The sequence below is a fragment of the Gordonia sp. IEGM753 genome, assembly GCF_050321825.1.
Classification (GTDB): Bacteria; Pseudomonadota; Gammaproteobacteria; order Pseudomonadales; family Pseudomonadaceae; genus Aquipseudomonas.
Map to the genome: position 1 here is coordinate 1,976,381 of NZ_JBNQGB010000001.1, position 57,109 is coordinate 2,033,489.

At 58.9% G+C, this 57,109-nt stretch carries 49 protein-coding genes (1 of these 49 only partly in view); 19 read left to right on the top strand and 30 right to left on the bottom strand.

The genetic code is table 11. The features are described from left to right. Positions 1-1,062 precede the first annotated feature (1,062 nt). From ACQR3R_RS08875 to pedF, 12 genes are all read right to left on the bottom strand, one after another. Complete coding sequence (locus ACQR3R_RS08875; RefSeq protein WP_428271654.1) at positions 1,063-2,790, bottom strand: NahK/ErcS family hybrid sensor histidine kinase/response regulator; 1,728 nt, start codon at positions 2,788-2,790, stop codon at positions 1,063-1,065. Next, positions 2,774-3,937: an alcohol dehydrogenase-like regulatory protein ErcA gene (ercA, locus tag ACQR3R_RS08880; RefSeq protein ID WP_428271655.1), complete on the bottom strand. Its 1,164-nt coding sequence runs from the start codon at positions 3,935-3,937 to the stop codon at positions 2,774-2,776. The genes ACQR3R_RS08875 and ercA overlap by 17 nt, the downstream gene beginning before the upstream one ends. Before the next feature lie 95 nt (positions 3,938-4,032). Further along, positions 4,033-5,166 (bottom strand): pyrroloquinoline quinone biosynthesis protein PqqE, encoded by a 1,134-nt coding sequence (pqqE, locus tag ACQR3R_RS08885; RefSeq protein ID WP_428271656.1) that lies wholly within the window; start codon positions 5,164-5,166, stop codon positions 4,033-4,035. Then, complete coding sequence (gene pqqC, locus ACQR3R_RS08890) at positions 5,163-5,915, bottom strand: pyrroloquinoline-quinone synthase PqqC (protein WP_428271657.1); 753 nt, start codon at positions 5,913-5,915, stop codon at positions 5,163-5,165. The genes pqqE and pqqC overlap by 4 nt, the downstream gene beginning before the upstream one ends. Positions 5,916-5,928: 13 nt before the next feature. Continuing rightward, complete coding sequence (gene pqqB, locus ACQR3R_RS08895) at positions 5,929-6,843, bottom strand: pyrroloquinoline quinone biosynthesis protein PqqB (RefSeq protein ID WP_428271658.1); 915 nt, start codon at positions 6,841-6,843, stop codon at positions 5,929-5,931. Positions 6,844-6,897: 54 nt separating this feature from the next. Further along, complete coding sequence (gene pqqA, locus ACQR3R_RS08900) at positions 6,898-6,969, bottom strand: pyrroloquinoline quinone precursor peptide PqqA (protein ID WP_010455123.1); 72 nt, start codon at positions 6,967-6,969, stop codon at positions 6,898-6,900. Positions 6,970-7,486: 517 nt separating this feature from the next. Continuing rightward, positions 7,487-9,007, bottom strand: coding sequence for an acetaldehyde dehydrogenase ExaC (gene exaC / locus ACQR3R_RS08905; protein WP_428271659.1), 1,521 nt, complete (start codon positions 9,005-9,007; stop codon positions 7,487-7,489). Positions 9,008-9,293: 286 nt separating this feature from the next. Beyond that, positions 9,294-11,072 carry a PQQ-dependent dehydrogenase, methanol/ethanol family gene (locus ACQR3R_RS08910; protein WP_428271660.1) on the bottom strand — a complete coding sequence of 593 codons (1,779 nt, stop codon included), beginning with the start codon at positions 11,070-11,072 and terminating at the stop codon, positions 9,294-9,296. 275 nt (positions 11,073-11,347) lie between these two features. After that, positions 11,348-12,286 (bottom strand): quinoprotein relay system zinc metallohydrolase 1, encoded by a 939-nt coding sequence (locus tag ACQR3R_RS08915; protein WP_428271661.1) that lies wholly within the window; start codon positions 12,284-12,286, stop codon positions 11,348-11,350. 16 nt (positions 12,287-12,302) lie between these two features. Then, the gene (locus tag ACQR3R_RS08920) at positions 12,303-13,064 is read right to left on the bottom strand and encodes a quinoprotein dehydrogenase-associated SoxYZ-like carrier (protein WP_428271663.1); all 762 of its coding nucleotides are present in this window, start codon (positions 13,062-13,064) and stop codon (positions 12,303-12,305) included. Positions 13,065-13,073: 9 nt separating this feature from the next. Then, entirely contained in the window at positions 13,074-13,949 is an 876-nt protein-coding gene (locus tag ACQR3R_RS08925) for a transporter substrate-binding domain-containing protein (RefSeq protein WP_428271665.1), read from the bottom strand. 3 nt (positions 13,950-13,952) lie between these two features. Continuing rightward, the gene (gene pedF, locus ACQR3R_RS08930; protein ID WP_428271667.1) at positions 13,953-14,414 is read right to left on the bottom strand and encodes a cytochrome c-550 PedF; all 462 of its coding nucleotides are present in this window, start codon (positions 14,412-14,414) and stop codon (positions 13,953-13,955) included. Positions 14,415-14,667: 253 nt separating this feature from the next. On the opposite strand from pedF, the gene exaA reads away from it, so the two are divergent. Further along, positions 14,668-16,569: a quinoprotein ethanol dehydrogenase gene (exaA, locus tag ACQR3R_RS08935; protein ID WP_428271669.1), complete on the top strand. Its 1,902-nt coding sequence runs from the start codon at positions 14,668-14,670 to the stop codon at positions 16,567-16,569. 183 nt (positions 16,570-16,752) lie between these two features. Continuing rightward, a complete protein-coding gene (locus ACQR3R_RS08940; protein WP_428271670.1) occupies positions 16,753-17,403 on the top strand; it encodes a pentapeptide repeat-containing protein in 651 nt (216 codons plus the stop codon). A gap of 362 nt (positions 17,404-17,765) precedes the next feature. Here the strand turns inward: ACQR3R_RS08940 and ACQR3R_RS08945 are convergent, their stop codons facing one another. From ACQR3R_RS08945 to ACQR3R_RS08955, 3 genes are read right to left on the bottom strand one after another with little or no spacing between them, the layout of a single operon-like run. Continuing rightward, positions 17,766-18,404: a response regulator gene (locus ACQR3R_RS08945; protein ID WP_428271672.1), complete on the bottom strand. Its 639-nt coding sequence runs from the start codon at positions 18,402-18,404 to the stop codon at positions 17,766-17,768. Then, complete coding sequence (locus tag ACQR3R_RS08950) at positions 18,401-19,663, bottom strand: histidine kinase (RefSeq protein ID WP_428271674.1); 1,263 nt, start codon at positions 19,661-19,663, stop codon at positions 18,401-18,403. Before ACQR3R_RS08950 ends, ACQR3R_RS08945 begins: the two co-directional genes overlap by 4 nt. A gap of 2 nt (positions 19,664-19,665) precedes the next feature. After that, positions 19,666-19,788, bottom strand: a complete 123-nt coding sequence (locus ACQR3R_RS08955; protein WP_428271676.1) for a hypothetical protein — start codon at positions 19,786-19,788, stop codon at positions 19,666-19,668. A gap of 157 nt (positions 19,789-19,945) precedes the next feature. On the opposite strand from ACQR3R_RS08955, the gene ACQR3R_RS08960 reads away from it, so the two are divergent. The 6 genes from ACQR3R_RS08960 to ACQR3R_RS08985 all read left to right on the top strand — a co-directional run bounded on the left by ACQR3R_RS08960 (position 19,946) and on the right by ACQR3R_RS08985 (position 25,043). Beyond that, complete coding sequence (locus ACQR3R_RS08960) at positions 19,946-21,115, top strand: ABC transporter substrate-binding protein (RefSeq protein ID WP_428271678.1); 1,170 nt, start codon at positions 19,946-19,948, stop codon at positions 21,113-21,115. Positions 21,116-21,145: 30 nt separating this feature from the next. Then, on the top strand, positions 21,146-22,105 hold the full coding sequence (locus ACQR3R_RS08965) for a PQQ-dependent catabolism-associated beta-propeller protein (RefSeq protein WP_428271680.1): 960 nt from the start codon (positions 21,146-21,148) through the stop codon (positions 22,103-22,105). After that, positions 22,102-22,845 (top strand): ATP-binding cassette domain-containing protein, encoded by a 744-nt coding sequence (locus ACQR3R_RS08970; protein ID WP_428271681.1) that lies wholly within the window; start codon positions 22,102-22,104, stop codon positions 22,843-22,845. Before ACQR3R_RS08965 ends, ACQR3R_RS08970 begins: the two co-directional genes overlap by 4 nt. After that, complete coding sequence (locus tag ACQR3R_RS08975; protein WP_428271683.1) at positions 22,842-23,633, top strand: ABC transporter permease; 792 nt, start codon at positions 22,842-22,844, stop codon at positions 23,631-23,633. The genes ACQR3R_RS08970 and ACQR3R_RS08975 overlap by 4 nt, the downstream gene beginning before the upstream one ends. Before the next feature lie 129 nt (positions 23,634-23,762). Beyond that, on the top strand, positions 23,763-24,320 hold the full coding sequence (locus tag ACQR3R_RS08980) for a rhodanese-like domain-containing protein (RefSeq protein WP_428271685.1): 558 nt from the start codon (positions 23,763-23,765) through the stop codon (positions 24,318-24,320). Between the two features lie 57 nt (positions 24,321-24,377). Beyond that, positions 24,378-25,043 carry a response regulator gene (locus ACQR3R_RS08985; RefSeq protein ID WP_428271687.1) on the top strand — a complete coding sequence of 222 codons (666 nt, stop codon included), beginning with the start codon at positions 24,378-24,380 and terminating at the stop codon, positions 25,041-25,043. Between the two features lie 523 nt (positions 25,044-25,566). Here ACQR3R_RS08985 and nahK read toward each other — a convergent pair. The 4 genes from nahK to ACQR3R_RS09005 all read right to left on the bottom strand — a co-directional run bounded on the left by nahK (position 25,567) and on the right by ACQR3R_RS09005 (position 31,879). Further along, positions 25,567-28,200, bottom strand: a complete 2,634-nt coding sequence (gene nahK / locus ACQR3R_RS08990; protein ID WP_428271689.1) for a hybrid sensor histidine kinase/response regulator NahK/ErcS' — start codon at positions 28,198-28,200, stop codon at positions 25,567-25,569. Then, a complete protein-coding gene (nosP, locus tag ACQR3R_RS08995; RefSeq protein WP_428271691.1) occupies positions 28,130-29,257 on the bottom strand; it encodes a nitric oxide-sensing protein NosP in 1,128 nt (375 codons plus the stop codon). The genes nahK and nosP overlap by 71 nt, the downstream gene beginning before the upstream one ends. Before the next feature lie 456 nt (positions 29,258-29,713). Beyond that, entirely contained in the window at positions 29,714-30,898 is a 1,185-nt protein-coding gene (locus ACQR3R_RS09000) for a porin (RefSeq protein ID WP_428271693.1), read from the bottom strand. A 174-nt stretch (positions 30,899-31,072) separates the two neighbouring features. Further along, a complete protein-coding gene (locus ACQR3R_RS09005; RefSeq protein WP_428271694.1) occupies positions 31,073-31,879 on the bottom strand; it encodes a TSUP family transporter in 807 nt (268 codons plus the stop codon). A 161-nt stretch (positions 31,880-32,040) separates the two neighbouring features. Between ACQR3R_RS09005 and ACQR3R_RS09010 the strand changes: the two genes are divergently transcribed. Then, the gene (locus ACQR3R_RS09010; RefSeq protein ID WP_428271696.1) at positions 32,041-32,904 is read left to right on the top strand and encodes an MBL fold metallo-hydrolase; all 864 of its coding nucleotides are present in this window, start codon (positions 32,041-32,043) and stop codon (positions 32,902-32,904) included. A gap of 3 nt (positions 32,905-32,907) precedes the next feature. On the opposite strand, the gene bkdR is transcribed toward ACQR3R_RS09010, so the two are convergent. Then, a complete protein-coding gene (gene bkdR / locus ACQR3R_RS09015; RefSeq protein ID WP_428271697.1) occupies positions 32,908-33,393 on the bottom strand; it encodes a Bkd operon transcriptional regulator BkdR in 486 nt (161 codons plus the stop codon). Between the two features lie 185 nt (positions 33,394-33,578). On the opposite strand from bkdR, the gene ACQR3R_RS09020 reads away from it, so the two are divergent. From ACQR3R_RS09020 to ACQR3R_RS09040, 5 genes are all read left to right on the top strand, one after another. Continuing rightward, entirely contained in the window at positions 33,579-34,814 is a 1,236-nt protein-coding gene (locus ACQR3R_RS09020; RefSeq protein ID WP_428271699.1) for a thiamine pyrophosphate-dependent enzyme, read from the top strand. A 1-nt stretch (position 34,815) separates the two neighbouring features. Further along, on the top strand, positions 34,816-35,874 hold the full coding sequence (locus ACQR3R_RS09025) for a transketolase C-terminal domain-containing protein (protein ID WP_428271701.1): 1,059 nt from the start codon (positions 34,816-34,818) through the stop codon (positions 35,872-35,874). Next, positions 35,875-37,146 carry a 2-oxo acid dehydrogenase subunit E2 gene (locus ACQR3R_RS09030; RefSeq protein ID WP_428271703.1) on the top strand — a complete coding sequence of 424 codons (1,272 nt, stop codon included), beginning with the start codon at positions 35,875-35,877 and terminating at the stop codon, positions 37,144-37,146. A gap of 4 nt (positions 37,147-37,150) precedes the next feature. Next, the gene (gene lpdA / locus ACQR3R_RS09035) at positions 37,151-38,533 is read left to right on the top strand and encodes a dihydrolipoyl dehydrogenase (RefSeq protein ID WP_428271704.1); all 1,383 of its coding nucleotides are present in this window, start codon (positions 37,151-37,153) and stop codon (positions 38,531-38,533) included. A 306-nt stretch (positions 38,534-38,839) separates the two neighbouring features. Then, complete coding sequence (locus ACQR3R_RS09040; protein ID WP_428271705.1) at positions 38,840-39,859, top strand: branched-chain amino acid aminotransferase; 1,020 nt, start codon at positions 38,840-38,842, stop codon at positions 39,857-39,859. 57 nt (positions 39,860-39,916) lie between these two features. On the opposite strand, the gene ACQR3R_RS09045 is transcribed toward ACQR3R_RS09040, so the two are convergent. The 4 genes from ACQR3R_RS09045 to ACQR3R_RS09060 all read right to left on the bottom strand — a co-directional run bounded on the left by ACQR3R_RS09045 (position 39,917) and on the right by ACQR3R_RS09060 (position 43,429). Continuing rightward, a complete protein-coding gene (locus ACQR3R_RS09045) occupies positions 39,917-40,759 on the bottom strand; it encodes a TIGR03915 family putative DNA repair protein (RefSeq protein WP_428271706.1) in 843 nt (280 codons plus the stop codon). Continuing rightward, positions 40,756-41,976, bottom strand: coding sequence for a putative DNA modification/repair radical SAM protein (locus ACQR3R_RS09050; RefSeq protein WP_428271707.1), 1,221 nt, complete (start codon positions 41,974-41,976; stop codon positions 40,756-40,758). Before ACQR3R_RS09050 ends, ACQR3R_RS09045 begins: the two co-directional genes overlap by 4 nt. Positions 41,977-42,187: 211 nt before the next feature. Then, positions 42,188-42,997, bottom strand: coding sequence for an RHS repeat-associated core domain-containing protein (locus tag ACQR3R_RS09055; protein ID WP_428271708.1), 810 nt, complete (start codon positions 42,995-42,997; stop codon positions 42,188-42,190). A 93-nt stretch (positions 42,998-43,090) separates the two neighbouring features. Then, complete coding sequence (locus tag ACQR3R_RS09060) at positions 43,091-43,429, bottom strand: FKBP-type peptidyl-prolyl cis-trans isomerase (protein ID WP_428271709.1); 339 nt, start codon at positions 43,427-43,429, stop codon at positions 43,091-43,093. A 186-nt stretch (positions 43,430-43,615) separates the two neighbouring features. Here ACQR3R_RS09060 and ACQR3R_RS09065 point away from each other — a divergent pair, with 186 nt between their 5' ends. Next, complete coding sequence (locus ACQR3R_RS09065) at positions 43,616-44,689, top strand: diguanylate cyclase domain-containing protein (protein ID WP_428271711.1); 1,074 nt, start codon at positions 43,616-43,618, stop codon at positions 44,687-44,689. A gap of 10 nt (positions 44,690-44,699) precedes the next feature. On the opposite strand, the gene ACQR3R_RS09070 is transcribed toward ACQR3R_RS09065, so the two are convergent. Next, positions 44,700-45,008, bottom strand: a complete 309-nt coding sequence (locus tag ACQR3R_RS09070) for an RcnB family protein (protein WP_428271712.1) — start codon at positions 45,006-45,008, stop codon at positions 44,700-44,702. 213 nt (positions 45,009-45,221) lie between these two features. On the opposite strand from ACQR3R_RS09070, the gene ACQR3R_RS09075 reads away from it, so the two are divergent. Together ACQR3R_RS09075 and ACQR3R_RS09080 are read left to right on the top strand one after the other, a co-directional pair. Then, on the top strand, positions 45,222-47,030 hold the full coding sequence (locus tag ACQR3R_RS09075) for a monovalent cation:proton antiporter-2 (CPA2) family protein (protein ID WP_428271713.1): 1,809 nt from the start codon (positions 45,222-45,224) through the stop codon (positions 47,028-47,030). A 19-nt stretch (positions 47,031-47,049) separates the two neighbouring features. Next, complete coding sequence (locus ACQR3R_RS09080) at positions 47,050-48,156, top strand: DNA alkylation repair protein (RefSeq protein WP_428271715.1); 1,107 nt, start codon at positions 47,050-47,052, stop codon at positions 48,154-48,156. Here the strand turns inward: ACQR3R_RS09080 and ACQR3R_RS09085 are convergent. Beyond that, the gene (locus ACQR3R_RS09085; RefSeq protein WP_428271716.1) at positions 48,146-49,048 is read right to left on the bottom strand and encodes a LysR substrate-binding domain-containing protein; all 903 of its coding nucleotides are present in this window, start codon (positions 49,046-49,048) and stop codon (positions 48,146-48,148) included. The two genes, ACQR3R_RS09080 and ACQR3R_RS09085, sit on opposite strands and share 11 nt — an antisense overlap. A gap of 123 nt (positions 49,049-49,171) precedes the next feature. Here ACQR3R_RS09085 and ACQR3R_RS09090 point away from each other — a divergent pair, with 123 nt between their 5' ends. Beyond that, positions 49,172-50,818 carry a GMC family oxidoreductase N-terminal domain-containing protein gene (locus ACQR3R_RS09090; RefSeq protein ID WP_428271717.1) on the top strand — a complete coding sequence of 549 codons (1,647 nt, stop codon included), beginning with the start codon at positions 49,172-49,174 and terminating at the stop codon, positions 50,816-50,818. Positions 50,819-50,890: 72 nt separating this feature from the next. Beyond that, on the top strand, positions 50,891-52,513 hold the full coding sequence (locus tag ACQR3R_RS09095; RefSeq protein WP_428271719.1) for an MFS transporter: 1,623 nt from the start codon (positions 50,891-50,893) through the stop codon (positions 52,511-52,513). A gap of 66 nt (positions 52,514-52,579) precedes the next feature. Here the strand turns inward: ACQR3R_RS09095 and ACQR3R_RS09100 are convergent, their stop codons facing one another. The 4 genes from ACQR3R_RS09100 to ACQR3R_RS09115 all read right to left on the bottom strand — a co-directional run. After that, the gene (locus ACQR3R_RS09100; RefSeq protein WP_428271720.1) at positions 52,580-55,054 is read right to left on the bottom strand and encodes a TonB-dependent siderophore receptor; all 2,475 of its coding nucleotides are present in this window, start codon (positions 55,052-55,054) and stop codon (positions 52,580-52,582) included. A 105-nt stretch (positions 55,055-55,159) separates the two neighbouring features. Continuing rightward, positions 55,160-56,116 (bottom strand): FecR domain-containing protein, encoded by a 957-nt coding sequence (locus ACQR3R_RS09105; RefSeq protein ID WP_428271721.1) that lies wholly within the window; start codon positions 56,114-56,116, stop codon positions 55,160-55,162. Beyond that, on the bottom strand, positions 56,113-56,634 hold the full coding sequence (locus ACQR3R_RS09110) for a sigma-70 family RNA polymerase sigma factor (RefSeq protein ID WP_428271722.1): 522 nt from the start codon (positions 56,632-56,634) through the stop codon (positions 56,113-56,115). The genes ACQR3R_RS09105 and ACQR3R_RS09110 overlap by 4 nt, the downstream gene beginning before the upstream one ends. Before the next feature lie 116 nt (positions 56,635-56,750). Further along, on the bottom strand, positions 56,751-57,109 hold the 3' portion of the coding sequence (locus ACQR3R_RS09115; RefSeq protein ID WP_428271723.1) for a DUF427 domain-containing protein. The gene runs 10 nt beyond the window's last position; only the last 359 of its 369 coding nucleotides appear in the window; its start codon lies off the right edge, out of view; its stop codon occupies positions 56,751-56,753.

Genomic DNA, 57,109 nt, shown 5'->3' on the forward strand with positions numbered 1-57,109 from the left:
GCTGGCAAGCCAGTCTCCTACGGATCGGCGGTGAATCGCGGATTTATGCCGTTAACGCCACCCCGTAGGAAACCGGCTCGCCGGTGATGACGATTTCAACGACGCCATCGCTGACAAGCCAGCCTCCTACGGATCGGGGGTGAATCACGGATTTATGCCGTTAACGCCACCCCGTAGGAAACCGGCTCGCCGGTGGTGACGATTTCAAAGACGCCATCGCTGGCAAGCCAGTCTCCTACGGATCGGCGGTGAATCACGGATTTATGCCGTTAACGCCACCCCGTAGGAAACCGGCTTGCCGGTGATGACGATTTCAACGACGCCATCGCTGGCAAGCCAGTCTCCTACGGATCGGCGGTGAATCGCGGATTTATGCCGTTAACGCCACCCCGTAGGAAACCGGCTCGCCGGTGATGACGATTTCAAAGACGCCATCGCTGGCAAGCCAGTCTCCTGCGGTTCGGGGGTGAATCACGGATTTATGCCGTTAACGCCACCCCGTAGGAAACCGGCTCGCCGGTGATGACAATTCCGAAGACGCCATCGCTGGCAAGCCAGTCTCCTACGGATCGGCGGTGAATTCCTGGCCTCAGGTATCACCGCAACCCATACAAAATCAAAGACAACCCTGATTCCAACCCACAAACCCGCAGTAGCTCTTGCCCCCAACCACTCAACAGGCCGAGCGTTAGCTCGCCTGCAAGCCCTTGACGTTGACGTTGACCTTGACCTTGATTCACAGGCCCCTTCGGCAGGCCGAGTGCAGGTGTTCATCTGGAGGGTAGGCGCGCAGCGCCGGGCGGCGAAGCCGCACACATCGAGAGGAGGTCGTCGCGAAGCAGACCGTAGGCGATGCCCCCAGATGAATACCGGAGCGAGGGAACACCGAGCGAAGCGACGTGCCGTACGCTGGGGCAAGACTTTTTGGTTCCTTTTGTGGCATTTGACAAAAGGGACTCGCCGTAAGGGCGAAACCACAATCAGCCATCACCCCAAAAACGGATATTCACCCACCCCAAACCAAACCAAACCAAACCAAACCAAACCAAACCAAACAAAACCTCACCCCAACAACTGACTCAACACCGCCCGCAACTTTCCCGGCTTCACCGGCTTATTCAGCAACGGAGCCCCCAACCGCAACAACGAACGCCGACACTGATCCGTACGATCAGCCGTAATAATCACCGCAGGAATAGCCCGCCCAAAAAACTCCCGCAAATGCCTCACCACCTCACAACCCACCACCCCATGATCCAAATGATAATCCGCCAAAATCAACTCAGGCGCCCGCCCCTGCAAAGCAACCAGCGCCGAAGCCTCATCAGTCGCAATCACCACCTCGCAACCCCACTGCCCAAGCAACGCACTCATGCTCTCAAGAATGCTCACCTCATTGTCCAGCACCAACAAACGCCGCCCCGGCAACGGATTCCCCATACCCGCCGTTGGCACTGAAAGCGCCATCGGCAGCGGCACCTCAACAGACATCGGCACATCGATACTGAACATCGAGCCACGCCCCGGCCATGAGCGAACCTGAACCCGATAATTAAGAATATTGGCAATACGCTCGACAATCGCCAGGCCCAGGCCCACGCCTTTACGGTCGGCGGCGCGACCCACGTCCAACTGATTGAACTCCAGAAAAATCGAATCCAGGCGATCCGCCGCAATCCCCCGCCCCGTGTCCCACACCTCAAGACGCAGCATGGCGCCACGACGCCTGGCGCCCAGCAAAATGCTGCCCTGATCGGTATAACGACACGCATTGCTGAGAAAATTGCGCAAAATCCGCGTCATCAGCCGTAAATCGGTGCTCACCGCGTAGTCGCCAATACGCACCCGCAGATTGAGCCCGGCGGCTTGCGCCACTGACTGAAATTCCGACACCAGCGGCCCAAGCAACTCATCGAGACGGTACAGCGCAACGTCAGGTTTGACCGCGGCTTGATCGAGCCGGGAAATGTCCAGCAAATCGGTGAGTAAATCCTCCGCGCCTTCGAGTGCCTGATGCGTACGCTCAACCAATACGTGCTCGACGTCCGGCAAATCGCGTTCGCGCAGGGTCGAGATCAACAGACGCGCAGCGTTGAGCGGTTGCAGCAAATCATGGCTGGCAGCCGCAAGGTATTTGTCTTTGCTGCGATTGGCGGCCTCGGCGGCGTCCCGCGCATGGCGCAGGGCTTGGGCGATCTGTTTGCGTTGGGTGATTTGCTGTTGCAGGTTGCGGTTGGCTTCCAGCAGCTCATCGGTGCGCGCGGTGACGCGTTGTTCCAGTTCATCATTAAGTTGCAGCAAACGCAGCTGGGCGAGTTTGCGCTCGGTAATGTCAGTCACAAAACCTTCTACCAAACCTTCCTGATCAGGCTTCAGTAACAGGTTCATCAACACGTCGAGGCTACTGCCGTCCTTGCGACGCAACTGCGTTTCATAGCCGTGCAGGCTGCGTTGACGGTTGAGAATCTCGCCAATATCTGCCAGCTCCGCAGCACCGCCCACGAACAGATTGCTGGCCAGGTCCGCCAGCGAAAACAACACCTCTTGCGGATCCTGATAACCCAACATGCGTGCCAGCGCCGGGTTGGCGGCGCGCATGCCTTCCAACAGGCTGGCCTGAAAGATCCCTTGAACCGCATTTTCAAACAGCCATTTGTAGCGGTTGCGTTCCGCTTCGAGCTCTTCCAGGCGCGCCGACAGCTCCGGGTAATGGCTCTTGCGCGCGGAGTGGCTGCCTAATCCCAGTAGCCCGGTCAGCGCACGTTGCTGTTCGTCAGAGGGCTTCGCCATAGACGACCTCGACATCGCGCTGGCTGGACTCTCGCGGATTGGTGAGGATGCACGGGTCATGCATGGCGTGCTGGGACAGGAACGGAATGTCCGCGGTACTGACGCCGTGCAACCCCAGGGTTTCATGAAAACCGATGGCGTGTTTTAGGGCAATCAGGTGGTCCACCAGACGCCCGCAGATCTGCCGGTGATTGAGGCCCCGACAGTCGATGCCGAACGTCTCGGCAATCACCTTGAAGCGATCGGGCGCGGAGCTGTAATTGAACGCCACCACGTGTTCCACCAGCACCGCATTACACAGTCCGTGGGGCAGGTCGAGAAAACCGCCGAGGCTGTGGGACATGGCGTGCACGGCACCCAGAATCGCGTTGGAAAACGCCAGGCCGGCCTGCATGCTGCCGAGCATGATTTTCTCGCGCAGGGCGATGTCCGTCGGGTTGGCGATCATCTGCACCAGGTTGCCGTTGATCAGCCGCATGGCCTCCAGCGCATGCGGATCGGTCAACGGCCCGTGCCCCGTGGACACAAACGCTTCAATCGCATGCACCAGGGCGTCGATGCCGGTGCACGCAGAAAGGAACGGGTCCATGCTCAGCGTGGTTTCCGGGTCGATCAGCGATACGTCCGGCACCACGGCCTTACTGACGATGGAGAACTTCATGCGTTCTTGCTGATTGGAAATGATCACGAACTGCGAGACATCCGCCGAAGTACCGGCGGTGGTCGGAATCAGGATCAGTGGCGGGCTGGGCACACGAATGGTGTCTACGCCTTCGAACTCAAGAATGCTGCGACCGTGGGCAACGACGATGCCGATGCCCTTGCCGCAATCCATCGGGCTGCCGCCGCCCACCGCGACGATCACGTCGCAATGGTTTTCGCGGTACAGCTCCGCACCGAGCATCACTTCCTCGACCCGTGGGTTAGGCGAAACGTCGGTATACAGAAAATAATCGATGCCCTGCGCCTGCAGGCTGGCCTCGACATCGGCGACCCAACCGGCGGCGACTACACCGGGGTCACTGACCACCAGAACCTTGCGCGCACCAAAGGTTTTGGCATAGTTGGCAACGTTATGCCGGCAACCGGCACCAAAAATGATTTCAGGCGAAACGAATTTACGCAGCTGGCTGAGACTCTGGCTCATGGGAAGCCTGTTTTTATTGTTTTGAAAGGTGTTGCAACACTAACCCATCTTGCTGCGATTGCAATCAGACCAATAGGTAGCATTACCTTCCCGTTTCAGCCGCGATAGATCAGCCGCGAAGCCTTCTCATTGCGCAACGTCAGGTGTTCCATGCCCAGCCCCGGCGCATCGGCTTCATCACGGGCCTTGAGGATCACGTCGTGGTGCGGTGATTTTCTGCACACCGGGTCGGCATTACTGGCATCGCCGGTCAGCATGAACGCCTGGCAGCGGCAGCCACCCAGGTCCTTGTGTTTTTCATCACAGGAACGGCACGGCTCCTTCATCCAGTCATCACCGCGAAAACGATTGAAGCCGAACGAGTCGGTCCAGATATGTTCAATGCTGTGATCGCGCACATTGGGAAACTCGACCGGCAATTGCCGCGCGCTGTGGCATGGCAGCGCGGTGCCGTCGGGGGTGATGTCAAGAAACAGATTGGCCCAGCCATTCATGCAGGTCTTGGGGCGTTCTTCGTAGTAGTCCGGGGTCACGAAAATCAGCTTGCAGGGATGGCCCTGCGCTTCAAGGCGCTCACGGTACTCATTGGTGATGCGTTCGGCACGCTGCAGCTGAGCGCGCGTGGGCAACAGCCCAACGCGGTTGAGTTCGGCCCAACCATAAAACTGGCACGTTGCCAATTCGACGAAGTCAGCTTCCAGCTCAAGGCACAGTTCGATGATCTGCGCGATCTGATCGATGTTGTGCCGATGAGTGACAAAGTTCAGCACCATGGGGTAACCCTGGGCTTTCACGGCACGGGCCATGGCGAGTTTTTGCGCGAAGGCCTTGCGTGAGCCGGCAAGCATGTTGTTCACCGCTTCGTCGGCGGCCTGGAAACTGATCTGGATGTGGTCCAGTCCGGCCACTTTGAAGTCGCGCACCTTCTGCTCGGTCAAACCGATGCCCGAGGTAATCAGGTTAGTGTAGTAACCCATGTCCCGCGCGGCTTTGATCAACTCGGCCAGGTCCTGGCGCACCAACGGTTCGCCACCGGAAAAGCCCAGTTGCGCGGCGCCCATTTCCCGAGCCTCGCGGAACACGCGAATCCACTCTTCGGTGCTCAACTCTTGGCCTGATTGGGCAAAATCCAGTGGATTGGAGCAATACGGGCACTGCAACGGGCAACGATAGGTCAACTCCGCCAACAACCACAGCGGTGGCCCCGGCGTGGGCGTGCTCAAGCTCAAAGGACAATCCCCCGATGCCAGACGTTGTCGGTGGTGACGCTGTGGTACGGCGGTCGATGCAGCTCATAGGCCATGCTCATTGCATCGAGCATGCTCCACAGGATGTCCAGTTTGAACTGCAGGATCTCGAGCATGCGTTGTTGGCCTTCGGCGGTGACGTAATGCGCCAGGGTGATGCGCAAACCGTGCTCAACATCTCGCCGTGCCTGGCTCAAGCGATTCCGAAAATAATCGTACCCGGCCACGTCGATCCACGGGTAATGCGCGGGCCAGGCATCGAGCCGCGATTGGTGGATCTGCGGCGCAAACAGCTCGGTCAGCGAACTGCTGGCTGCTTCCTGCCAGCACGCACGCCGAGCGAAATTGACGTAGGCGTCCACGGCAAAACGCACGCCGGGCAGCACCAGTTCTTGAGACAAAATGCGCTCTCGATCCAGCCCGACGGCCTCGCCCAGCCGCAACCAGGCCTCGATGCCGCCTTCACTGCCGGGCACGCCGTCATGGTCGAGAATGCGTTGCAGCCATTCGCGGCGCACGTCACGGTCGGGGCAGTTGGCAAGAATGGCGGCGTCTTTCAGCGGAATGTTCACCTGGTAGTAAAACCGGTTGGCCACCCAGCCCTGAATCTGCTCACGGCTGGCACGGCCTGCGTACATGGCTTGGTGGAACGGATGATGGATATGGTAGTAGGCGCCTTTGGCACGCAATGCTTGCTCGAATTCAATGGGTGACATTGCAGCAGTGTTCATTGCGATTCTCCGGTTACAACACGATGTCCATGCCATCAAATGCCACCTCAATCCCCCGCCGCTGCAGCAATGCACGCTCGGCAGAGTCTTCATCGAGGATCGGGTTGGTGTTGTTGATATGGATCAGCACCTTGCGCTGGCGGGTAAAACCTTCGAGTACTTCAAGCATCCCCCCTGGACCGCTTTGCGCCAGATGGCCCATTTCACTGCCCAGGCTGTGGCCGACTTCGCACAGGCGCATTTCATCGTCGCGCCACAATGTACCGTCCAGCAGCAGGCAATCGGCGCGTTGCATCCAGCTTGAAACTTCATCGTCAATCTGCCCAAGACCCGGCGCATAGAACACCGATGCACCGCTGCGCGAATCTTCGATAAACAAACCAATGTTATCGCCCGGTTGCGGATTGCCCCGATTCGGCGAATACGGCGGCGCATTACTGATTAAAGGGATCGCGCGAAATTGCAGGTGCGGGCACGCTGCGATGCTGAACGGCTGGCGATCCAGCCCGACCGGTTGCCAGTGCAAGCCACCGTTCCAATGAGCCAGCATGGTGAATAAAGGAAAGCTGCTGCTCAGATCCTGGTGAACCCGTTCGGTGCACCAGACGGAATGCGGGCAACCCTCGCGCAGGCTTAGCAAGCCTGTGCAATGGTCGATCTGGCTGTCCATCAGCACCACGCCGGCAATGGCGGTATCACGCAATTGTCGGGCAGGTTGCAACGGCGCAAAGCTGTCGAGTTGCGCGCGAATGTCCGGGGAGGCGTTGCACAACACCCACTCCACACCGTTGTCACTCAGCACAATCGAGGACTGCGTGCGACGCTGGGCCCGCACGCTGCCATCACGCACACCGGCGCACTGCCGGCAGTTGCAGTTCCACTGCGGAAAACCACCGCCAGCGGCGGAACCCAGGACGCGAATGTGCATGGACCATGCTCCCTACAGCAGGCCCGGCCAACCCTGGGCTGGCCGGGTGAACGATCAACGGTTGGCGAAATACATCGTTACTTCGAAGCCAATACGCAGATCGGTAAACGCGGGTTTATTCCACATGGGTCAATCCTCTTCTTGTGCCGGAAAATTCCGGTAACGCCATTAACACACGGGCTGCTTGGCAGCCGAATGCTACTTTCGAAGGAGGTTGCGGGGTGCATTGGTAGGGGGCAATATTTTCAGACGCCGTACAAATCAATGCAGGAGCGAGCCTGTTCGCGATAGCGGTTTAACAGTCAACTGCGATGTCGAATGTTATGACCTCATCGCGAGCAGGCTCGCTCCCACAGTTAATTGTGCCTTTACGCCAGTTATGCGCCTGACCAACATTCCCTGTGGGAGCGAGCCTGCTCGCGATGGCGGTTTAACAGTCAACTGTGATGTCGAATGTTATGACCTCATCGCGAGCAGGCTCGCTCCCACAGTTAATTGTGCCCGTACGCCAGTTATGCGCCTGACCAACACTCCCTGTGGGAGCGAGCCTGCTCGCGATGACGGAACAGCATTCAACATCAATCTCGCTGAACCACCGCTATCGCGAGCAGGCTCCCACAGGGATTACCGTTTGATTCCTGGTTTAGAAGAACCCCAGCGGATTGATGTCGTAGCTCACCAGCAGGTTTTTGGTTTGCTGGTAATGATCGAGCATCATCTTGTGGTTCTCGCGACCGACACCCGACTTCTTGTAGCCACCGAACGCGGCGTGCGCCGGGTACAGGTGATAGCAGTTAGTCCACACACGCCCGGCCTTGATCGCCCGGCCCATGCGGTAAGCGCGGTTGATGTCGCGGGTCCAGAGGCCGGCACCGAGGCCGAATTCACTGTCGTTGGCAATCGCCAGCGCCTCAGCTTCATCCTTGAACGTGGTGACGCCTACCACCGGGCCAAAGATTTCTTCCTGGAACACGCGCATTTTGTTGTGGCCCTTGAGCAGCGTCGGCTGGATGTAATAACCGCTCGACAAGTCACCCTCCAAACGCTCTGCGGCACCGCCAGTCAGCAGCTCGGCGCCCTCCTCCTGGGCGATTTTCAGGTAGGACAGAATCTTGTCGTATTGCTGCTCGGATGCCTGGGCGCCCACCATGGTTTCGGTGTCCAGCGGGTTGCCGCGCTTGATTTTGACAATCTTTTTCATGACCTCGGCCATGAACGGTTCATAGATCGATTCCTGCACCAGCGCCCGCGATGGACAGGTGCACACTTCGCCCTGATTGAAGAACGCCAGCACCAGACCTTCAGCAGCCTTCTCGATGAACTGCGGCTCGGCATTCATGATGTCTTCGAAGAAGATGTTCGGCGACTTGCCGCCCAGCTCCACGGTGCTTGGAATGATGTTCTCGGCAGCGCAGTGCATGATGTGCGCGCCAACCGGTGTCGATCCGGTGAAAGCGATTTTGGCGATGCGCTTGCTGGTGGCCAGTGCCTCGCCGGCTTCGCGACCGAAGCCCTGGACGATATTGAGAACACCCGGTGGCAGCAAATCAGCGATCAGTTCGGCGAAGACCATGATCGACAGCGGCGTTTGTTCCGCGGGTTTGAGCACTACGCAGTTACCGGCCGCCAACGCCGGAGCCAGTTTCCAGGCCGCCATCAACAACGGGAAGTTCCACGGAATGATTTGCCCGACCACACCCAATGGCTCGTGAAAATGATAGGCCGTGGTCAGTTCATTGATCTCGGCGGCGCCGCCTTCCTGCGCGCGAATGCACCCGGCGAAATAACGGAAGTGGTCGGCGGCCAGTGGTACGTCGGCGTTCAGGGTTTCACGGACGGCTTTGCCGTTGTCCCAGCTTTCGGTGACCGCGAGCACTTCCAGATGTTGCTCGATGCGGTCGGCAATTTTCAGCAGCACGAGTGAACGATCCTGCGCGGACGTCTTGCCCCATGCATCGGCGGCCGCGTGCGCAGCGTCGAGGGCTTTGTCGATATCGGCTGCGCCGGAGCGCGGGAACTCGGCGATGACTTCGCCCGTGACCGGCGAAGTGTTGGTGAAATATTCACCATTGACCGGGGCGACGAACTCGCCACCGATGAAATTTCCGTAACGTGGTTTGAACGAAACAATGGCGCCAGGGGTGCCAGGTTGTGCGTAGATCATGGTGGGGCCTCTGTCTGGGTCGAAGCCTGTCGGGCAAACAGGCGATGAACCGATAGTAAAGAGCCCCGCGTGCCAGACGAATGCGCCGTTGGCAGGGGGGCTCTCGTTATTTGGTCGTAGGTGATGCTCCTGGACCAGCGGACTTTTGTGGCGAGGGCGCTTGCTCCCGCTCGGCTGCAAAGCAGTCGTAAAACCGACGACTCGGTCGGCCCGAGAATAAAGGGGGCTGCTTCGCAACCCAACGGGAGCAAGCTCCCTCGCCACAGGTCAGTGATCAGCACAGGTGTTAGTGTTTGGCGACAACCAGGTCCTTCGGCAACTTGAAGGTCCAGAGCATGCCGCCCTGGTTGAAGTCCTTGACGCGCTTGGCCACTTCGCCGCCCCACAGGGGTACGGCGCCGCCCCAACCGGACAACACCGAAACGTACTGTTCGCCGTCCATTTCCCACGTTACCGGCGAACCGAGTACGCCAGACCCGGTCTGGAACTCCCAGACCTTCTCGCCGGTTTTCGCATTGAATGCCTGCAGGAAACCTTCCGGCGTACCGGTGAACACCAGGTTGCCCTTGGTGGTCAGTACCCCGCCCCACAGCGGCGCGTAGTTCTTGTGGCGCCAGACTTCCTTGCCGGTGACCGGGTCAATCGCCCGCAACACACCGATGTAGTCTTCGTTCAGGGGTTTGATGGTGAAACCGGCGCCGAGGAACGCCGCGCCTTTTTTGTAGGCGATGCCTTCGTTCCAGATGTCCATGCCCCACTCGTTGGACGGCACGTAGAACAATTTGGTGTCTTTGTTGTACGCCATCGGCATCCAGTTTTTCGCCCCCAGGAACGCCGGGGCGACAAATACCGAACTGCCCTTGGCTTCGGAGCCTGGAGCGCCCGGGCGGCTGGCTTCGTTGTAGATTGGCCGGCCGTCCTTATCGAGGCCGGTAGCCCAGGTAATCTTGTCGACGAACGGGAAACCGCGAATGAATTTGCCGTTGGTACGGTCCAGCACGTAGAAGAAACCGTTACGGTCAGCGGTGGCTGCCGCTTTGATTTCCTTGCCGCCTTCGGTGTAGTTGAAGGAGATCAGTTCATTGACGCCGTCATAATCCCAACCGTCGTGAGGCGTGCTCTGGAAAGCCCATTTGATGGTGCCGTCGTCCGGGTTAAGCGCCAACCGCGAAGACGAATACAGGTTGTCGCCAGGACGCAAATGCGAGTTCCACGGCGCCGGGTTGCCCGTGCCAAACAGCAGCAGATTGGTCTCCGGATCGTAGTAACCGCCCAACCAGGGCGCGGCGCCGCCGGTTTTCCACAAGTCACCGGGCCAGGTCTTGCCCGCCTCACCGCCGGATATTCCGTTCTCGATGGCTTGGCCATCCTTGTACACGTAGCCCATGTGGCCTTCGACGGTCGGGCGCACCCACAACAGTTCGCCGTTCTTGGGGTCGTAAGCGGAAATCTTGCCGACCACGCCGAACTCGCCACCGGCCACACCGGTGATCAGTTTGCCGTTGATCACCAGTGGCGCGGCACTGATCGAATAACCTTCCTTGTGATCCGCAACCTGTTTGCTCCAGACCACTTTGCCGGTGTCTTTATTCAGGGCCACAAGTTTGGCGTCGAGCGTACCGAAGAACACCAGGTCGCCGTAAAGCGCGACCCCCCGATTGATCACGTCGCAGCAAGGACGAATGTCGTCGGGCAGGCGAGCATCGTATTGCCAGAGCTTCTTGCCGGTGCGTGCGTCCACTGCAAACACCCGCGAGTAAGAACCGGTCATGTACATCACGCCGTCCTTGATCATCGGCTGCGCTTGCTGGCCCCGTTGTTTTTCACCGCCAAAAGAAAATGCCCACACCGGACGCAGCTCTTTGACGTTGTCGACATTAAGCGTGTCCAGCGGGCTGTAGCGCTGTCCCTGGACACCCAGGCCGTTGGTGACGATTTGATCGGGATTCTTCGGATCCTGAAGGATGTCCTGATCGGTGACAGCCGCCAGGGCCGTGCCGGACAACAGCATGGCGCTGAGCAGCATGCTCAAGACGAAGGGTTGGCGACGTGCGGGTTGGGTCATGACGGCTACCTCTGCAGTTTTTGTTGTACCCGGGAAATTTTCCCGGTCTGGTGCAGATTCTTCGGTGCCGACGTCCTCGCAACAATTGCCCGCAATACCAAGATTGCTAATCCCTTAGTAGCGGGTCGGAGGCGATAAACCGCGGATTTTGTGAGCAAGCCGTCATCCCTGCGGGACCGGGCTTGCTCGCGAAGAGACGGGCGCATTCAACATCATCGTTTTCTGATACGCCGTCTTCGCGAGCAAGTTCGCTCCCACAGGGGATTAGCATTTGTTCATTTTTGTGCGCTGGAGTCGACTCGGGTCATCTGCGCACGCTCATAGCGCGGGTACAGGTGGCTGACGCTGCGGATCAGTTCGTAGCGGCTGAGGCTGATGCCGGCAAAACGTTCAGGAATGGGGCTGCGAATCATCTCCGCCATGTCGCTGCCATGGGCGGCGCCGTCACGCATGAGTTGATCGAGCCAGGTGAGGTAATCGCGCATTTGCTCAAAAGGTCTTGCGTCCGTGGCCACGGGCCCATGGCCTGGCACAACCAGTGTCCAGGGCAGCCCCTGCAGTGTCGCCAGGTCGGCCAGCCACACCGACAACCCGGGGCTGTTCGGGGTGGTCAGCGCGCGTTGATAAAACACCAGGTCGCCAGCAAACAGCACGCCGGTACTCTGGTCGAGAATAGCCAGATCAGCACCCGTATGCCCACCCAGGCTCAGCAAGCGCAGATCGTGATTCCCAAAGTTCTGCACGCCCGGCTCCAGCGTCTCGGTCGGCAACACCACTTCGGTGCCGCGCATCCAGTCGCCGACCAAGCGGTACATATTCTCGGCCATTGCATCGCCTTGCTGATGCAGCAGTTCGGTAGTGCCGGCCAGCGCTGCAATCGGTACGTCAGTGAACGCCTGATTACCGAGCACGTGGTCAGGGTGATGATGGGTCAAAAACACCTTGATAACTGGCTTGTCGGTGGTCGCGGCAATGGCCTTGCGCATCGCTTCGCCGTAACGCCTGGAAGGCCCGGTATCGATCACGACCACGCCACGCTCGGTCACGATGAACGCGGTATTGACGATGTTGCCACCGTTGTCCTTGGCAAAGTTGTCGGTGCTGCCCTCCAGCAGCCACGTATCCTGGGCAATCTGCCGGGGTTTCAAGGTGTACGTCAGATCGGCCAGCGAAGGCAGGCTCAAACCGAGAATCAGCAGCAGCATCCAGCGCATGATGCGCTCCTATGAGTCAGGGTATGGCAGCGTCGAATTCATTGCCGCTGTTATCGCGCAACAGCAGACGCGTCTGCCCTGCCCCTTCAATATCAAATCCCAGGTTGGGGTTTTCGCTGACGGCGGGAAACAGCTCCAGTCGGGCAAGCACCTGATCGTCCTGATCGCGCAACTCGGCATGGTTGATAAAAAATTCCGGGATGCCGCCAACCATGCCGTTGTCCATCGGGTGCGCAACCTGCAAGCGCACCCGGCTGAATTCGCCGCGCGGGTATCGACCGCCAAGGACTTCGCCGATGTGATCTTCCCAACCCGGTTGAGTGCGCACGACGCTGGGTGCGGTGCAGCCACCACCGGCGGCATCAATCAAGGTGGAACCGACATGCCACAGGCCATCGCGGGTCAACACGGCGGCTCGCAAAGGCGTGGCTTGCTCGATGCGGATCCGTATCGAAAGCCATGGCAGCACTCGCTGCATAGGCTGGAAATCAACAATTTTCGGCAGCGGATTGAGCTCCGCCCAGGCGAGAATCTTCACCACATCACCCTTGAACGCGCGGGCGTCTATTTCCAGCGGCACTTGCCGCGCATCTTCGGCAAATGGCGGCGCCAACAGCTTGACCTTTTCATCGAACACGAACGGCGCGTTACCGAGCATTTGCTTGTGATAAAAGTCCCACATCACCGACGGCACCGGGTCTTTACCCGGGTCTATGTCCACCGCGTGCGCGGCCATCGGCAACCAGCAGGCCAACAGACAACTCGCTCGCCAGTTCATCGCCTACTCCTATTGGTACATCTCGGGCACGTCGTAACGCAGGCCGTAGCGGGCATAAATCGACTTGACCGACCCGTCACGTATCAGGCCTTCCAGCGCCTCTTCTACGGCATACGCCAGTTGTCGGTTGCTTTCATGCACCGCCATGCCGATTTCCCATAGCTGCTTGCCCATGTTCGGGTAGGCGTTTTCAGCCAGCGCCACCTGCGGATCAGCCGCCAGGTGAACGTGCCAGTCGATCTCGCCACGCATGGCCATGACCGCGTCGACCTCCCCGGCCTTCATCGCAGCAAACGCTTGCGGCACACCGGGGTAATGATGGGTATTGCCGGCCAGCATGCCGTTGAATACCGAGGTCAGGTAAAACGACGGCACGCTGTCGACTTCAACGCCAATCGGGTGTTGCTCGAACACCGCGACACTGCCCACCGACTCCAGTCGGCGGCGGTCATAAGCCACTTGCCATTGTTCGTTTTGATAAGGACCAAACATCACCACATGATCGTTTTCGAGTTCGCCCAATTCATTGCGTTTTTGCGAATAGTCGCGGTCATACGGCACGCGCATCATCAAGTCGGCCAATTGCTGATTGTGCAACTGGCTGGCACGCCAGATGTAGTCGCGCAAGTCATCATCGAGTTTTTCGCCCGCGGGTGCCCAGATCAGCGTCAGACGCACGCCAAGGGCTTTGGCCAGTGCCGCCGCCAAATCAACATCGACCCCGCGCGGCTGCCCGGCCTCTTCAAAGCTGTAGGGTGCAAAGTCCTTGTAGACCGCGACCTTCAACTCCCCGTCTGCGATCATCTGGTCATAGGTACGCACTTGCGCCTGCACTGCTTGGCAGCACAACAGTGCAACGCCGATCAACACGGCAAGCAGGCGCATGACTTACTCCTCGACGTGCACGCTATCGAGGTACGTGCGCACCGCCCACAAGGCTTCCTGGCTCAGGTAATCGGCCATTTTCGGCATGTACACCCGGCCATCACGCACCGCGCCGTGACGTACGCGCTCAACAAACCATTCATCACCGGCATCGCCGACATCCAGCAGGCGCAAATCGGGGGCGATGCCACCGGACTTGGCTTCCAGGCCATGACATGCCGCGCAATTCTGGTTGTAAGCCGAGGAGCCGATCTCTACCGCTTTGTCGTGCTCCGGCGAAGTACGGTAAGGGTTCACCGCCGCCCATCCATCGGCGTCCACTTGTACCCCGGCATCCTTGATCGGGGTCAGGCCCTTGGTTTCAACAGCCTGGGGCACCACGTTGCCGTGAGCCCAAACAGAACCTGCGCTGATAAAACCGGCCAGCAGTCCGGCAACGAGCAAGGCGTTGCGTTTTGTTGTCATTGTTATGCCCTCAGGATTGCACGCAAAACCTCTTGGCAGAGGCTATGGCAACCATCTTAGGAAACGCATCGCACCACCCCCATGCTGCTTTGGTGGCCGCCTTCTAGTCCGTTGGTAGTAGGGCTTGTGGCGAACGCCTAAATCAGGTGCCGTACGGGAACTCTTCCCGGCAACAGCGGGATTTTTTCCGTATCCGTCATACCTTCGGCGCAGCAACCTGTGCAGGCCAAAACCTCCACTGGGAACTGCAACCATGACAATAAGATCGCTACCCGCCCTTTCCCCGCTGACACTTGCCGTGCAGGCATTTCTGCTGGTCAGCAGCCTGTCCTTGGGCGCTGCCGTCAACGCCGCTACGGCGGCTACACCTCCCGCCGCGCCTACCCGCAATGTGACGTGGGAAGACATCGCCAACGATCACCTGACCACCAAAGACGTGTTGCAGTACGGCATGGGCACCAACGCCCAACGCTGGAGCCCACTCGCTCAGGTCAACGACAAGAACGTGTTCAAGCTGACCCCGGCCTGGTCCTATTCCTTTGGCGACGAGAAGCAACGCGGCCAGGAATCCCAGGCCATCGTCAGCGACGGCGTGGTGTACGTCACCGGTTCGTACTCGCGGGTATTTGCCCTGGATGCCAAGACCGGCAAACGGTTGTGGACCTACAACCATCGCCTGCCGGATAACATTCGTCCGTGCTGCGACGTGGTCAACCGTGGTGCCGCGATCTTCGGTGACAAAATCTACTTCGGCACCCTCGATGCGCGCCTGATCGCACTGGACAAGAACACCGGCAAAGTGGTCTGGAACAAAAAGTTCGGTGACCACGCTGCGGGCTACACCATGACTGGCGCCCCGGTGCTGATCAAAGACAAAACCACGGGCAAAGTCCTGCTGATTCACGGCAGCTCTGGTGATGAATTTGGTGTGGTCGGCCAGCTCTATGCCCGTGATCCAGACACCGGCGAAGAGGTCTGGATGCGTCCCTTCGTCGAAGGCCACATGGGGCGTCTGAACGGCAAGGACAGCACGCCGACCGGCGACGTCAAGGCGCCGTCCTGGCCCGATGACCCGACCACCGAAACCGGCAAGGTCGAGGCCTGGAGCCATGGTGGTGGCGCGCCTTGGCAGAGCGCCAGTTTTGATGCAGAAACCAACACCATCATCGTCGGTGCCGGCAACCCTGGCCCGTGGAACACTTGGGCGCGCACCTCCAAGGACGGCAACCCTCATGACTTCGACAGCCTCTACACCTCAGGCCAGGTTGGCGTAGACCCAAGCACCGGCGAGGTGAAATGGTTCTACCAGCACACGCCAAACGACGCCTGGGATTTCTCTGGCAACAACGAACTGGTGCTGTTCGACTACAAGGACAAGGACGGCAAAGTGGTTAAAGCCACCGGTCACGCGGACCGCAACGGCTTCTTCTACGTGGTCGACCGTAACAACGGCAAACTGCAGAATGCCTTCCCCTTCGTCGACAACATCACCTGGGCCAGCCACATCGACCTGAAAACCGGCCGGCCAGTGGAAAACCCGGGCCAGCGTCCGGCCAAGCCGCTGCCGGGTGAAACCAAAGGCAAGTCAGTTGAAGTGTCACCTCCGTTCCTCGGCGGCAAAAACTGGAACCCGATGGCGTACAGCCAGGACACAGGACTGTTCTACATTCCAGGCAACCAGTGGAAAGAGGAATACTGGACCGAAGAGGTCAACTACAAGAAAGGTTCGGCATACCTGGGCATGGGTTTCCGCATCAAACGCATGTACGACGATCACGTCGGCACGTTGCGCGCGATGAACCCCACCACCGGCAAAGTGGTGTGGGAACACAAGGAACACTTGCCACTGTGGGCCGGCGTGCTGGCCACCAAGGGCAATCTGGTGTTCACCGGTACCGGTGACGGTTTCTTCAAGGCTTTTGACGCGAAAACCGGCAAGGAACTGTGGAAGTTCCAGACCGGCAGCGGCATCGTCTCCCCGCCGATCACCTGGGAACAGGACGGCGAGCAGTACATCGGCGTGACCGTCGGCTACGGTGGCGCGGTGCCGTTGTGGGGTGGCGACATGGCTGAGCTGACCAAACCGGTGGCTCAGGGTGGCTCGTTCTGGGTGTTCAAGATCCCGAGCTGGGATAACAAGGTCGCGAAGAAGTAAGCCGCATTACTTCCTGTGATGAGGGGGCTGCCTGTGGCGAGGGAGCTTGCTCCCGCTGGCTGCGAAGCGGCCCCCTCATCGCTCAGCCGTACCGAGTTGCCTGAGCTTGCGACTGCTGCGCAGCCGAGCGGGAGCAAGCTCCCTCGCCACCATTGTGTGTGATGACATCACGAGAGCCCTGACATGAAATACCTGCCCCTGTTGCTATTGCTGACCGCCCCTTGGGTTTTCGCCACCGACGATGGCGACGACGCCCCACTGATCATCAACGGCTGCACCATTGCCGACCATAGCCAATGCCCCGGCGCCAACCTGAAAGGCGCCAACCTGAGCAATCAGGACATGCGTAACATGAACCTCAGCGGCGCAGACCTGCGCGATGCAGATTTACGCCACGCGCGTCTCGACCTCGCCAACCTTGAAAAAGCCCAATTGCAAGGTGCAAACCTGACCCGCGCCAGTCTTCAGCAAAGCAACCTGCGCCTGGCCGACTTCACCGGCGCAACACTGATGGCCATTCAGGGTTGGGGAATGTTTGCCCAAGGTGCACAGTTCCAGGATGCCAACCTCAGCGCAGCCTACTTGCAATTCGCCCGCCTCTCTGGCGCACGAATGAACAACGCCAACCTGCGCGCAGCCGATCTGGAAATGACCTGGCTGAGCAAGACTGACCTTAAAGGCGCGAACCTCAGCGACGCCAACCTGCAGGAAGCGAAGTTTGGTGAAAGCAATCTCGACCACGCCATCCTCAGCGGTTCCCGCCAGCACTATGCCAATTTTCAGGACGCGAATATGGAAAGTTGCACGGGGTGCCCGACGACATGGGATAAGTGAGCTGAATCAGCGGATGGCACAAAACCCTGTAGTGAGGGGGTTTACCTGTGGTGAGGAGATTTGTGGTGAGGGGATTTACCTGTAGTGAGGGTACTTGTGATGAGGAGATTCGTGGCGAGGGGATTTATCCCCGTTCGGCTGCGCAGCAGACGCCAGCCTTTTGGGCCTGCTACGCAGCCCGACGGGGATAAATCCCCTCACCACAGATGCATCACTTCACCTCAGATAATTCCATTACCTCAGATGACTCCATCACCCCAGATAAGTCACTCAAGACAAAATTGTCCGATCCCACAGGCAAATCCCAGCAGCTCAGATAATCCTCGGGGCACAACACTTCGCTGACATGGATTGAAGAGTGCTCACCCTGCCTTGCGAACCACGCCCATATCAATTCCCAAGTGCACCAGTTCGGCCTGCGAGGTGACCTGCAGTTTGCTCTTGAGTAACGTCAGGTGATTGGAGACGGTTTTGCTGCTGATGCTCAGCTGTTCGGCAATCAAACGGGCCGGCGTGCCTTTTGCGATCATCACGAATATTTCCAGTTCGCGCTGGGTCATGCTGTGCAAGCGAGGGTCGCTGGCGTCGTGGCGCGGGTGACACGCCAGTTGTGTCGCCAGCGGCTGCTCGATGTAGGCGTGGCCGGCGAGAATTCGTCGCACCGCCTCGATCAACACTTCGGGCGCTGAACTTTTGGTCAGGTAACCCGACGCACCGGCATCAAGCACCTGGCGCACCAACGGCAACTCATCGTGCATGCTGAAAAACAGTATCCGCAGCTGCGGCAAACGCTGACGCAGGCGTCGTGTGGTTTCGAGGCCGCTGATGCCGGGCAAGCCGAAGTCCATGATCACCAAGTGCGGCAACGCTTCCTGAACCTTGGTCAGCGCCTCCTCGCCCGACGCTGCCTCACGCACTTCGATTGCCGGCAATAGCGCCCGCAACAGACTCGCATAGCCCTGACGGACCACCGCATGGTCATCGACCAGCAGAATATTCATGACGCCTCCAAAGGCATGCTCAAAGCCAGCGCCCAACCGGCGCCAGGGTGGCTGATGATCCGCAATTCGCCGCCGAGGCTGCGTGCGCGTTCGAACATCGAATGCAAACCAACGCCCGGCCGCGAGGGTTGTGCCGCGCCGCGACCGTTGTCACGAATCAGCAAGCGCAATTGGCCGCTGCGCAGTTGCAGGCGCACCCGTACCTGACTCGCACAGGCGTGACGCGCGACGTTGGTCAGGGCTTCCTGCAACAGACGATAGAGATGGGTTTTTTCTGGCCCAGACAGTGCCGGCAATTGCGCGCTGACGTGTAACCGGCAGGCAGTCCCGTGACGTCCCTGCCATTGCTCGACCAACAATCCAAAGGCCTGCGCCAGCGGCAAGTGTTGCAACACCACCGGGTACAGATCGTGTACCAGCGCGCGAAAGCCCTGCTGCAAGTGCTCGCAGTTGTGTTCCAGCTCACGCACCGTGCGCTCCATCACCGCCGGTTGGTCCGTCACCAGTCGCAACAGGAATGCCTGAGCGCGAATCCCCGCCAGGTATTGCCCAAGATCATCATGTAGCGTCTGCGCCAGGTGCGTGCGCTCCTGCTCTTGCACCGCCAGCAGGGTCTGCGTCAGTTGAGTGTTATCAGCCCGCGCCTGCTCGAGTGCCGCGGTCATGCGGTTGAAATGCAGCGCCAGTTGTCGCGCCTCGGGCATGCCTGCGGCGCGCAGGCGCACATTGAGTTGGCCCCCAGACACTTGCTGCAACGCGCGCAGTAATTCGTCGAGCAACCCCATGCCACGGCGCACAGCCCAGCGGATGGTCAGCAGACTCAACAACAGCGCCAGGCCACACAGGCCAAGCAATTGCTGCAGCGAATCCCAGACTTCATCGATCTCATCCCTGGGGTCGACCGCAATCTGTACCCGCCTGCCGTCCTGCAAATCCAGCACCTGGGCACTGTGCCGGGCCTCTGCGAACAACAAACGGCCAAGCCAGGCATCAAGCCCTTCCTGCGTTGGTTTGCCCGGCGACTCAGCCGTTTTCAACCAGCGCACCCGTACATGCCGCAAACTTTGCGTGAGGCGAGGCTGAAGGCTGGCGGGGTCACGCTCGGCGGTTTCGCTCAGGTATTGCACCACTGCTTCGGCCGATTGCAGCTCACGCTCCACGTCGGCCAATGCCTGATGCACCAGCAGCGCCATGCAGGCCAGGGTCACCACGGCAAAAAAACCGCAGACCCAAAGGTTGATGCGCCACAGGGCCGACACGCCTAGCGCCCTGACAACGCGGGCGGCACCGGCAGCGGCGAGGAACGCGAAGCGTGCAGTTTGTCGACACCGATCATGCTCAGGACCAGTAACAACGGCAGGAGCAGCGCCTTGAGAACACGCATGATCGATCTCCTCCCGAGTGATGGCCGTTGCGGTCCATGCTAAAACCGCGTCACCGTTTACGGGCTACTACCTTGGTACTGCCTCCTTGGTACTTTCTACATATTTCCACCCTTCCTCAGCCTTCCTATGCTGGCGCTACCTGTAACGGAGTGCCTTATGCGAACGCTTATTTACCTGCTGGCAATCACCTGCGCCGTCGGGCTGGCCGCGCAAGGTCAGGCTGCTGAACCACCGCTGCAGATCAAAATAGGCTACCTGGGGTATCGTCCCGATCCCGGTCCATTGCTGTCGAATGTCATTCCCGAACCGGTGGATGCCGGGTTGCGTGGCGCCGAACTGGCGATCACCGACAGCAACAGCACCGGGCGTTTCCTCAACCACAGCTACAGCCTTGCCAGCGTCACTGTCGACAGCCCGGATGCCCTGCTCGAAGCGGCGCACACCCAGCATGAGCAAGGTGTACGCCTGTTCGTGGTGAACGCACCGGTGGCCAGCCTGCGTCAGCTCAGCGCGGCCCTCCCCGACAGTTTGCTGTTCAATGCCGGCAGCCCCGACGATAGTTTGCGCACCACCGATTGCCTGTCGAACGTGCTGCATACGCTGCCGAGCCGGGCGATGCTGGCCGATGCCCTGGCGCAGTTTCTGGTGGTGCGCAAATGGCAACGAGCGCTGTTGATCGTCGGCCCGACCGATGACGACAAGGCCTATGCAGCGGCTTTGCGCCGCGCCGCCAAACGCTTTGGTGTGCAATTGGTGGCAGAAAAACCCTGGAGTTTTGACAACGATCAGCGCCGCAGCGCCCAGGCCGACATGCCGCTGTTTACCCAGACCGCCGAGTACGACGTGGTGCTGGTGGCGGATGAGCGCGGCGACTTCGGTGAGTACGTGCCCTACCAGACCTGGTACCCGCGCCCCGTTGCCGGCACCCAGGGTTTGACCCCGGTGGGCTGGCACAAAACCGTTGAAACCTACGGCGCCGCGCAGTTGCAAAAACGCTTCGAAGCCATGGCCGGGCGCTGGATGAATGACCGTGACTTCGCGGCCTGGATGGCCGTTCGCAGCGTCGCCAGTGCCGTGAGCAAACTGCGTCAAACCGACCCGATGGCCATTCGCGCACTTGAAATCAGCGATCAGCTGCCGCTGGACGGCTTCAAGGGCCGCAAGCTCAGTTATCGCCCCTGGAACGGGCAGTTGCGCCAACCCATTCCCATCGTCCAGCCCCGCGCATTGGTCAGTACCTCGCCACAGGATGGCTTTTTGCACCCGCTCAACGAAATGGACAGCCTGGGCTACGACAAACCCGAGGTCAGTTGCCGCTTTCCCTGATTTCACACTCACAACAATAAGGAATCTGCCATGCGCCGCACCCTGCTTTCATGCGCCCTGCTACTCGCCGTCGGACAAGCCGCGGCTGCCACTGCCTGGGTTTCCAACGAGAAAGACAACAACCTCAGCCTGATCGATATGCAAACCCTGGAAGTCACCGACACCTTGCCGGTCGGCCAACGCCCGCGTGGGTTGCTGCTGTCCCACGACAGTAAGTTGCTGTACATCTGCGCCAGCGATTCGGACCGGGTTCAGGTTATGGACGTGGCCACGCGCAAGATCATCAAGGAATTGCCCTCGGGCAAAGACCCCGAGCAATTTGCCCTGCACCCCAACAATCGCTGGTTATACGTTTCCAACGAAGACGACGCGTTGGTCACCGTGATCGACACCGAAACCTCCAAGGTGCTGAGCCAGATCAATGTCGGCGTCGAGCCCGAAGGCATGGCCGTCAGCCCGGACGGCAAGTGGGCGGTCAACACCAGCGAAACCACCAACATGTTGCACTGGATAGACACCAGCACCCAAACCCTGGCCGACAGCACACTGGTGGATCAGCGGCCACGTTTCGTCGAGTTTTCACCGGACGGCAAACAACTTTGGGCGTCGGCCGAGATCGGCGGCACCGTGACGATTCTCGATGTCGCAACGCGCAAGATTTTGAAGACGCTGAACTTCACGATAAAAGGTGTGCACCCAGACAAGGTACAACCGGTGGGCATCAAACTCAGTGCCGACGGCAAGTACGGGTTCGTGGCGCTCGGCCCGGCCAACCATGTGGCCGTGATCGACGCCAAAACGTTTGAAGTACTCGATTATCTGTTGGTCGGCCGACGCGTGTGGCAGATGGCGTTTACCCCGGATCAGAAACAACTGTTGGCGACCAATGGCGTCAGCGGCGATGTGTCGGTGATTGATGTCGACAGCCTCAAGGTAGTGAAATCGATCAAGGTCGGGCGCTATCCATGGGGCGTGGTGGTTACGCCATGAAGGCACTGGAGGTCGACGACCTGAGCTTCGCCTACGGTGCCCGGGAAGCGTTGCACCATGTCAGTTTCAGCTTGGAGCCCGGACGTTTCGCCGCGTTGCTGGGGCCGAATGGCGCGGGCAAGTCGACGCTGATCGCCTTGCTGACACGGCTGTTCGATGTGCAACGCGGGGATATTCGCGTGGGCGGTTATTCGCTTCGAGAGGCACCGCGCCCGGCCCTGCAGCAATTGGGTGTGGTGTTTCAACAAAGCACCCTGGACCTGGACCTTAGTGTCGAACAAAACCTGCGCTACCACGCAGCACTGCATGGCCTGTCACGGCGCCAATCGCGATGGCGGGTCGACGCCGAACTGGCGCGACAAACGCTGACCGATCGCCGCCGCGAAAAAGTACGTGAGCTGAACGGCGGCCATCGTCGACGGGTGGAAATCGCCCGCGCCTTATTGCATGAACCACGTTTGTTGCTGCTGGACGAAGCCAGTGTCGGCCTCGACCCGGCCAGCCGTTTGGCGCTCAACCAGCACATTCGCAGCTTGTGCAACGAACAGGAGATCAGCGTGCTGTGGACCACCCATTTGCTGGATGAAGTGCAACCCGATGACACCTTGCTGATTTTGCATCAGGGATTGTTGGTCGCCAGCGGTCAAGCACAAGCACTGGGGCTGGAACACGGCGGCGACCTGGGCGAGACCTTCGCCCGGCTCACGACCTCACCTTCAACAAGAGTCGCAGCCCGATGAATACCTATTGGCAATGTTTCAGCGGGATCGTGCTGCGCGAATGGCTGCGATTTGTATTGCAGCGCACGCGTTTTCTCAGCGCGCTGGTCCGCCCGTTGCTGTGGCTGTTGGTGTTTGCCGCCGGATTCCGTGCCGCGCTGGGCATCGCGATCATCGAGCCCTATGACACGTACATTCCGTACGAGGTGTACATCATTCCTGGCCTGGCCTGCATGATTCTGTTGTTCAACGGCATGCAAGGTTCGCTGTCGATGGTTTACGACCGGGAAATGGGCAGCATGCGCGTACTGTTGACCAGTCCCCTGCCCCGCACTTTTCTGTTGTGCAGCAAACTGTTGGCAACGTCGCTGATTTCGCTGTTGCAGGTGTATGCCTTTCTGGCAATCGCCTGGATGTACGGTGTGCAACCGCCGGCAATGGGATTGCTGATCGCCTTGCCGGCGCTGCTGTTGGTGGCATTGATGCTTAGCGCGCTGGGCTTGTTGCTGTCGAACGCGATTCGCCAACTGGAGAATTTTGCCGGGGTAATGAATTTCGTGATTTTCCCGCTGTTTTTCCTGTCATCGGCGCTGTACCCGCTGTGGAAGATGCGCGAGTCCAGCGAGTGGCTGTTCTGGTTATGTGCCTTGAATCCGTTCACCCACGCCGTGGAACTGGTGCGCTTTGCCTTATATGAACGCTTCAATCCGCTGGCGCTCGGTGTCTGCGTGGGGCTCACGCTGCTGTTCGCCCTGCTCGCGGTGCTCACGTTCAACCCGCAGCATGCGGCCCTGCGAAAATCCAACTGACTGCGCAGCCATTGATCGTTGCTGAAGGCACAAAATTACTACTTTAGTACTGGTTTTCGTGTCTATGGTCGCATTCCCAATGCACCGCGACTGGCATGTAATGGGTTCATAACTATAAGGAATGAGCCCATGTCGCGTGCACGACGTAGTCTGTTGCGTCCCACTCTTGTCGCGCTGGCGCTGAGCCTGATAACGGGCACTGCGCACGCCGAAACACCCCTGTTCTCCGCGGACGGGTATCGCATCGCTCTTTACCGCAGCCCCACGCCGGATCAATTGCCTGGCGCGTCGATTATCGACACCGGCGCTTTGCAAAACCTGCTCAACCAAACCCCGCGCCCAGTATTGATAGACGTTTACCGCCGACAATGGCTGCAAGGACGTTTTATCGAAGATCAACCTCACGAAAATCTGCCCGGCAGCCATTGGCTGGCCAATACCGGCGACGGTGATCTGACGCCCGACTGGCAGGACTATTTTGCGCGTAATCTTAAGACCTTGACCGCGGGTAATGTCACGCAGCCGCTGGTGTTCTACTGCCGTTCCGATTGCTGGTTAAGCTGGAACGCGGTAAAACGCGCCAGCACGTTGGGCTATAAAACGCTTTACTGGTATCGCGATGGCCTTGATGCCTGGCAAGCGGCAAACCTGCCTGTTTCACCCGCCCAGCCAGAACCCTTTCACTGATCTTTACGCCTGCGTGTGGTGACCACACCCTAATCAACAATAATGAGGTGAAAGGCTATGTACAAAATTCTGATTGCCGACGATCACCCGCTGTTTCGTGAAGCCATTCACAACGTCATCAGCGATGGCTTCGCGGGCAGCGAGGTGATGGAAACTGCTGACCTGGACAGTGCCTTGCTGCTGACGCAGGAGCACGACGACCTGGACCTGATCCTGCTCGACCTGAACATGCCGGGCATGCATGGCCTTAATGGCCTGATCAACCTGCGCAACGAAGCGCCGACCATTCCGGTCGTGATCGTTTCTGCCGAACAGGACAAACAGATCGTGCTGCAAGCCATCACGTATGGCGCGGTGGGTTTCATCACCAAATCTTCGCCGCGCCTCCAGATGACCGAAGCCATTGCGCAAATCCTGAACGGCAATGTTTATTTGCCGCCGGACATCATCCGCACCCAGAAAAGCGGCTCCCATCGCCGAATGAACGACACCCCAAGCTTCCCGCCAGAACTGCTGCAGGCATTGACCCGCAAACAGCTGCTGGTGCTGGAGCGCATGACCAAGGGTGAGTCGAACAAGCAGATTGCCTACACCCTGGAAATAGCCGAAACCACGGTCAAGGCCCATGTTTCGGCGATCTTGCGCAAACTCAACGTACACAACCGCGTGCAAGCAATCCTGAGTGCCGGGGATATTGATTTCGGTTCTTACCTGCGCCGCTGAGTGTTGACCTGAACACCGCGTCATCCCATCGCGAGCAGGCTCGCTCCCACAGGGAAATTGATTCAACCCGCCAAATGTGGGAGTTAGCTTCCACACGGGAATTGTTTCAACCCGGTCAAATGTGGGAGTGAGCCTGCTCGCGATGGCTATCCAACACTCAGCATCGATAGCGCCAGATACACCGTAATCGCGAGCAGGCTCGCTCCCACAGGGAAATTGATTCAATACGCCAAATGTGGGTGTTAGCTTCCACAGGGGAATTGATTCAACCCGGTCAAATGTGGGAGTGAGCTTCCACAGGGGAACTGATTCAACCCGGTCAAATGTGGGAGTGAGCCTGCTCGCGATGGCTATCCAACATTCAGCATCGATAGCGCCAGATACACCGTAATCGCGAGCAGGCTCGCTCCCACACGGGATATGATTCAACCCGCCAAATGTGGGAGTGAGCTTCCACAGGGGAACTGATTCAACCCGGTCAAATGTGGGAGTGAGCCTGCTCGCGATGAGGCCACGCCAGCTCTCAAGGACGTCCGAGCAAATGGCTCATGGCGGTCTTGAGCTTCATCGGGCGTACGGGTTTGTGCATCAGCGTGTGGCCGAGCTCGCGGATCTGCAGTTTCAGTTCGTTGCTGTAGTTGGCGGTGATCATCATCGCCGGGATGGCCAAGGCGCGCCGCGCATTGATCCGCGCCACGGCATCGACACCATTCTGATCGTCATCCAGGTGATAGTCGGCGATCAGCAGGTCCGCGTGCTGGTGATAGTTGTCCACTTGCCGCGCCAAATCCTGCTCCGACAACGCTGTGACCACCAGACAGCCCCAGCCTTCGAGCAAAGTGCGCATGCCCGCGCAAATCGCCGCGTCGTTGTCCAGCACCCACACCCGCGCGCCGCGCAGACGCTCCAGCATCGGCTCACTCATCAGCAGGTTTGGCAGCGATTTCGGGGCGGTGGCACTTAGCGGCACTTCGACTGAAAACATCGAGCCCTTGCCCGGCCACGACCGAACGTGGATGCGATGGCCAAGAATACCGGCGATTTTTTCCACAATAGCCAGCCCCAGGCCCAACCCACGGTCCTGATCCGGACGCTGCACATCACCGCGTTTGAACTCCTGGAATATCTCCTCGAGACGGTCTTCAGCGATGCCCATGCCGCTGTCCCAGACCTCAATCGACAGGCGCTGATGATGACGTCGGCAACCCAGCACCACACGCCCGCTATAGGTGTAGCGAATCGCATTGCTCAGCAAATTGCGCAAAATGCGCGCCAGTAGCTGGATGTCGCTGCGGACCAGCGCAGAACACGGCACAAAATGCAGTTTGAGCCCCTCACTGCGAGCGACTTGAGTGTATTCAGCCGCCAGATTCTCAAGTAACTCGCTCAATGCAAACGGCGCGATATCAGCCTTGATCACCCCGGCATCCAGTTTCGAAATGTCGACCAGCGTGCCCAGCAGGTTTTCCACGTCTTCCAGCGAGTTGCTGACATTGCGCACCAGAATCGCGTTGGCCACCGGTTCACGCCGCTCCAGCAATGCGCTGGTGAATAGCCGTGCAGCGTTCAAAGGTTGCAGCAAGTCATGGCTGACGGCCGCGAGAAACTTGGTCTTTGAAAGGTTGGCCCGTTCGGCCTCAAGTTTGGCCTCGCGCAGACGCGACTCCGCCCGACGGCGTTCGTCGATTTCGCGCAATAATTGATCGTTGAGCGTCGTCAGTTCGGCGGTACGCTCGCGCACCCGAAGTTCCAGGTTCTGGTAAGCCTGATGCAGCGCCTCGGCGGTGCGCCGACGTTCGGTGATGTCCCGAATCAACACAAAAATACCCACGACTTCGCCGCTGGCCAGACGATTGGGCACGTAGGAGCGCAGCATGTAGCGCTCCTGATTATTGATGTTGGTTTCGGCAAATTCGAACGTCACGCTTTCACCCGCCAGCGCCCTGGCGACGTAGGATTCCAGGCGCTGGTAGTGCTGTTCGCTGTGCACCTCACGCAAGCTCTGCCCGAGCATCAAGCCCCGCGGCCAGCAATACCATTCTTCGTAAACCTTGTTGGTGAACTCGTACACCAGATCGGCATTCAAGTAGGCGATCAGCGCCGGCACATGGTCGGTAATCAGACGAATCCAGCGCTCGCTTTCGCTCAGCGCCTCGGCGTGCTGATAGCGTTCCGTAATGTCGGTGAAGGTGTTGACGAAGCCCCCGGTGGGCAATGGGTGCGTGCGAATTTCCAGCACGCGGCCATCGTAGAGTCGTTGTTCGCACTCCTGAACGTGCCGTCCGTTGACGTCTCGACTGGCCGGCGTCAACAGGTTCAGTTCACTGTCGGCAATCACTTCGGCAAATGGGCGATGAGCCGCCACCGGAGCCAGGCCGCTGAGTTCAAGAAAACGCCGGTTCCACAGTTCCAGCACGCCCTCGGCATTGACCATCGCCACGCCTTGGGAAAGATTGTCGACTGCCCGTTGCAGCAAATGCGATTTCTGCGCCACCGCCTGCTCACGACGCAGGGTTTCGCTGAGTTTAACGTCGGTGATGTCGGTGAACAGAATCACCCGTCCACCTTCCTGAGTCGGCCGTTCATTGACCTGTAACCAGCGGCCATCCTGCAGGCGATACAGCAGGTTTTCATCGGCGTGGCCACGCGGTTCCTCGGTGAACAGGCCGGTATCGCGCATCAGCCGCTTGACCTCTGCCAGCCGCATGCCCGCGTTGATGCGCACCCGGCTCTTGCTCCAGAACGCCTTGAATCGGCTATTGAACAGGACTATTCGCTGATCGGCATCGAACAGCACGAAGGCGTCGGAAATACTTTCGATGGCATCGATCAAGTGCTGGTGCGCGGTTTCGGCCCGCAGCCGCGCTTCACTGAGCAAGTGGTTGCCAGACTTGAGTTCCGCCATGGCCTGATTCAAGGCGTCGGTGCGCTCGCGAACCTGTTCGGCCAACACCACCGAATGCTGGAACGCGGCGTAAGGGTCGTTGCCGCGAGTCGCACCGGACTCGATCCGCTCGATCAGCGCACTGTTGATACGCTGCAGTTTCTGGTTTTCTCGTTCCAGGCCGACGACCCGGGCCTGGAGTTCAGCGGTGCCCGGGGGATCTACCGCGGGCGATGGCAACACCGGTGAAGGTCTGGTTGATGTGCATGCCATTGAACTGTTCTCCGTAGGTGTTGAAACCCATCACCCGTTGGTCCCGCAATAACTGACCGATTTGTTCCAGATTTCCGCCGCCCTCAAGTTCCAGGCGCCTGAGAAAGCAGTCGCAACCGATGGTCACCAACAAGTCCCCAAGCCGCGCATGCAGGCCCTCAAACAAGGCTTGCAGGTTGGGCAGCATCGGGCCCGGTGTCATGACGGTGAGGACAATGCCGTTTTCGACCGCACAGTAGAAACTCAGGCTCTGGTCTGGGTGCACCTGCTGAATGGCCCGCACGTAATACTGATCATTGATGCGCACCGCCAGCGGATGCGCGGCAAAGGTGCGGTAGTCGAGTTCCGCCACTGGCACGCCCACATGCCGGGCGTATTCCTCGGCTGCAGGCTCGGCGTTTAATTCAAAGACCCGGCGCGAGGTGCTGTCGGCGCCGGTTACCACCAGTTTTTCCGCTCGCGGCAGAATATGGTGGGTGGTGAACACTTCAAAATCGAGCCAGGTATTGACCAGCACCACCACCGCCGCGCCGCTGTGAAACTCGCCGCCAAAGTAAACGTGGGTGTGGGTCAAGCGATTGTCGTCGCCGGCAGAGCCGCCGAAATGCGGTATGTCGCCGAGCGCTGCGCTCAACGCTGCCAAGACCATTTCTTCGCGGCTGGATAAACCGTCGAGCAAGGTCAGCGCAAAGCTATTGCCCTTGATCGGTGCGAGCGTGTTGCTGCGACAGCCACTGACCAGACGCTCGACCATTTGCTGGGCGTCGATCAAGCTGAAGCGCTCCATTTCGTTGATCAGCTCAGCGTCGATGGAAAAATGCCGGTGGTCAAAACCGACCGCAGACACGCAATTTCGTCCGTAGCCCAGCGGCGTGATTTCACCGGCACTGGTGCATCCCACCAGCCGAATACCACCGAAGCTGTGTTGCAAGGCCTGGCCCAGCGCCTGCAAATCGTACTCGGCGGAACAGAAGAACAATACAAACCCCACGTGCGGGTGCAACAGTTGTCGCGCCAGTTCCAGCGCCACTTGCTGCGGATCCGTAGCCTGCGACATTGCACTGACAACGCCTTCATTGTGCTGCATTGTCGCCCCCCGCAGGTGCGCCTGTATGAGGCATGAGTGTACGAAGCCAGCAGGCGGCGACGTATGCTACTTGGGTAGCGGGTAGCCGCTTCGATGGGATGAGAACCCTGTCGCGGTCATTCATCAATCCCGGCATCACCGCCGAACCGAGTCTGGCTTGCCAGCGATGGCGTCGTTGAAATCGCCATCACCGGCAAGCCGGTTTCCTACGGGATTGGGGTTAACCACAACAGTCCGGCATTCACCGCCGAACCGTAGGAGACTGGCTTGCCAGCGATGGCGCCCGTGAAATCGCCATCACCGGCAAGCCGGTTTCCTACGGGATTTGGGATAACCACAACAGTCCGGCATTCACCGCCGAACCGTAGGAGACTGGCTTGCCAGCGATGGCTATTTTGAAAACGCGAACGCCTGCCGCAATCATGATTACCAGGTCAGTACTGCACCGACCGCGAAGGTATCGGTGTTTTCGTTCTGGGCACTGGTGTCGTGTCCATTGATTTCAAACTGGTTGTATTCGGCCACCAGTTTCAAGTTGTCATTCACGTCGTGGAACAGCGCAATGCCTCGGGTTTCGTAGTCTGCGCCACTGCCAACCACGCCGTTACCATCGTCCTTGGTCTTGCCGTAGGACAGGGCCAGACGGTTTTTTCCAATTTTATAGGAGCCCTGCAACAGGTAACCGTCACTGTCGACGTTACGCAGCGTCGGTTTACCGGCGTTGTTAGTGAAGAACGGGTTGATGCCTTTGGCCTGGAAGCCTGACCCGGTCAGCGACAACCCGCCCATTTTTGCCTGCACCCCATAACCGACACCTTTTGAGGTGACGGAATTAACCGTGGAGTCTGTGTTGTCTGAAGTCTGGTAGCTGCCGTTGACCCAGCTGTAGATTTTCGCGCCGGCCAGGTCGAACTGGTAGGTGATCTCACTTTCGGTGCGCGGGTTTTCCTGATACGCCTTGCCGGTCGGGCTGCTGTCATTGGTGTCGACCGGGTCCATGATGCCCACGGCCACCCGCAAACCCTCCATCACAGGTGTGCGATAGGTAATCTGCGACGTCGGGAACGGGTACGGATACCCGGTGCCGATATTGCCGAACGACACACCGCCGCCATCCACCAGCCCCAGCGTGTCGCTGACCTGGCCATAACCGGCGAGCAATTCATCGAGCAGGATGTTGGAGCGGGCAAACAAGCCGAAGTCCTTGCCGATCAACACTTCGCCCCATTCAGGATTGGCCACCGTGCCGTAGAACTGCCGCACGTCGATCGCGGTGTCTGTGCCGTTGGTTTGGCTGTCGTTGATGGTCACCCAAAACGAAGCCCGGGCACCCAGCTTCAAGTCGTCGATTTGCTTGCCCATGTTGAACCCGAGGTAGTTGGGCAGAAAGCCCATCTTCACCCGCGATTGCCGCCGGTCGTATTGGTCGCCGGCACGGTCTACATCGCTGTTGACATAAAAAGCGTTGATGTAGCCGTCAGTGGAAAAAGTAGTCTGATCCTTGTCATACAGCATGATTTCGGCTTCGGCCATCGAGCTCAAACCGAGGGTCGACAGACTGGCGATAAGGGCAGGCAAGAAACGATGCGTTGAATTCTTATTGTTGTGCATGACGCGCTCCGCAGCGAGGGACTGGATGTCGGAGGCGATTATCGAAAGCTCACAGGCACCGTCATACGCTGCCTTGGAGGCGGTTTGGAGGTGCTTTGGTTTGGCCGGTAGCAAGTGGCCGGTCGGCCATACTACCGGCTGCGACGAGGCCCGAAACTTAAGGTGTAAGACCTGTCATACCGTCGCTCTAAACAGCATGTACGCGGCGACCACCACACACACTGTGGCGAACCCGGTTTGCAAAGCCCTGGCCGGGACGCGGGCACACACTTGTCGGCCGAGAATCATGCCGACAATGCTGGCGACGATGAATGCCACACCCGATGAGTCGATCCTCACCCCGGCATGAAAAGCGCCGATCACACCGATGGCCGAGATCAGGCTGATTACCATCAAGGAGGTCGCGACGATTGCGCGCATCTGCACATCGGTCAGTTGCTTGAAGGCAGGGACGATCAAAAATCCGCCACCCACCCCAAGCAATCCCGAGACGACGCCCGTTACGGCCCCGAGCGCCGCGAGGGTCGCGGTGCATTTGGCAGTCCAGGAAAAGCGCCCGGTCTGTTGATCGAGCATGCAGTTTTTCTGCCCCCAATTGGCATGTCCATGGTCGCTGGGCCCCTCTTCTGCGCGTTCACGGCGCAGCATTCGCCACGCCACCATGACCATCAGCAAGCTGAACAGAATCATCAGGATTTTTTCCGGCAACCGATGCGCGAAGTAGATGCCAACCGGGGAAAAAATGGCCCCTAACAGCGCTATCAACAGCGCGGCGCGATAACGCACCAGACCATGGCGCAAACCATCGATGGCGCCCACTGCTGCGGCGCTGCCCACCGCAAACAACGCAACCGGCGCCGCTTGAGTCATGGTCCAGCCCAAGCCCAACACCAGGGCCGGCACTGCTAAAATACCGCCCCCCGCGCCGGTCAATCCGAGGACCAGCCCCATCACGACGCCAAAAAAACTTGCCAGCAACATAAAACACTCGTGTTCAGCAGAAAAAGGCCGGGGTCGCCCGGTATCGATGTGTAACAGGATAGAGCCCTCAAGGCATTTTTCCTGCATGAATTAAACAGGGACTGTCGGTAAAGCAAAAATGAAATTACCCTCAGTACACACTTGTAAAGAACCGGCCACCCATGTCCGTATTGATTAACGCTTTTCTGGACGACGCCTCAAAGACCTTCACCTACGTGATCTACCAGCAGGACGGTGGTGCCTGCGCGATCGTCGATCCAGTCCTCGACTACGACCCTGCTGCAGGCCGAACCGCGACTGTCCAGGCTGATCGTGTAATCGCCTTCGTTCGCGAACATCGGTTACAGGCTCAGTGGTTGCTGGAGACTCATGCCCACGCCGACCACCTGTCTGCCGCGCCTTACCTGCGGCGAGAATTGGGGGGCAAGATTGCGATTGGCCAATCGATCAGCAAAGTCCAGGGTGTGTTTAAAAGCCTGTTTAACCTTGAGCCGGAATTCCAGGTCGATGGCTCGCAGTTCGATCACCTGTTTGCGCCGGGCGAGTCATTCATGATCGGCGATGTGCAGGCCACCGCCCTGCATGTGCCCGGCCACACACCGGCAGACATGGCTTACCTGATCGACGGCGATGCGATTTTAGTGGGCGACACGCTGTTCATGCCCGACGTAGGCACCGCTCGCTGCGACTTTCCCGGCGGCAATGCCAACCAGTTGTTTGCCTCGATTCAAAAATTGCTCGCGTTCCCGGCCAGCGTGCGGCTTTACGTGTGCCACGATTACCCGCCCGAAGGCCGCGAACCGCACTGCCAGACCACTGTCGGCGAACAGCGTAAAAGCAACATCCACGTGCGAGACGGCATTGATGAGGCGGCATTCGTCGCCATGCGCAACACACGCGATGCGGGACTGGAAATGCCGACGCTGCTGCTGCCGGCGATTCAGGTCAACGTGCGGGCCGGGAACTTGCCCGCGCCCGAGGATAACGGCGTGACTTACCTGAAAATCCCGATCAACAAACTCTAGCGGCTACGCAAGGGTTAAACCGTTCGCGGGCAATGGCAGCGCGGTCTTGTAGCGCACTTGCTTCAGCGCAAAACTCGAACGGATGTTCGCTACGCCTGGCACTTTGGTCAGGAAGTCCATCATGAAACGCTCCAGCGACTGTATGGTCGGCACCAGCACACGGATCAAATAATCCGGGTCGCCGGCCATCAAATAGCACTCCATCACTTCCGGGCGATCCGCAATCGCTGACTCGAATTGCGCCAGAGCCTCTTCCACTTGTTTCTCGAGGCTGACGTGAATGAACACGTTGACGTGCAACCCCAACAGTTGGGCGTCCAGCAGGGTAACTTGCTCTCGAATCAGGCCTAATTCTTCCATCGCCTTGACCCGGTTGAAACAGGGCGTGGGCGACAGGTTTACCGAGCGTGCGAGGTCGGCGTTGGTGATACGTGCGTTCTCCTGGAGACTGTTGAGAATGCCGATATCGGTGCGATCAAGTTTGCGCATGAGACAAAGTCACCTGTTTATTCTGTTTATAGAGATTTTTTATCCTCAAATGATCTCAGGCGCAATGAAACATAGATAAATATTCTTCTTGGCCCGGCCTATGATTGTTGTAGGACAAGATTTCTTCCATCGAAGAATGACTGTCAGCTCACTACAAAAAATTCACAAGATCGAGCGTAGAAGCCATGAACCAAGCGTACGAACCGCTGCGCCTGCACGTCCCTGAACCTTCGGGCCGTCCCGGTTGTAAAACCGACTTCTCCTACCTGCGTCTGACGGACGCGGGTACGGTGCGCAAACCCCCCATCGACGTTGAACCTGCCGAAACCGCCGATTTGGCCAAGGGCCTGATTCGCGTGCTCGACGACGAAGGCAATGCCCTGGGCCCATGGGCCGAAGGCGTGCCGGTGGACATCCTGCGTAAAGGCATGCGCGCCATGCTCAAGACGCGGATCTTCGACAACCGTATGGTTGTCGCCCAGCGCCAGAAAAAAATGTCGTTCTACATGCAAAGCCTCGGCGAAGAAGCCATCGGCAGCGCTCAGGCCCTGGCCTTGAACATCGACGACATGTGCTTCCCGACCTACCGTCAGCAAAGCATTCTGATGGCCCGCGAAGTGCCGCTGGTGGACCTGATCTGCCAATTGCTGTCCAACGAGCGCGATCCGCTCAAGGGACGTCAATTGCCAATCATGTACTCAGTGCGCGATCACGGTTTCTTCACCATTTCCGGCAACCTCGCCACTCAATTCGTCCAAGGCGTGGGCTGGGGCATGGCGTCGGCGATCAAGGGCGACACTAAAATCGCCTCGGCCTGGATCGGCGACGGCGCCACAGCCGAATCCGACTTCCACACCGCCCTCACCTTCGCCCACGTTTACCGCGCGCCGGTCATCCTCAACGTGGTCAACAATCAGTGGGCCATCTCGACCTTCCAGGCCATTGCCGGTGGTGAGGCCACCACGTTTGCCGGGCGTGGCGTGGGTTGCGGCATCGCCTCGCTGCGCGTTGATGGCAACGATTTCGTCGCGGTCTACGCTGCCTCTGCCTGGGCCGCGGAACGCGCCCGGCGCAACCTTGGCCCGACCATGCTCGAATGGGTCACCTACCGCGCCGGCCCGCACTCGACGTCGGATGATCCGTCCAAATACCGTCCTGCAGACGACTGGAGCTACTTCCCGTTGGGCGACCCGATTGCGCGCCTCAAGCAGCACCTGGTGAAAATCGGTCAGTGGTCGGAAGAGGAACACACTGCCGTCAGCGCCGAACTCGAAGCTTTGGTGATCGCCGCCCAGAAACAGGCCGAACAGTACGGCACCTTGGCCGGTGGCCAGATCCCAAGCGCTGCGACGATGTTCGAGGACGTCTACAAAGAGATGCCGGAGCACTTGAAGCGCCAGCGCCAAGAGTTGGGGATCTGACATGAACGACCACAACAGCAACATTCAGTTGGAAACCGCCATGACCACAACCACCATGACCATGATCCAGGCCCTGCGCTCGGCCATGGATGTGATGCTGGAGCGTGATGACAACGTCGTGGTCTTCGGCCAGGACGTCGGCTACTTCGGTGGCGTGTTCCGTTGCACCGAAGGCCTGCAGACCAAGTACGGCACCTCGCGGGTGTTCGACGCACCGATTTCCGAAAGCGGCATTGTCGGCGTCGCCGTCGGCATGGGCGCCTATGGCTTGCGCCCGGTGGCCGAGATTCAATTTGCCGATTACGTGTACCCGGCATCGGACCAGATCATTTCCGAAGCCGCCCGCCTGCGTTATCGCTCGGCCGGTGAATTCACCGCACCGATGACCCTGCGCATGCCGTGCGGTGGTGGCATTTATGGCGGCCAGACCCACAGCCAGAGCATCGAAGCGATGTTCACCCAGGTCTGCGGGTTGCGCACCGTCATGCCGTCCAACCCTTACGACGCCAAAGGCTTGCTGATCGCCTCCATCGAAAACGATGACCCGGTGATCTTTCTCGAACCTAAACGCCTGTACAACGGCCCATTCGACGGCCACCACGACCGTCCAGTGACGCCGTGGTCGAAACACCCTTCGGCACAAGTCCCGGACGGTTACTACACCGTACCGCTGGACGTGGCCGCCATCACCCGTCCCGGCAAAGCGGTGACCATCCTGACCTACGGCACCACCGTGTATGTGTCACAAGTGGCTGCCGAAGAGACCGGTATCGATGCCGAAGTGATCGACCTGCGCAGCCTGTGGCCGCTGGACCTGGACACCATCGTCGCGTCGGTAAAGAAAACCGGGCGCTGCGTGGTTGTTCACGAAGCGACTCGCACCTGCGGTTTTGGTGCCGAACTGGTCGCCCTGGTGCAGGAACACTGCTTCCATTATCTGGAAGCGCCTATCGAACGCGTCACCGGTTGGGACACGCCCTACCCGCACGCACAAGAGTGGGCGTATTTCCCTGGCCCGTCCCGAGTGGGCGCGGCTTTGAAACGGGTTATGGAGGTCTGAATGGGCACGCACGTTATCAAGATGCCAGACATTGGCGAAGGCATCGCAGAAGTTGAATTGTCGGTGTGGCACGTAAAAGTCGGCGATATGGTGGTTGAAGATCAAGTGCTGGCCGATGTCATGACCGACAAGGCAATGGTCGACATTCCCTCGCCCGTGCACGGCAAAGTCATTGCGCTGGGCGGCGTGCCGGGCGAAGTCATGGCGGTTGGCAGCATCCTGATCAGCATCGAAGTTGAAGGCGCGGGCAACGTCAAGGAATCGGCCCAGCCTGCGGCCGTTAAAGAAGCACCGGTTGCAGCGCCGAAAGTTGAAGCGGTTGTGGACACTAAACCGGTCGTTGCGACGGCGCCAAAAGTGGCTGCATGCCAAGGCCCTATGGTTGCTCGCGAAGCGGATGAGCGCCCGCTCGCGTCCCCGGCAGTGCGTAAACATGCGCTGGATCTCGGTATTCAACTGCGTCTGGTGCGCGGCACGGGGCCTGCCGGTCGTGTGCTGCACGAAGACCTGGACACTTACCTGGCCCAGGGTCAGTCGAGTGCCTCCACTGCCTCCACGGGCTACGCCCAGCGTAATGATCAAGAACAGATTCCGGTCATCGGCATGCGCCGCAAGATTGCCCAGCGCATGCAGGAAGCCACACAGCGTGCTGCGCATTTCAGTTACGTCGAAGAAATCGATGTTACTGCCGTCGAAGAACTGCGCGCACACCTCAACGAAAAGCACGGTGCAACGCGCGGCAAGCTGACCTTGCTGCCGTTTCTGGTGCGTGCGCTGGTTGTTGCGCTGCGCGACTTTCCGCAGATCAACGCCCGTTACGACGACGAAGCACAAGTCATCACCCGCCTCGGCGCAGTGCATGTCGGCGTTGCCACGCAAGCCGATATCGGCCTGATGGTGCCGGTGGTACGCCACGCCGAAGCGCGTAGCTTGTGGGACAGTGCGACGGAAATTTCGCGTCTGGCCACCGCTGCACGTAACGGCAAAGCCAGCCGCGATGAGTTGTCCGGGTCGAGCATCACGTTGACCAGCCTCGGTGCGTTGGGCGGAATTGTCAGCACTCCGGTGCTGAACCTGCCGGAAGTGGCCATTGTGGGCGTCAACAAGATCGTCGAACGGCCGATGGTCGTCAAAGGCCAGATCGTGATCCGCAAGATGATGAACCTCTCCAGCTCCTTCGATCACCGTGTGGTCGATGGCATGGACGCGGCGCAATTCATCCAGGCCATTCGTGGCTTGCTCGAACAACCCGCCACCCTGTTTGTGGAGTGATGCAATGCAAACCTTGAACACTACGCTGCTGATTATTGGTGGCGGCCCTGGCGGTTATGTGACGGCGATTCGTGCCGGGCAGCTGGGCATTTCGACGATTTTGGTGGAAGGCGAATCGTTGGGCGGCACTTGCCTCAACATTGGCTGCATTCCATCGAAAGCGCTGATTCATGTGGCGGAGCAGTTTCATCAAACCCGTCATCACAACGAGCATTCAGCGCTGGGCATCACCGTATCGGCGCCCACCCTCGACATCGGCAAGAGCGTGGAATGGAAGGACGGCATCGTTGATCGCCTGACAACCGGCGTTGCCGCGCTGTTGAAAAAGAACAAGGTCCAGGTCATCCATGGCTGGGCCAAAGTAGTCGACGGCAAGACCGTTGACGTTGGCGACACGCGGATTCTGTGCGAACACCTGGTGCTGGCCACTGGTTCCAAAAGCGTCAACCTGCCGATGCTGCCAATTGGCGGCCCGATCATCTCCTCAACCGAGGCGCTGACGCCCACGTCCGTGCCGAAACGGTTAGTGGTCGTGGGTGGCGGCTACATCGGTCTGGAGTTGGGAATTGCCTACCGCAAACTCGGCGCGGAGGTCAGTGTGGTCGAGGCACAGGACCGTGTGTTGCCAGCCTATGACGCTGAACTGACTCAACCTGTACACGACGAACTGAAAAAACTTGGCGTGAGTCTTTACTTGAAGCATAGCGTTCAAGCATTTGATTCTAATGAAAATACCCTTCAGATCACCAAGCCAGACGGCGACACATTGAGCCTGGAAACCGATCAGGTGCTGGTGGCAGTCGGGCGCAAGCCGAACACTCAGGGCTGGAACCTCGAAGCGCTAAACCTGGACATGAACGGCTCGGCGATCAAGATCGACAGCCGTTGCCAAACCAGCATGCGCAATGTTTACGCCATCGGCGACCTGAGCGGCGAACCCATGCTCGCGCACCGGGCCATGGCTCAGGGAGAAATGGTCGCGGAGCTGATCAGCGGCAAGAATCGCGAATTCAGTCCCGTTGCCATTGCTGCCGTGTGCTTTACCGACCCGGAGCTGGTAGTGGTTGGCAAAACCCCGGATGAAGCCAAGGCTGCCGGTCTGGACTGCATCGTTTCAAGCTTTCCGTTCGCCGCCAATGGCCGGGCCATGACCCTGGAATCCAAAACGGGCTTCGTGCGGGTTGTCGCTCGTCGCGACAACCACCTGATTGTCGGCTGGCAAGCCGTGGGGGTTGGCGTTTCCGAGTTGTCGACGGCATTCGGCCAGAGTCTGGAAATGGGCGCACGACTGGAAGATATCGCTGGCACCATCCATGCGCACCCGACCCTGGGTGAAGCCGTGCAGGAAGCCGCACTGCGTGCATTGGGGCATGCGCTGCACCTGTAAATATACTGAACTGTGGCGAGGGAGGTTGCTAACGCTCGGTTGCGAAGCGCCCCCCGCCGATACCAGACACAAAACATTGTCTGGATTGACGGCGGCTACGCCGCCGAACGGGAGCAAGCGCCCTCGCCACAGGATTTCGAACAATGAAAATCGGCAGTAAATTTGATGAGCAGGCTAAGAAATCTGCCCATCAGCCGATAGTCCGGGCTGCGAAACATCCCCGGAATGAAGTATTGTTGTCCCCATCCAGAAAAAACGTCAGAAGCCTTGAACCGTTTCGGCGGTTGTTAAGTGATAGAGGGTGTCATGGGTAACGAAAGTATCAATTGGGACAAGCTGGGTTTTGACTACATCAAGACAGACAAGCGCTTCTTGTCGTACTGGCGTGACGGTTCCTGGGACGAAGGCACCCTGACCGAAGATAACGTGCTGCACATCAGCGAAGGCTCCACTGCCCTTCACTATGGCCAGCAGTGCTTCGAAGGCATGAAGGCCTATCGTTGCAAGGACGGCTCGATCAACCTGTTCCGCCCGGATCAGAATGCCCTGCGCATGCAACGCAGCTGTGCACGCTTGCTGATGCCGTTCGTCGAAACCGAGCAGTTCATCGAAGCCTGTAAAGAAGTGGTTCGTGCCAATGAGCGGTTCATCCCGCCTTACGGTACCGGCGGCGCGCTGTACCTGCGCCCGTTCGTGATCGGCGTGGGTGACAACATCGGCGTGCGGACTGCGCCCGAGTTCATCTTCTCGATCTTCGCCATTCCGGTCGGTGCGTACTTCAAGGGTGGCCTCACCCCGCACAACTTCCTGATCTCCAGCTTCGACCGCGCCGCGCCACAAGGCACCGGCGCCGCCAAGGTCGGTGGCAACTATGCCGCCAGCCTGATGCCAGGTTCCCAGGCCAAGAAAGCGAACTTCGCTGACTGCATCTACCTGGACCCGATGACTCACTCGAAAATCGAAGAAGTCGGTTCGGCCAACTTCTTCGGTATTACCCACGACAACAAATTCGTCACGCCGAAGTCGCCTTCGGTACTGCCGGGCATCACCCGTTTGTCGTTGATCGAGCTGGCTCAATCGCGTCTGGGCCTGGAAGTGATTGAAGGTGATGTGTTCATCGACAAGCTGTCCGACTTCAAAGAAGCCGGCGCCTGCGGTACCGCTGCAGTGATCACGCCTATCGGCGGTATCAACTACAACGACAAACTGCACGTGTTCCACAGCGAAACCGAGGTTGGCCCGATCACCCAGAAGCTCTACAAAGAGCTGACTGGCGTGCAAACCGGCGACGTCGAAGCACCAGCAGGCTGGATCGTCAAGGTCTGACCTGACGCCCAGCGCAAGAAAAAACCCACTCGACGTTGCGGCGTCGAGTGGGTTTTTTTATGGGTTGCGAGCGCGCTCGGTGTCTGCCAGCGCAATGCGTTTACCGCCACGTGCCTTGATGCTGCTGGCCTGCCCGTCCTGCTGCTTGCCGGTACGCGCCTGAGTGATCAACCCCGGTATCAGCGCCCCCTCTGGCAGGTTCTTCCAGAATCGCGCCGGTAAATGCCCTTGCATGACTTTCGGGTTCAGCCGTGCCGGATTGAAGATATGGCTGTAGTACGTCAGCCACATCGCGCTGTGCGGGTCATCGACGTTCTGCGCCAGTTGCTGCCATTCAATCGGGCATTGGCGATGATGGATCAACTGTTGCCCATCGTAATAAACCCCGTCCCTTGGCGTGGCGATCAACCATCGATGCTGGCCCATGCGGCCGATGAAATGTTCACTGGCGCTGTGCAGGATGTCGTGCGCAGGCTCGTGCCAGGCGACGTACTGCGGTCCTTCGTTTTCAGGCAGCGCGACAAACCTCACAAATGCATGTAAATGATGAGATTCACGCTGTATCTGTTTGATTCTTCTCTGTAATTCACTTCCAAGCTTGTCGCCGGCCATCATCGCCGTTCGGTCGCCATGACTCACGCGCCACAACACCTCATACAACACACTCCAGCGTTGGTCGCCACGGTAACGCGCCGCGCGCTCAAGCGTATCCAGCAGAGCACGGGGAATGCGCGCCTGAAACGGGCCGTGTGTTTGCGGCACCGCTTCGTCACTGGCAAACAGGTCAGCGACACCTTCACTGGCCCATCCGACCCGGCTCGGGTCTATTTGATGACTGAGCAGCCAGCGCGCTTGCAAACGCCAGGTGTCGAACACGTCGTCGCAGTCGAGGGTAATCATCCCCACAAGCCCATTTGTTGCGGCTGAGGTCGGTCGCGCAGTTGTTGGTACAGCAAATGACTGGTGACCTCAGCTTGCTGTGGATGGTAGTCGCTGGTGATGAAAAACGGCTTGGCCTTGGTCAATACACACCGCATGCGCGCCAGGTCTTCGTAGCGAATGCGCCGCTGTCGGCGTAGCTCAACCAAACGCTCGGTGGTGCGAAGCCCTATCCCGGGGATACGGGCTATCAACGACGCCTCGGCACGGTTCAGGTCCAGCGGGAAAACATCGCGATTCTCCAGTGCCCACGCCAGTTTAGGGTCGATGTCGAGCGCCAGATGCCCCGGTCCCTTGAACAGTTCGCCAGCGGTGTAGCCATAACTGCGCAACAGGAAGTCGGCCTGATACAAACGGTGTTCGCGCATCAGCGGCGGCGCGGCCAGCGGCACACTGTCAGGGCTGTTGGGGATCGGACTGAACGCCGAATAGTAAACCCGGCGCAATCGGTAGCTGCCATACAACGTCTGGGCGCTGTGCAGGATGGTGGAGTCGTCGGTGTCGTCGGCGCCGACGATCATCTGGGTACTTTGCCCGGCCGGGGCGAATTTTGGCGTACGGGGTTCATTAAGTACCGTTTGCTCGCCGGTGTAGATGGTTTGCATCGCGTGCTTGATCGAGCCCAGGTGTTTTTCCGGGGCCAGGGTTTGCAGGCTCGCCTCGGTGGGCAATTCGATGTTGACGCTCAACCGATCGGCATAGCGCCCCGCTTCTGCGATCAGCGCCGGGTCGGCCTCGGGGATGGTCTTGAGGTGGATGTAGCCGCGAAACTCATGGTCCTCGCGCAGCAACTTTGCGACCCGGATCAACTGTTCCATGGTGTAGTCCGCCGAGCGGATGATCCCGGAACTCAAGAACAAGCCGCTGACGCAGTTGCGCCGATAAAAGTCCAGGGTCAGCGTCACCACTTCTTCAGGCGTGAAGCGCGCCCGGGGCACATCGCTGGAGCGTCGATTGACACAGTACTGGCAGTCGTACAGACAGAAATTGGTCAGCAGTATTTTCAGTAACGAGACACAGCGCCCGTCTGGCGTATAGCTGTGGCAAATACCCATGCCATCCGTGGCGCCCAGCCCGCTTTTGCCTTCGGAGCTACGCTTGGGCGCGCCACTGCTGGCACAGGACGCGTCGTATTTGGCGGCGTCGGCGAGAATGCTGAGCTTATCGATGAGTTCCATGGGCACGCCTTATACTGTGTGGATATACAGTATATCGTCAGCGCTGCGGGTTCAAGGGGTGCTGCAACCCTTGGTCGGATCATCGCGAAATGCGCATGCTCCGGTTTTTAAATCCATTGTGTCAAACCAATGCCAACTGATAATAAGCAAGTGCGACGTGGGCTTGAAGTTGACCGCTTAGGTGCCCTGAAGCCTGGTCGGCAATAGTTGCTCAGACTTCGTTGCGTATCAAACGAACGAAAGGTTGCACAGGGTTTGGAGCGAGAATTACCTTCCACTGATTAGGAACAGCAAAGTTATGAATGGGCCGTAATGGGCCAGCAATGAGTTGCACCTCCCACGCACTGGCAGGTGCAAAGTTGCGAATAGGCTTCACCGCGATACTGTTTGCAGGTACCGAGGGTTTGACAAAGTTCGTTTCCCCAAGTGCGTGCGCGCTGAGTGGCGTAAGGGTGTTCCTGTCCCGGGTAGGACTTTTGTAGATCGCAGGTGCGGTGGCCCCCTGCGATTGCACAGCGCTATTTTTTGCAGCTCTCTTTGTCGTTTTCTTCGGTGCAGGCGGTGCCTTCGCTTCAGCTTTTTTTACACTGGCCAGAGTTTTATTAACCCGAGACAGAGCATTGGGCACATCTGATTGATTGAAAAGTCTGCGCGCAAAAAAATGAAGTTTTACGCTACCGGATGGATCTGTGTGATTCATCGGATCATTGTCGCAGTAGGCATAAGCATTAAAGCCCCCCTCGCCGAATGGGCTTAAACGATCAGGAGAGTTAAAGCGCATCAGCACCGGATTGTAGGCCCGATTACCTCGCCCCAATAAATAGTGCCCCGTCATAGAGTCAGGCAGTTCGCCGTTATAACCCAGCAATCCAGGTAACTTTTGCGCCGTTGGATGATGGCCATAAGGGCTATAATTCTTCGGATAAATGACGCCGCAATTGATGCTGTGCATGACCGTTTCATGCAGGTCACCGCTGAGTAATATGGCAACTTCGCTGGAGGTTTTACTGGACAAAATCATTTGACGGGCTCCGGGCAATAGCATTCTGTAAGTTAGCATCCGCCTGTTTATCGGGCCCGTATAGCTAGCAGATCTGATAGTTATTTAAGCACTTCAATCATCACGCGTCAGCACTTCCAGCAGTTCAATCTCGAAAGTCAGGTTCGAGTTTGGCGGAATGGAACCCATTGTCCGCTCGCCATAGGCCAGGTGCGCGGGCACCAGCAGTTTGCGTTTGCCGCCGACCTGCATACCGATGATGCCTTGATCCCAGCCCTTGATGACGCGGCCGGTGCCGATCACGCACTGGAAGGGTTTGCCGCGACTGTAGGAAGAATCGAATTCGCTGCCATTTTCCAGCCAGCCACGGTATTGCGTGGTGATCAATGCGCCTTTGACGGCGGCTTTGCCATCGCCCAACAGGAGGTCGATGACTTGCAGGTCTTCACTCATAACGATGCCTTGTCTGGTTGCTGGGTTCGAGGGGGGTCCTTTTCCCAGAAATCAACGTGGTTGGCAACCGTTTGACGGCCAAGTCAGACGAATGCTCGCAGAATGCCACTACAACCAAATGGCGTAGTGACTTAAGATGCTTAACCTCTAAACCTGCGGTTCAAACGCCATGCCGACAATCACTGAATGAGTGAGTTCTGGGCCAGTGCAGTCATCGGTGTCCTGATGTTTGCCTTGGTCGGTACCTTTATCTATCGCGAACGTTCGCTGCGAAAGCAGTTGGCCGAGTCGCGGGCGCTGATTGATAGCCTGACTGACGGGCAAAACATCCGCCTGGACGGTGATGCGGAGCGTTTCAAACGCAGCCAGTACTTTGCACGCATTGGCACGTGGGACTGGGAAGTCGACACTGACAAGCTCTACTGGTCGGATGCGATCTATGGCATGTTCGGCTTCAAGACCGGTGAAGTAACGCCCTCCTACGCCTTGTTTTGCAGCTGCGTGCACCCTGACGACCGGGTCAGTGTGCGTGCCGGCGAGCTGCGCTGTCTGGAAACCGGTGAAAACCATGACGAGGAATATCGGGTGATTTGGCCCGATGGCACCATTCGCTGGTTGCGTGAAACCGGCAATGTGGTCAAGAACGACCACAACACCACCATCAAAATGATGGGCGTGGTGCGCGACATCACTGAAGAAAAAGCCTCGGCCAGCTACCTCAAACATCTGGCTCACTTCGATCCGCTCACCGGGCTGCCCAATCGACTGGTGCTCGAAGAGCGCCTGGCACAAGCATTGGAACAGGCTCGGGTCAATGACACGCGGGTGGTGTTGGTGTTCATCGACCTCAATGGTTTCAAGGCGATCAACGACCATTACGGTCATGCGGCCGGCGACCGGGTGCTGGTCTCCACGGCCACTCGTCTAAAGAGAATTCTGCGCGCCACCGACACGGTCGCGCGCATCGGTGGTGACGAATTCGTGGTCATCCTGCAAGGCCTGCCGAACAGTGTGAGCCTGCAGGACGAAGCTCGACGCGTCTGCCAGAAAATCTTTATCGAGCTATCGCCACCGATCACCATCGGCAACGATCAACGCCACATCGGCTGCAGCCTCGGCGTGGCGGTGTTCCCGGACCACGCACTGAGCATGGACCGGTTGATCCATATTGCTGACCTGGCGATGTATGAAGCTAAGCGCAGCGGGAACAATCAATATCGGCTGGGCTTCGAGAGCCCGGCGCGGGCTCACTCCCAGTAGTTTGCAGCGACTAGCGCTCGACCGGTGTGATATCGATGATCGCCCCGTTAGTCACCATGACCATCATGTATTTATCGTTGATTTGTACCCATTGCGCCTGGTCTTTCGGGGCTTTCAGCCCTTTGGCTTTCCAGTTGCCGATGGCTTTTTCGCTGCGCTGGTAAACGTCCGGAGCGCGGTCGCCGACCACCAGGGTGCGTGAATTATTGACGCCCGGTTGAACCGTTTTTTGCGCGGGATCAGCCGCTTGAACGATGGGGCTGATACCGGCGACGCCAGCGGCAAGGGCCAGGGCGGCGATAAAGTGTTTGCTGTTCATAGGGTGATCCTCCAGTGATGTCGTACTACCAGAACTCCGACTGCGCGCGCCGCGAATCATTCATTAGGGTTGGCGAAGATTATGCGATGAATGTGACCCACGGCATCGCGCAACATTGCGCCTTGCATACAATCATTGCCTGATCGGGCTGACGCAAGCGGCTCCAGCCTTTATCCTTGAGCCCTCGCTGTACCGTTTCCCTGGAGTTTCGTCATGCCCCATGAAGGCAACCTGTTGCAAGCCGCTGTGGTTTTTCTGTGTGCGGCGGTGCTGACCGTGCCTTTGGCCAAACGCCTGCAATTGGGGGCAGTGCTGGGTTATCTGTTTGCCGGCGTGCTGATCGGCCCGTCGGTGTTGGGGCTGATCGGCAACCCACAAAGTGTCAGCCATATTTCCGAACTCGGCGTGGTGTTGCTGTTGTTCATCATCGGCCTCGAGTTGTCGCCGCGACGCTTGTGGGTGATGCGCAAAGCCGTGTTCGGCGTCGGACTGGCGCAAGTGCTGCTCACCGGTTCAGTGATTGGTGTGGCCGCACTGTTTGTATTTGGGCAATCGCTGAACAGCGCCATCGTGCTGGGCCTTGGCCTGGCGTTGTCGTCGACCGCATTCGGCCTGCAAAGCCTGGCCGAGCGCAAGGAATTGACCAGCCCCCACGGGCGCCTCGCATTTGCGATTCTGTTGTTCCAGGACATCGCCGCGATCCCGTTGATCGCCATGGTTCCGCTGTTGGCGGGCGGCGATCACAGCGCCAGCGTTTCCGACCACATCAATCATGGTTTGCAGGTACTCGGCAGCATCGCCGTGGTGGTCATTGGCGGGCGCTATCTGTTGCGTCCGGTGTTTCGGACAGTGGCCAAGACCGGGTTGCCGGAAGTGTCCACCGCCACCGCGCTGCTGGTAGTCATCGGCACGGCGTGGCTGATGGACCTGGTCGGCGTGTCGATGGCGCTCGGGGCCTTCCTCGCCGGTTTACTGCTGGCAGACTCGGAGTACCGCCACGAACTGGAAGCGCAAATCGAGCCGTTCAAGGGCCTGTTGCTGGGGCTGTTTTTCATCAGCGTCGGCATGGGCGCCAATCTGAGCTTGCTGCTCAGCGCGCCGTTGACGGTGCTGGGACTGACGTTGCTGCTGATCGCAATCAAGCTGCCGTTGCTGTTTGTGGTGGGCCGAATGGTCGGTGGTCTGGGCAAGATCAGTGCGATTCGCCTCGGCATCGTGCTGGCCGCCGGCGGTGAATTTGCATTCGTGGTGTTCAAGATTGCCCGCGACCAAGGTCTGTTCGACTCACGCCTGTACGATTTACAAGTGCTGACAATCACCCTGTCCATGGCCGTGACGCCCATTCTTCTGCTGATCTGCGCGCGATTGGTCAGCCCCAAGGTCCTGCCGGTGGAAGTCCCGGAGAAGTTTCGCGAAATCGACACCGACACACCGCGCGTGGTGATCGCTGGCATGGGCCGAATGGGCCAGATCGTCGCGCGTATCCTGCGGGCGCAAAACATCAAGTTCGTGGCACTGGACACCTCCGTCGAAACCATCGAGCTGTCGCGCAGCTTTGGCGGCGTGCCGGTGTTTTACGGTGACCCCATGCGTCCGGAAATCCTCAGTGCGGCCAAGGTCGAGCAGGCGGAATACTTTGTTATTGCCACCGATGATCCAGACACCAACATCAAAACCGCCGAGCTGGTGCACAAGCTCTATCCGCACATCAAAATCATCGCCCGCGCCCGAAACCGCCAGCACGTGCACCGGTTGATGGACCTCGGCGCCGAGGCGATTCGCGAAACCTATTATTCGAGTCTGGAGATGAGCCGGCGTACGCTGGTGGGTCTGGGGCTGACCCAGGCCCAGGCCGATGCGCGCATCAAGCGCTTCAAGCATCACGACGAACAGGTGCTCGAAGCCCAGCACGCGGTATACGACGATGCGGCAAAAGTGCTGCAGACCGCACAGGAAGCGCGGGCAGAGCTGGCGAAGTTGTTTGAGTCGGATCAACTGGAAGAACAATCCGCCAAGCGCTGATCATTAACAGGAACAACCCATGGCTACTGACGCACCCGAATCTGCACCCGCGCTCAAGGAAATTTTCAACGCCGAGCGCCTCAAGCACATCGCCGCCGAAATGACCGCGGTTTACCCCGGGTTCAATGCGCGTGCCTTCCTCAAAATGGCCAACGCCGGATTGGCCGATTTGTCGATCATGCAGCGCATGGCGCGGGTCAGTGAATGCCTGCACGCCACACTGCCGCTGAGTCATGAAGCGTCACTGGAGGTGCTGCGCGCCCTCGCCCCGCGCCTGAACAGCGGTTTTGTCAGCATCTCGTTGCCGCATTATGTGGCGACCTATGGCGGCGATGCCTTCGAACAATCGATGGACGCCCTCAAATACTTCACCGCGTTCGGCACCGCCGAGTTTGCGATTCGACATTTCTTGCGCGATGACCTGAAGCGCACGCTGGCGGTGATGCACGACTGGTCGCTGGACGAAAGCGAGCACGTTCGACGCCTGGCCAGCGAAGGCAGTAGGCCGCGTCTGCCATGGTCATTTCGTTTGCAGCAGATACAAGCTGATCCGACGTTGGCAGCGGCGATTCTCGACAACCTCAAAGCCGATGAAAGCCTTTATGTGCGCAAGTCGGTGGCCAACCACCTGAACGACATCACCAAGGACCATCCCGATTGGGTGCTGGACCTGATCGAGGGCTGGTCGCTGGACAACCGGCACACGGCGTGGATCGCCAAACAGGCCCTGCGCAGCCTGATCAAACAGGGCAATCGGCGAGCGTTGGCGATCATCGGTGCGGGCAGTAAGCCCGAAGTGCGGATCATTGATATAAAAGTTGAACCCGCGGTCATCGCGCTGGGGCAGAAAATCACCCTGTCCTTTACCGTGCAGTCCACCGTGGAGGACAGCCAGCGGCTGGTCATCGACTACGCGATCGACTATGTCAAAGCCAATGGCAGCACCTCGGCGAAAGTGTTCAAGCTCAAGGCCCTGACGCTGCCGGGTAACGCCATCGAAGTCGTCAGCCGTGGCCAGCAGATCAAGGAACTCACCACCCGCCGCCATTACGCGGGCAAACACGCGGTGCACGTCATGGTCAACGGCGAACGGCTGGCGAGCACGGCGTTCGAGATCACGCCGTAATCGCGTCAACGCCGCACAGCAACGCCTGCTCTCGCTCACACAGCTCTACCACGTAATCCCACAACACCCGTAGCCGCACTGATTTGTGCAGCTCGCGGCGAGTACTGATCCAGTAGCTGCGCTGAATGCTCTCTTGCGGCAACAGCGGCACCAGCTCTGGATCGGCGCCAGCCATGTAGCACGGCAGCACGGCAATCCCCAATCCTGCGCGCGCCGCCTGCTGCTGGGCAATCACACTGGTGCTGTGGAAAATCACCTGCGGGTTGCGGCAAAAGCTGTTGAGAAACATCAGCTCCTGACTGAACAGCAAATCGTCAACGTACCCAATCCACGCATGGCGGCCGAGGTCTTCGCGGCTTTGCAGGGGTGGCGCGCGGTCCAGATACGCCTGGCTGGCGTACAACGCCAGGCGATAGTCCGTGAGTTTGCGCGTGACCAGCATGTCGGCGGCCGGGCGTTCCAGATGAATACTGATCTCGGCCTCGCGGTTGAGGATGCTGACAAAACGCGGCACGGCCACCAGTTCCACTTCCAGCCCCGGGTAGCGCTCGAACAGTCCATTCATGCGGCTGGCGAGAAACATGATGCCCAGTCCTTCGGTCACGCCAACCCGGATCTTGCCCAGCGGCGCGGTGGATTGAGTGATCTCTTCCTGCGCCAGCAACGCGACGTTTTCCATCGCTTCGGCGTGCTTAAGCAGCGCTTCGCCGGCCGGCGTCAACTGATAACCCTGCGCATGCTGAACAAACAGGGCCGTGCCGAGACTTTTCTCGATGGCTTCGATGTGCCGGGCGACGGTAGCGTGAGTCGTGTTTAACCGGCGAGCCGCCGTGAGCAAGCGCCCGCTACGCTGCAACTCAAGAAAAAATCGCAAGTCATTCCAATCGAACATGAACCGTCCCTGACGTCTAAGCTGTTTAAAAACGCACAGCGGCTGCGCAAAAACTAACATTCTTTTGACGAAAGCTAACAACTAGGATGAACCCCAACAAGAACAATCAAGAAGAGGCCAGGGATGCACACTTCCCTAGATGAATTCGACTACATCGTGGTCGGCGCCGGGCCAGCAGGTTGTTTGCTGGCCAATCGACTGTCGGCCAACCCGCAACACCGGGTGCTGCTGCTCGAAGCGGGCGGCCGGGATAACTACGCATGGATCCACATCCCGGTCGGTTACCTGTTTTGCATCGGTAACCCGCGCACCGATTGGTGCTTTAAAACCCAAGCGCAACCTGGCCTGCAAGGGCGAACGCTTAGTTATCCGCGCGGCAAGGTGCTGGGCGGCTGTTCTTCGATCAACGGCATGATCTACATGCGCGGCCAAGCCCTGGACTACGACAGTTGGGCGGCTCAAGGCAATGCTGGCTGGAGCTGGGACGATGTATTGCCGTTGTTCAAGAAGAGCGAAAATCATTTTGCCGGCGATTCGCAGTTTCACGGGGCGACCGGCGAGTGGCGCATCGAACGCCAGCGGCTGTCGTGGCCCATTCTCGATGCGTTCCGCAGTGCGGCCGAACAAAGCGGCATCGCCAGCATCGACGACTTCAACCAGGGCGACAACGAAGGTTGCGGCTATTTTCAGGTCAATCAGAAAGCCGGGATTCGCTGGAATGCGGCCAAAGCGTTTCTCAAACCCATCCGCAACCGCCCCAACCTCACGGTATTGACCGAGGTTGAAGTCGACCGCGTAGTGCTCGAAAACGGCCGCGCCTGCGCCGTCATGGCGCGTTGGCAAGGCGAGGCGAAAACCTTCAAGGCGCGCCAGGAAATCGTCCTGTGCGCCGGTTCGGTCGGTTCCCCAACCATCCTGCAACGCTCGGGCATCGGCCCTCGCCCACTCCTGCAAAAACTCGGCATAGGCGTGGTCCACGAGTTACAGGGTGTCGGCGGCAACCTGCAGGATCACCTGCAATTGCGCCTCATCTATAAGCTGGAAAACGCACGCACCCTGAATCAAATTGCCGGCAGCGTCTGGGGCAAAATGAGCATGGGCCTGCGTTATCTGTATGACCGCAGCGGCCCACTGTCGATGGCACCAAGCCAACTCGGCGCGTTTGCTCGTTCGGGCCCGGAGCAAGCCTCGGCCAACCTCGAATATCACGTGCAGCCACTGTCGCTGGAGCGTTTTGGCGAACCGCTGCACGCCTTCCCTGCGTTCACCGCCTCAGTGTGCGATCTGCGCCCGCAAAGCCGTGGTCGAATAGAGATTAGTTCGGCAGACCCGCAACACCCGCCACTGATCCAGCCCAACTATTTAAGCCACCCGGAAGATTTGCGCGTCGCCGCCGATGCCATCCGTTTAACCCGTCGGATCGTTGCTGCGCCAGCCTTGCAAGCTTTCAAACCGGTGGAATACCTGCCAGGTGACAGCTTGCAAACCGAGGAGGAGTTGCACGAGGCGGCGGCGCGAATCGGCACCACCATTTTCCACCCGGTGGGCACGTGTCGCATGGGCCATGACGCGCAAGCAGTGGTCGATGCCGAGCTGCGGGTTCACGGCATTCAAGGCTTACGGGTTGCCGACGCCTCGATCATGCCGCGCATCACCTCGGGTAATACCTGTTCGCCTACGCTGATGATTGCCGAGAAGGCTGCGCAGTTGATCCTCAACCCGACCACAAGGAGCATCACCGCGCCAAGGGAACTGGCGACACACCCGTAAACAGCGGCGCCAGCCCACAAGGCAGGCGCCGACAGTGGAACAAAAAAAACAATCACTGTGAGGGCTATCCCTATGTCAGAACATGTTCAGCCACTGGAGTCGGTGGGTCATGCCGGCGTCGGCCATGACACGCGCAAAGTCATCTTCGCTTCGTCCCTGGGGACGGTGTTCGAGTGGTATGACTTTTTCCTCTACGGCGCGCTAGCAGCCGTCATCAGCAAACAGTTCTTCGCCGGAGTCAACGACACCACAGCCTTTATCTTTGCGCTGATGGCGTTTGCCGCCGGTTTCCTCGTCAGACCGTTTGGCGCACTGGTGTTCGGCCGATTGGGCGACATGATCGGGCGCAAATACACGTTCCTCGCAACGATCATCCTGATGGGCCTGGCGACGTTCTGCGTCGGCTTGCTGCCCACTTACGCCAGCATCGGCATTGCCGCGCCCATCATCCTGGTGGTACTGCGCATGCTTCAAGGGCTGGCACTGGGTGGCGAATACGGCGGCGCGGCGACTTACGTCGCCGAGCACGCCCCCATCGGCAAGCGTGGTTTCCACACTAGCTGGATTCAATCCACCGCGACGCTGGGCCTGCTGCTATCGCTGTTGGTGGTGCTCGGTTGCCGCTACTTCACCGGCGACCAGTTTGAAGTCTGGGGCTGGCGCATTCCGTTCCTGTTTTCGATTGTGCTGCTGGGCATCTCGACCTGGATCCGCCTGAGCCTGCATGAGTCGCCCGCGTTCGTAAAAATGAAAGAAGAAGGCAAGCTCTGCAAACAACCGATTCGCGATTCCTTCGGCAAGTGGGAAAACCTGAAAGTGGTGCTGATCGCGCTGTTCAGCATCAACGCGGGCCAGGCGGTGACTTTTTACGCGGCGCAGTTCTACGTGCTGTTCTTCCTCACGCAATTTCTGAGAATGGACCCGGCGCTCGCCAACAGCCTGTTGATCGTCAGCGTGATCATTGGCGCGCCATTTTTCATTTTCTTTGGCTGGCTGTCGGACAAGATCGGGCGCAAACCGGTGCTGATGGTCGGCCTGTTACTGGCGACGGTGCTGTACTTCCCGATTTTCAAAACCCTGGCGCACTACGCTAACCCGGCCATTGATCAGGCCAGCCGCCAGGCGCCGATTACGGTCATGGCCGACCCGGCGACCTGCACCTTCCAGTTCGACCCGGTGGGCAAGGCGAAATTTGACAGTCCGTGCGACAAGGTCAAAACCTTCCTGGTCAAACAAGGCCTGCCCTATTCCGACGTTAAACTGCCAGCGGGCAGCGGCGTGCAGGTCAGCGTGGGCGACGTGAAAATTGATGGTTATGACGAGTCCGCGCTGCGTGGCGCGGTCACGTTGGCCGGGTATCCCTCGCAAGCCGACACGCAGTCGATCAACAAACCGATGATCGTGGCAATGATCGTCGCGCTGATCATCATCTCGGCGATGTGCTACGGCCCCTTGGCAGCACTGATGGTTGAACTGTTCCCGACGCGCATCCGCTACACCTCGATGTCGCTGCCTTATCACATCGGCAACGGCTGGTTCGGCGGATTCCTGCCAACGGTGTCGTTTGCGTTGGTGGTGTACACCGGGGACATTTTCTATGGGCTTTGGTACCCGGTGGTGGTGACCGGCGTCAGCCTGGTGGTGGGAATGATCTGCTTGCGTGAAACCAAAAATGTAGATTTGAATACCAATTGATCGGCCGGCCTGCTGGCGAAGGCGATTCCACAATCGCTTTCGCCAGCGGGCACACCATCGCCTCAGTTAAAAACTGGCCTTCACCGAGACCATGACATTGCGCGGGTCGCCGTAGTAATTACCAAAACTCTCGGTCCCGATCGTTGTGTAGTAACGCTTGTCGAACAGGTTATTGCCATTCAGCGCCACCGACCAGGTGTCATCGATGCGGTAGCCGATACGGCCATTCCAGATGGCATAGCCCGCTTGGGCTATCTTCTCGCCACTGGCCGGCGACACTCGGAAGTTATCGCTTTGCGCGTTGACCCCCGCACCGATGCTGAACCGCTCCCACGCCCCGCTCAACGCGTAATCACCCCACATGCGCAGCACATGGCGTGGCACGTAACTGTTGAACGCCGCGCCGTTCAGGCCGGTGTCGATGTCGTCCAGGGTTTTGGTCTGGGTGTAGGTATACCCCGCCAGCAACTGCAAGCGCTCGATCACTTCCCCGCTGATTTCTGCCTCGAAACCCTGCGCGCGAACCTTGCCCGCGTTGACGTAGCAATAGCCGTCCGAGGATGGGCAGGACGAGTTGTAGTCTGTCTGCGCCTGATCTTTCTGGATCGTACGGAACAGGTTAAACGAGCTGTTCAGACGACCGTCGAACCACGCACCCTTGATGCCCAACTCGTAGCTCTCGCCTATCAGCGGCTTCAGCGCGGCACCGTCTTCAGACCGGAAATTGCCCTGCGGCGTGAAAATATCCGAGTAGCTGGCGTAGGCCGTGAGGTGCTGATCGAGGTCCAGCAACAGCCCGGCAAACGGTGTGACCTGCCCGGTTTCAGTGGTGCTGGAGTGCTCCGAGGTCCCCGAGTTGATGAACACCGAGTCGGTGTCGGAGGAATACCAACTCACTCGACCACCGACGACAAACGTCAACGGGTCGGCCAGTTTCAAACGCAGGGTCGAATACACGCCTTGCTGCTTGGTCACCGAATTCACCGGCCCCCCACGCGACGAATTGTCGATGAAGTAGCTGTCGTCCGGTTCCGGGATATGCCGGTTCGGGTTAAACACGTTTTGCTTCTGCGGCAGGAACGCCACCGAATAGAAGTCGTTCTTTTTCGAACGGCTGGTGTTGAAGCCAAGCACCAGTTCATGCTGCTGGCCAAACGCGCCGAACTTGCCATCGACATAAGCATCCAGGCCATAATCGACCTGATCGTAGTCGTACATGCTGCCCAGTACGCCGGTGGTATTGACGCCGGGTGTCACTGAGCCTGAGGCAAACGCGTATTTGATGTCCTGGGTATTTTTTGAGTAAACGCCCGCCACTTTCAACGCCCAGTCATCGTTGATCTGATGCTTCAGATCACTGAACACCGTGGTGCGCTGGCTGCGCCAGGTATTCCACGATGGGTCCAGGCAGGTCGAACGAGCAAGCTTCAGGTCGTCGCCATTGCGGTACCGAGGCAAGCCGCCCCAGCACGGATTGGCGTCAACGTCCTCGTAGGCAACCCCCAGCCCCAGAATGGTGTCGGGGCTGACATCAAAATCAAGGGCGCCGTAATACACCTGGTCTTTGCGACTGGCGTCGTCCACAAAGTAGTGTCGGGTTTGCTCGGCAACCACCGCACGCCCGCGCAGCGTGCCGGATTCATTCAACGGTCCGCCCGTATCGACCTGGCCGCGATAGTTGTCCCAGGAGCCACCCGACAGCGTGATGTCGGTCTGCGGTGTTGCCTGGCCACGTTTACGCACAAAGTTGACGCCGCCAGCGGTGCCGCCCGAGCCTTTCATCATTCCGGCCGCGCCGCGCAAAATCTCCACACGGTCGTAGTAAGCCATGTCACTGCTGAAACTGTCGGCCTGGACATAGCTGTTGCCCATGTCCAGTGGCACGCCGTCGTACTGATACTGGCCCGACATGCGAAAGCCCCGGGAATAGAAGTACTTGCCACCCATGGTCGAGTCGTAAACCGTGATGCCCGGGGTTTTCTCCATGACTTGATCGATGGTGTTCAGATTCTGGTCATCAAGCATTTTGCGGGTGATCACGGTGACCGATTGCGGCGTCTCCTTGAGCGAGTGTTCGCCCTTGCCGATCGTCACCGCACCCGTGGTGTACGAGCCGCTGTTTTCAGTCGTCGCACCCAGCACCTGGCCATTGATGTTGGTGGCCCCCAGCTCCAGCGCCGAGCCGGTCGCCGGTACCGGGCGCAGCACATAGGTGCCATTGGCTTGAGGTTCGGCTTGCAGGCCGCTGCCGCCAAGAATCCGCGCAAAACCCGCGGCCACACCGAACGAGCCCCTCAGCCCAGGCGATTTCAAGCCCTCGGTTTGCCGCGCATCAAACGAAATGGCCGCCCCCGCCGCGCTGGCAAATCGGCTGAGTACTTCGGTTAGGCTGCCGCCAGCGATGTCAAAGGTTTGCACCTGTGTTTGCTGGTGTGCCGATGCCGCGAGCGATACGGCTGGCCATACACCAGCGGTCGTAGCAGTGAACAATCCGATTTTCACCGCCATTGCCAGACGACCTGGCGTGTACATCCGAGACATGCTTACCCTCCCCCAAAACGATCAATAAAACTCACTGAGGGATGAGCCGAACGATGCGCATGAAAAGTGCAAAAAGGCGTAAAAATTTTTTATGCCGCGTGACCGCTATTGCGCATCAGCACCCGACACGTTGACCCAATAGCGGCTGTAACGGCTGATGCGCAGTGAAAAACCGCTTTCGAGGGCTGCCAGCGCCAGATCGGTGTCATCGACAGGGAATGCACCCGAGATTTTCAGGTTGGCAATGCGCGGATCGCAGCGCAATACGCCGCTGCGGTAACGCGAGAGATCGGCCAGCAACTCGGCCAACGGGCGATCAATGGCAATAATACTGCCCTGTTGCCAGGCACCCACAGACGCATCGTTACGCCGCAACGGGCCGGATGAATGCGCATTGAAATCCACACGCTGGCCAGCCTCCAGCCGCACCTGCGAACCGCTGCCGGACGACGTCACCTGCACTGCTTTTTCCAGCACCGCCACCTCACCGCCGTGATTCTGTGAGCGCACGATAAAACGCGTGCCCAACGCCAACACCTCGCCATGACGAGTCATGACCTTGAACGGTCGCTGTAACGGGTCAACGGCGGTGGTCACCAGAATTTCGCCCCACAACAATTCGAGCACTCGCTGCTTGCCGTCGAAGCGCAGGTTGACTGAAGTGTCGGTGTTCAACAGCAACGTACTGCCATCCGCAAGACGCACCTCACGGCGCTCCCCGACCGCCGTACGGACATCGGCAAACAGGTTTTGCCGCGTCTCGCTGCGCCACCCCAACCCACCCAGCGAACCGGCCGAAGCCAGCACCACCACGCTGCGCAACACCTGGCGTCGCGAACGCTGCGCACCGCGCAGTGCTGGCGATGCGAGCGCGCCCGGCACGCTGGCCATTTGCTCGCCGACGGCGGTCATGCGTTGCCAGGCGTGACGATGGGCAGGATCAGCAACCAGCCAGGCATTCCACGCAGCGTGATCGGCATCGGTGGCGACACCCGAGTGCAGCCTGGCGTACCACTGGGCAGCCAGGCTGATCGCTTTCAGTTCGACAGCTGAAAGGCTCATGCCAGTTCCAGTTGAATCTGCATCAGGCAGCAATGTTCCATGGCTTTGGCCATGTAATTGTTGACCGTACGCGAGCTGATATTCAGGCGTTCGGCTATCTGCGGGTAGGTCAGGCCTTCGAACTGCGAAAGAATGAACGCCAGCTTCACCTTCGGCCCCAGGCCTTGCAGCAAGCGGTCGATTTCCATCAGCGCCTGCAGCAAAATCGCTTGCTCTTCCAGCGAAGGTTGCTGGCATTGCGGCATCGTGGCCAGGGCTTCCAGATAGGATTGCTCCAGCGAACGTCGACGAAACAGATCGATCAGCAAGCCTTTGGCGATCATCGACAAGTACGGCCGAGGCTCGCGAATCTCCAGCGCATTGCGCGCCTTGATCACGCGAACGAAGGTGTCTTGCGCCAGGTCCGCCGCATCGAAAGCGTTGCCCAGGCGCTGGCGTAACCAGCCATTGAGCCAACGATGGTGTTCGCAATAAAGATCGTTGACGGCACTGCGCAGGGACAAATCATTGGCGGACATGACGATGGAATAATTCGCGACTGATAATGACTCGCATTGTCATGTTTGCAGCGGGTGATTGGCAATAGCCATGTTGGACCGCAAGTGCCGACATACCCCGTAGCGCCGCGCCTTGATTACTCCACGTTATTGAGCACTTCAAAGGTTACCTGGTCGGGATAAAACGCCACATATCCGCGAATCTGGTCCACCGACACTTTGGGATTTTCATAGCTCCAGACCGCATTGGTGGCTTCATGCCCTGGTACTTGCAGGCTGAAATAACTGGCGTCGCCCTTATAGGGGCAATAGCTGCTGTGGTCGGTGCGGGCAAAATACTGCTGATCGATGTCGTCACGCGGGACGTAGTACACCGGAGGATAATTGCCCTCCAGCAACACCAGCGCGCGTGAAGAAGCGGCCACCTGAATACCGTGAAACTTCACCAACAGACAGCCTGGCTGCTCTGCAATGGTGATCGTGTTGCCAGGACCCG

What these genes read in the sequence shown, in the direction of transcription:
- ACQR3R_RS08875 (WP_428271654.1), bottom strand. Translation starts at nt 2,790, where the DNA reads ATGGCGAAGCCCTCTGACGAACAGCAACGTGCGCTGACCGGGCTACTG.
- ercA (WP_428271655.1), bottom strand. Translation starts at nt 3,937, where the DNA reads ATGAGCCAGAGTCTCAGCCAGCTGCGTAAATTCGTTTCGCCTGAAATC.
- pqqC (WP_428271657.1), bottom strand. Translation starts at nt 5,915, where the DNA reads ATGAACACTGCTGCAATGTCACCCATTGAATTCGAGCAAGCATTGCGT.
- pqqB (WP_428271658.1), bottom strand. Translation starts at nt 6,843, where the DNA reads ATGCACATTCGCGTCCTGGGTTCCGCCGCTGGCGGTGGTTTTCCGCAG.
- exaC (WP_428271659.1), bottom strand. Translation starts at nt 9,007, where the DNA reads ATGATCTACGCACAACCTGGCACCCCTGGCGCCATTGTTTCGTTCAAA.
- ACQR3R_RS08910 (WP_428271660.1), bottom strand. Translation starts at nt 11,072, where the DNA reads ATGACCCAACCCGCACGTCGCCAACCCTTCGTCTTGAGCATGCTGCTC.
- ACQR3R_RS08915 (WP_428271661.1), bottom strand. Translation starts at nt 12,286, where the DNA reads ATGCGCTGGATGCTGCTGCTGATTCTCGGTTTGAGCCTGCCTTCGCTG.
- ACQR3R_RS08920 (WP_428271663.1), bottom strand. Translation starts at nt 13,064, where the DNA reads ATGAACTGGCGAGCGAGTTGTCTGTTGGCCTGCTGGTTGCCGATGGCC.
- ACQR3R_RS08925 (WP_428271665.1), bottom strand. Translation starts at nt 13,949, where the DNA reads ATGCGCCTGCTTGCCGTGTTGATCGGCGTTGCACTGTTGTGCTGCCAA.
- pedF (WP_428271667.1), bottom strand. Translation starts at nt 14,414, where the DNA reads ATGACAACAAAACGCAACGCCTTGCTCGTTGCCGGACTGCTGGCCGGT.
- exaA (WP_428271669.1), top strand. Translation starts at nt 14,668, where the DNA reads ATGACAATAAGATCGCTACCCGCCCTTTCCCCGCTGACACTTGCCGTG.
- ACQR3R_RS08940 (WP_428271670.1), top strand. Translation starts at nt 16,753, where the DNA reads ATGAAATACCTGCCCCTGTTGCTATTGCTGACCGCCCCTTGGGTTTTC.
- ACQR3R_RS08945 (WP_428271672.1), bottom strand. Translation starts at nt 18,404, where the DNA reads ATGAATATTCTGCTGGTCGATGACCATGCGGTGGTCCGTCAGGGCTAT.
- ACQR3R_RS08955 (WP_428271676.1), bottom strand. Translation starts at nt 19,788, where the DNA reads ATGCGTGTTCTCAAGGCGCTGCTCCTGCCGTTGTTACTGGTCCTGAGC.
- ACQR3R_RS08960 (WP_428271678.1), top strand. Translation starts at nt 19,946, where the DNA reads ATGCGAACGCTTATTTACCTGCTGGCAATCACCTGCGCCGTCGGGCTG.
- ACQR3R_RS08965 (WP_428271680.1), top strand. Translation starts at nt 21,146, where the DNA reads ATGCGCCGCACCCTGCTTTCATGCGCCCTGCTACTCGCCGTCGGACAA.
- ACQR3R_RS08970 (WP_428271681.1), top strand. Translation starts at nt 22,102, where the DNA reads ATGAAGGCACTGGAGGTCGACGACCTGAGCTTCGCCTACGGTGCCCGG.
- ACQR3R_RS08975 (WP_428271683.1), top strand. Translation starts at nt 22,842, where the DNA reads ATGAATACCTATTGGCAATGTTTCAGCGGGATCGTGCTGCGCGAATGG.
- ACQR3R_RS08980 (WP_428271685.1), top strand. Translation starts at nt 23,763, where the DNA reads ATGTCGCGTGCACGACGTAGTCTGTTGCGTCCCACTCTTGTCGCGCTG.
- ACQR3R_RS08985 (WP_428271687.1), top strand. Translation starts at nt 24,378, where the DNA reads ATGTACAAAATTCTGATTGCCGACGATCACCCGCTGTTTCGTGAAGCC.
- nahK (WP_428271689.1), bottom strand. Translation starts at nt 28,200, where the DNA reads ATGGCATGCACATCAACCAGACCTTCACCGGTGTTGCCATCGCCCGCG.
- nosP (WP_428271691.1), bottom strand. Translation starts at nt 29,257, where the DNA reads ATGTCGCAGGCTACGGATCCGCAGCAAGTGGCGCTGGAACTGGCGCGA.
- ACQR3R_RS09000 (WP_428271693.1), bottom strand. Translation starts at nt 30,898, where the DNA reads ATGCACAACAATAAGAATTCAACGCATCGTTTCTTGCCTGCCCTTATC.
- ACQR3R_RS09005 (WP_428271694.1), bottom strand. Translation starts at nt 31,879, where the DNA reads ATGTTGCTGGCAAGTTTTTTTGGCGTCGTGATGGGGCTGGTCCTCGGA.
- ACQR3R_RS09010 (WP_428271696.1), top strand. Translation starts at nt 32,041, where the DNA reads ATGTCCGTATTGATTAACGCTTTTCTGGACGACGCCTCAAAGACCTTC.
- bkdR (WP_428271697.1), bottom strand. Translation starts at nt 33,393, where the DNA reads ATGCGCAAACTTGATCGCACCGATATCGGCATTCTCAACAGTCTCCAG.
- ACQR3R_RS09020 (WP_428271699.1), top strand. Translation starts at nt 33,579, where the DNA reads ATGAACCAAGCGTACGAACCGCTGCGCCTGCACGTCCCTGAACCTTCG.
- ACQR3R_RS09025 (WP_428271701.1), top strand. Translation starts at nt 34,816, where the DNA reads ATGAACGACCACAACAGCAACATTCAGTTGGAAACCGCCATGACCACA.
- ACQR3R_RS09030 (WP_428271703.1), top strand. Translation starts at nt 35,875, where the DNA reads ATGGGCACGCACGTTATCAAGATGCCAGACATTGGCGAAGGCATCGCA.
- lpdA (WP_428271704.1), top strand. Translation starts at nt 37,151, where the DNA reads ATGCAAACCTTGAACACTACGCTGCTGATTATTGGTGGCGGCCCTGGC.
- ACQR3R_RS09040 (WP_428271705.1), top strand. Translation starts at nt 38,840, where the DNA reads ATGGGTAACGAAAGTATCAATTGGGACAAGCTGGGTTTTGACTACATC.
- ACQR3R_RS09045 (WP_428271706.1), bottom strand. Translation starts at nt 40,759, where the DNA reads ATGATTACCCTCGACTGCGACGACGTGTTCGACACCTGGCGTTTGCAA.
- ACQR3R_RS09050 (WP_428271707.1), bottom strand. Translation starts at nt 41,976, where the DNA reads ATGGAACTCATCGATAAGCTCAGCATTCTCGCCGACGCCGCCAAATAC.
- ACQR3R_RS09055 (WP_428271708.1), bottom strand. Translation starts at nt 42,997, where the DNA reads ATGATTTTGTCCAGTAAAACCTCCAGCGAAGTTGCCATATTACTCAGC.
- ACQR3R_RS09060 (WP_428271709.1), bottom strand. Translation starts at nt 43,429, where the DNA reads ATGAGTGAAGACCTGCAAGTCATCGACCTCCTGTTGGGCGATGGCAAA.
- ACQR3R_RS09065 (WP_428271711.1), top strand. Translation starts at nt 43,616, where the DNA reads ATGAGTGAGTTCTGGGCCAGTGCAGTCATCGGTGTCCTGATGTTTGCC.
- ACQR3R_RS09070 (WP_428271712.1), bottom strand. Translation starts at nt 45,008, where the DNA reads ATGAACAGCAAACACTTTATCGCCGCCCTGGCCCTTGCCGCTGGCGTC.
- ACQR3R_RS09075 (WP_428271713.1), top strand. Translation starts at nt 45,222, where the DNA reads ATGCCCCATGAAGGCAACCTGTTGCAAGCCGCTGTGGTTTTTCTGTGT.
- ACQR3R_RS09080 (WP_428271715.1), top strand. Translation starts at nt 47,050, where the DNA reads ATGGCTACTGACGCACCCGAATCTGCACCCGCGCTCAAGGAAATTTTC.
- ACQR3R_RS09085 (WP_428271716.1), bottom strand. Translation starts at nt 49,048, where the DNA reads ATGTTCGATTGGAATGACTTGCGATTTTTTCTTGAGTTGCAGCGTAGC.
- ACQR3R_RS09090 (WP_428271717.1), top strand. Translation starts at nt 49,172, where the DNA reads ATGCACACTTCCCTAGATGAATTCGACTACATCGTGGTCGGCGCCGGG.
- ACQR3R_RS09095 (WP_428271719.1), top strand. Translation starts at nt 50,891, where the DNA reads ATGTCAGAACATGTTCAGCCACTGGAGTCGGTGGGTCATGCCGGCGTC.
- ACQR3R_RS09100 (WP_428271720.1), bottom strand. Translation starts at nt 55,054, where the DNA reads ATGTCTCGGATGTACACGCCAGGTCGTCTGGCAATGGCGGTGAAAATC.
- ACQR3R_RS09105 (WP_428271721.1), bottom strand. Translation starts at nt 56,116, where the DNA reads ATGAGCCTTTCAGCTGTCGAACTGAAAGCGATCAGCCTGGCTGCCCAG.
- ACQR3R_RS09110 (WP_428271722.1), bottom strand. Translation starts at nt 56,634, where the DNA reads ATGTCCGCCAATGATTTGTCCCTGCGCAGTGCCGTCAACGATCTTTAT.